The organism is Mesorhizobium sp. M0045 (assembly GCF_040323385.1).
Classification (GTDB): Bacteria; Pseudomonadota; Alphaproteobacteria; order Rhizobiales; family Rhizobiaceae; genus Mesorhizobium.
The window spans coordinates 1-55,642 of record NZ_JAMYUY010000022.1; the positions used below are offsets into that span (position 1 = coordinate 1).

The following is a 55,642-nucleotide window of genomic DNA, read 5'->3' on the forward strand; positions in this document are numbered from 1 at the left end:
CCCCATCAGCCATCGCATCAAGAAATGCGCCTGGAACGACGACTATCTCATCAATGCCATCACTCATATGCGATAGCCCTGCCCGCAAGGGGGAGATTGGCCGTCATCTTGGCTTTCGCTAATCTCCACCATTGCAAGAATGGACGCACAGCGTTGAAGCTGCCGATCTCCCCCCTTGCGGGGGAGATGTCCGGCAGGACAGAGGGGGGTGCTGTCCCTCCGGCCTCAGAAGGATAGCCGATCTAATGACCGACTCCGACCTTCCCATCCTCTCTCCCATCGAAGCGCGCGTCCTCGGCTGCCTGATCGAGAAGAAGGAACTGACGCCGGACGTCTATCCGCTGACGCTCAATGCGGCACATGCGGCCGCCAACCAGAAAACGGCGCGCGAGCCGGTAATGTCGGTCGAGCTTGCCGAGGTCAGACGGGCGCTTGGCCAGCTCGAGCAGAAGGGCCTCGTCAGGCAGGTGTTCGCGTCGCGCGTCGAGCGCTATGAGCATGTCGTGGCGCAGCGCTTTTCCCTGACCTCGGCGCAGATCGCGCTGCTCGGCCTGTTGTTGCTGCGCGGCCCGCAGACGGCCTATGAATTGCTGGCGCGAAGCGAGCGCCTGGCGCGGTTGCCGTCGATCGACGAGCTTCGCGGCAATCTCGATCTGCTGATCGGCCGAAGGCCGCCGCTGGTGCAGCAGATCGATCGCGGCCCCGGCCAGCGCGAGGATCGCTATGTCCATCTGCTCAGCGGGCCGGTGCAGTTGTCGACTGCAGCAGCGCCCCTGCAATCGTCCTCGCCGGCCTCGGATCTGGAGACGCGCGTGCAGGCCCTCGAGGAGGAGGTCGCGGCATTGCGCGCCCGCCTGGATGCGCTGACCGGCGATGGGCGATAAGGATTTTCGAGACGTTGGCGGACAGCGCCCTCAAGGTGACATGTTCGTTGCCGCTTTCGATCGGCTAGCGCTGCCCCTACCGGCGACCTCTCCCCGTATGGTGACGGGGAGAGGACGCTCTCATCGATGGTTTCGCCCAATAGTTAGCGTTGCAAGAAGGGTGCCGCGGCTGCGGCCAGCTTCTTTCTCCCCGTCACTATACGGGGAGAAATGCCCGGCAGGGCAATGAGGGCCAGCGTCCGCTTCAACAATTGGCGTCCAAGACAATTGGGTCCATCTGTCTGAAGCGATTGCCCCGAACCTCGCCCGTCAGCCAAGTCTGGCGTCGAGCGATACCTTGATGGCGCCGAGCGCCTTCGAGACCGGGCATCCGCCCTTGGCTTTTTCGGCTAGTTCCTGGAATTTGGCGGCATCGATGCCCGGTACCTTGCCGACCAGCGTGATCGCGCTGCCGGTGATGCCGGTGCCGGGGACCAGTGTCACCACGGCCTTGGCGTCGAGCTCGGTAGCCGGAGTGCCGTTCTCGGCAAGAAGATGCGCAAGTTGCATGGCAAAGCAGCCGGCATGGGCGGCGGCGATCAGCTCTTCCGGGTTGGTGCCGGATTTGCCGCTCTCGTCCTCGAAACGCATCTTGGCCGAATAGGGCGTGCCTTTCAGCGTCCCGCTCTGGGTATCGAGCGTGCCTTTGCCTTCCTTGAAACTGCCTTTCCAAACGGCGTTGGCGGTGCGGTCCATCAATTCCTCCTTGATTGTCGTGATTGAGCCCGTAGTCGGCGTCCGGTCGACTATAGCGCGCGCCGGAGCGAAGGCCACCCACGCTTTCGTATCGGCGGCAGCGTGACACATCATGTCGAGCGAAAAAAATTCGAAAAAATACGCGTGCAAAAATGTCGACTTCCATCTGTCCCGGCCGTCCTGCGGGCGGCCATGCAATTGGTGGCCGGATGGAGGACCACATGAACAATCTGTTTTCTGCTCACTGGACCAGCCACAGAGCCGGTGAACAACAAGCCGACTGGTCGCGCCTGCGGCCTTCCGGCTTCGGCCGGCTGCTTGCGGCGATTGCCATCATCGGCATTGCGGTGTCCTTTCTCGACTATGCAGCGGCCAAAGGCCCAGCTGACGTGTCCGTCGCCTCGCCCTACGGTCCAACCCAGGAATGGAGGTAAAGATGAGATACGTTTGCCTGGTCTACGGTGAAGAAAAAGATCTCTACGCAATGACGCCTGCGAGGCTGGCCAAGCTCGACGCCGATTCGCTGGCCTATGACAGGTCGGTGGCGCAAAGCGGCCGCCTGATCATCGCGCAGGCGCTGCAATCGGTGAAGACATCGAAGACCGTGCGCCGGCGCCAGGGCAAGCGGCTGGTCACCGACGGCCCCTTCGCCGAGACCAAGGAGCAGCTGCTCGGTTTCGTCATGATCGAGGCCGGGGATCTCGACGAGGCGCTGGAGATCGCCGGCGGCATTCCGCTGGCCGAAATCGGCACGATCGAGGTGCGGGCGATCTACAACGTGCCGGGGTCGTAGGGATGTCCCGATAAGATCCTTGGCAAAGTGATGGCGGCCGATGACTGGCGCAGGCTTTCGTTTTCTTCGAGCGATGCAACTTTTGCGTGTTGAAGCGAAGCAATACTTCTCCTATCGTCGCCCGAGATTGGGGATCTTGGGGTATGCATATATTGATTGCTGCAATTGGCCTGCTGGGGGCAGCGGCATTCTGGTGGTACCGGCTGAAGATCATGAACGACGCGGCGCGTGAGGTTGCCGACGTCGTTGGCCGCGTCCAGGGCAATATCCGCCGCAAGAAGCTGCGCAAGCAGGCGGCGCTCTCGCCGCTGACGGCGATCGACGATCCGGTCGTCGCCGCCGCGACGCTGATCACCGCGATTGTTTCCGAGCATGGTCCTGTGCTGCCGCAACGCGAAGCCGCCATTCGATCGGTGATCTCGGAGATCGCGGACAAAAAGCAGACCGATGAAGCCGTGATCTACGCCAAATGGGCGGCATCGCAAATCGACGACGCCACGGTCGTCATCGACAAGCTGGCACCGTTCCTGCGCGAACGGCTCGACGCAGCTGAAAGGAACGATCTGCTGCGAATGGTCAGCCGTGCGGCGGAAGCTGGTGGACAAAACCTGCCGATTCCCGACCAGCGCATGCTCCGGCTGCGCCAGAAGCTAGGCTTTGAGGTCAACTGACCGAACGCCAGTAAAACGCGCGCGCTTGCCGGGCCTAGATCGCCTCGCCCTTCAACAGTTTCGGCGTGTCGCCGGACAGACCCGACGCCTGGCGGATGAAGAACCCCTTCAGCCGCGGCATGCGCTGGACAAGGCCGAGGCCGATGTCGCGCAAAGTGCGCAGCGGGCCGAAATCGTTGGAAAACAGCCGGTTCAGCACATCGGTGGTGATGCCCATCTGCACCGTGTCGAAACGCCGCCATTGCTGGTAGCGCTCAAGCACGTCCAGCGCGCCGATGTCCTGGCCGAGCCGGTCGGCCTCGACCACCACTTCGGCTAGCGCCGCCACGTCCTTGAAGCCGAGATTCAGACCCTGGCCGGCGATCGGGTGGATGCCGTGGGCGGCGTCGCCGGCCAAGGCGATGCGCGGCGCGACGAAGGCGCGCGCAATGATCAGCCCAAGCGGCCAGGCACGCGGCTTGTCGGCGATATGGATTTCGCCGAGTTTCAGGCCAAAACGCTGCTCGAGCTCATATTCCAGGACCAGGGTGTCGCCACTGACCAGCTTGTCGGCATCCTGCGACCGTTCGACCCAGACGATCGACGAGCGGTTGGTGCCGTCCTTGCCCGGCTTGAGCGGCAGCGTGGCAAACGGGCCTGCGGGAAGGAAATGCTCTTCGGCGCGGCCGTTGTGCGGCCGCTCATGCGCCACCGTGCAGACGATGCCGGACTGGCCATACTCCCATTTCACCGTTTTGATGCCGGCCATGTCGCGCAGCTTCGAATTGACGCCGTCGGCGGCAACCAGCAGCCGCGCCTTCAGCGTCGCGCCGTCGGCAAGATGCACGGTTATGCCGGCGCCGTTGATGTCGAAGGCGCTGACGGCGACGCCTTCGATGATGCCGATGCCGAGTTGTTCGGCGCGCCGGCGCAAGGCGCCGTTCAAATCCTTGTTGGCGACCATGTGCGCAAAGGGTTCGCCGGGCGCGACCTCGCCATCGAAAGTGAGGAACACCGGGCGGACCGGATCGGATGTGCGCGAATCAGTGACGATCATTTCGGTGATCGCCTGCGCCTCCGGCGCGATCTCGCTCCAGACGCCGAGCTGGTCGAGCATGCGGCACGCTGCGGCGGCAATCGCCGAGGCGCGGCCGTCCTTCCGCCAGACCCCGGCGGGTGCTGCATCAACGACGGCAACGGCAAGGCTCGGCCGCGCCTGCTTCAGCGATACGGCGGCGGCCAGGCCGACATAACCGGCGCCGGCGACAAGAACGTCGAGCGAATTCTTGCTGTCCACCATGGCAATTCCTTTCGCAGCCTGACCGTCGCCGGGCTTTCCGCCCTTGACTGCCCGCTGTTCCTGTCGGAAACCGCCATGGTAATTTTGCGGCGAGGTCAAGATGACGGCAGCCATGGACGAGCTTCTCGGCATTCTCGACCTCGAGCAGCTAGAACACAACCTGTATCGTGGTCGCAGCCCCAAGCTCGACTGGCAGCGCATCTTCGGCGGCCAGACCATCGCCCAGGCGCTGGTCGCCGCACAGCGAACGGTCGAGCCCGAGCGCCATGTGCACTCACTGCATGGCTATTTCATGCGGCCGGGCGACACCAAGGTGCCGATCATCTACGAGGTCGACCGCATCCGTGACGGCGGCTCCTTCACCACGCGCCGCGTCGTGGCGATCCAGCACGGCCAGGCGATCTTTTCGCTGGAAGCCTCGTTCCAGCAGGATGAAGTCGGCCTGGAACATCAGGTGCCGATGCCGCAGGACGTGCCGGCGCCCGACACGTTGCTGTCGCAACGCGAATTGCTGGGCAAGTTCGGCGAAGCGGTGCCCGAGGGCATCAAGCGCTATTGGGAGCGCGACCGGCCGATCGAGATGAAGCCGGTGATGCTGAAGCACTATACCAGCCGGGAAAAGCTCGAGCCGAAGCAGAACATCTGGATCCGCACCACCGGTCCGGTGCCGGCCGATCGCGCCACGCGGGCGGCTGTGCTCGCTTACCTCTCCGACATGACGCTGCTCGACACCTCGACCTTCGCCCATGGCCGCGCCATTTTCGATCGCGATATCCAGGCGGCGAGCCTCGACCACGCCATGTGGTTCCATCGCAGCCATCCACTCGACGACTGGATGCTGTACACGCAAGACAGCCCGTCGACGCAAGGATCACGCGGTTTTACCCGCGGCTCGCTGTTTGCCCGCGACGGCACGTTGATCGCCTCGGTTGCCCAAGAAGGACTCATCCGGCTGAAGCGACCGCCTGCGGAGTAGGCATTTTTCGAAATTTGCCTATTTTTTAATCATATGCACTGCCGCGACTGTGAACAGGCAGTCGGCAAACCTTCCCGATTTCGTTGTTTAACAACAGCTTAACACCCTGCTTCGGCAATTGGCACGGAGCTTGAATCCTAGCGGGCACTCTCCGGCTCTCATGGGGATCGGCGAAGTCGTGCAAAACGCGGGGACCCGCAACAGCAAAGGGTGAAACCTTATGAAGATCGTGATGGCAATCATAAAGCCGTTCAAGCTCGACGAGGTGCGCGAGGCGCTCACCGCGGTCGGCATCCAGGGCCTGACCGTCACCGAAGTAAAAGGCTACGGACGCCAGAAGGGGCACACGGAAATCTATCGCGGGGCGGAATACGCGGTCAGCTTCCTGCCGAAGATCAAGATCGAAGTCGCGGTCGCTGTCGACATGGTCGACAAGGCCGTCGAAGCCATCACCGCGGCGGCCAAGACCGGCCAGATCGGCGACGGCAAGATCTTCGTTTTCGGCATCGACCAGGCGGTGCGAATTCGCACCGGCGAAACAGACACCGACGCGCTTTGAGCCGCCGATACGTATTCCAATGGAGAGTTCAATGAATATTCCTTCCACCTTGAAGATAACGGGACGCGCGGCCGTTTTGGGCTCGCTCGCTCTCGCTGCACTGGGCACGGTTGCTGCGTTCGCGCAGGAAGCGGCACCGGCAGCACCGGCTGCCCCAGCGCCCGCGCTCGACACCGGCAACACCGCTTGGATGCTGACCTCGACGGCGCTGGTGCTGATGATGACCATACCGGGCCTGGCGCTGTTTTATGGCGGCATGGTGCGCAAGAAGAACGTGCTCGCCACCATCATGCAGAGCTTTGCCATCACCTGCCTGGTGACGGTGCTGTGGTTCATGTTCGGCTACTCGCTGGCCTTCTCGGATGGCGGCGGCATGAATGCCTATCTCGGCGGCTTCTCGAAGTTCTTCCACAACGGCATCACCACCTCGTCGCTGTGGCTGCCGGGCGTGGCGAACATCCCTGAGTTCGTCTTCTCGATGTTCCAGATGACCTTCGCCATCATCACGCCGGCGCTGATTGCCGGCGCCTTCGCCGAACGCATGAAGTTCTCGGCGCTGCTCATCTTCATGGGGGCGTGGCTGCTGGTGGTCTATGCCCCGATCGCGCACTGGGTGTGGGGCGGCGGCTTCCTCGGCACAGCCGGCGTTCTCGATTTCGCCGGCGGCACTGTCGTTCACATCAATGCCGGTGTTGCCGGCCTGGTCTGCGCGCTGGTTCTCGGCAAGCGTGAAGGCTACGGCACCACCAACATGGCGCCGCACAACCTCGTCTACTCCGTAATCGGTGCTTCGCTGCTGTGGGTCGGCTGGTTCGGCTTCAACGCCGGTTCGGAACTGGCCGCCGACGGCCTTGCCGGTGCCGCGATGCTGAACACCCAGGTTGCCGCTGCCGCTGCGGCGCTCGCCTGGATGTTCGCCGAATGGATCGTCGCCAAGAAGCCGAGCGTTCTCGGCATCATCTCGGGCGCCGTCGCTGGCCTCGTCGCGGTGACGCCGGCTTCCGGCTTCGTCAATCCGACCGGCGCCTTCATCGTCGGCATCGTCGCCGGCGTGCTGTGCTACGTCTCGGCCGTCAAGCTCAAGCACGCGTTCGGCTATGACGACTCGCTCGATGCATTCGGCGTGCACGGCATCGGCGGCATCATCGGTGCATTGCTGACCGGCGTGCTCGCGGATCCGGCGATCAACAGCCTCGGCTCGGGCGCCTCTGTCGGCAAGCAGCTCTACGGTATCGTCTTCACCATCCTGTGGACCGCGATCGCGAGCTTCGTGATCCTCTACATCGTCAAGGCGCTGGTCGGCCTGCGTCCTTCCACCCAGGAAGAGGTCGAAGGCCTCGACATCAGCCAGCACGGCGAAGTGGTGCCGTAAAGGCATTGGCCGGCATCGGCGTTTTGCCGGTGCCGGGAAGATCCCGTCGTGACGCTCCCGAAAGGACTCACGCCTTGAGGCCCGGAAACCTTCCGGGCCTCTTTTTTGCGCGCGGATGGCCGTGATGGCTCGATCGCGGTCGCTTGATCAAGGTGCTCGATCCGCCGGCGGCGTGAAACATCGGCCGCGGCGGCTCCGAACTGTGGTGGCGGTCGCCCGTTCCGGTGACGCAGAATGCCCATGGTTAATGCGCCCTTAACCTTCCAGCCGCTAGTCTGACAGCCGAATCTGCCGTGTTGCGCGTCCGCGCCCGGCCGGGCAACGACAGACGAGGAAGAGCATGCGTTCAGGGGCTTCAGCACCGCTTGCGCTGGCCGATACGGGGCACGGCATCCGGGCGTTCGCAAGGCGCCAGGTCGGGCGGCTGGTCGGTGCCGGGCTGTTTGCTCTGGTTGGCTTCGGCGTCGCCGCCCTTGCCACCTGGAACGTCGCCGATCCGAGCTTTTCGCATGCCACCGACAACGTCGTCACCAATGCAATGGGTTATGCGGGCGCCGTATTTTCCGACATCGCCATGCAGTTCTTCGGACTTGCGGCGGTTGCGGCGTTGGTGCCGGCGGTGATCTGGGGATTTCTGCTGTTTACCGCGCGCGGCGTCGACAGGCTGCCGAAACGGGCGCTCGCCTGGTTCGGGTTTTCGCTGCTTGGCGCAGCAATCGCCGGCTGCGTGGTGCCGCCCAAGACCTGGCCGCTGCCGACCGGCCTCGGCGGCGTATTCGGCGATATGGTGCTCAATATTCCGGGCCTCATCATCGGCGGCTATCCGACCGGCCTCGTCGCCAGCGTGCTCGCCGTGCTCCTGGCAGCGCCGGCGCTGTGGGTATTCTTGTATGGCTCGGCGCTGATTTCGCGCAAGAACGGCTTTGCCGTCCTCGAACAGCCTGCAGTGCCCGATCCGCAGGACGACCTGCTTTTCGACAATGAAGAGGACGAGGGCGACGAAGGCATATTGGCACTTGGCGCCATCACCCACTGGTGGCTGTCGCTGCGGGCCTATCTGCGCCGCCGCGCCGCGCGTCGGCGCGAGCGCGACGATTTCGAACCGGAGATGGAACCGCGCCCCAGCGCCTGGCGGCGGGCGGCCGAACGGGTCGAATCGGCCGAGTTCGCCGAGGCGCGGATGAGCCCGGGCGGGCGCGCCCGCGTCGAGCCGGAATTCTTCGCCGCCATGGTCAACGACCGCAGTGCCTCGATCGACCCCGACGATGCCGACGTCTTCGACAACGACGACAATGACGACATGGATTTCGCGCCCGAGCCGGCCAGCCAGCGCCGCGCCGCGCCGACGGCAAAGGTGCAGAACTTCCGCTCCGACGCGGCGACGCGCGTCGAGGCGCCGGCGCCGCGGCCGGCACCAGGCGCCCGCGTCCAGCGCGAGGCGCAGACGTCGCTGATCGGCTCGGAGAAATTCGAGATGCCGTCGCTGCATTTCCTATCGGAACCGAAGAACGTGGTGCGCGACGCAAGCCTGTCCAAGGACGCGCTGGAGCAGAACGCCCGCCTGCTCGAGGGCGTGCTGGAGGATTTCGGCGTCAAAGGCGAAATCATCCATGTGCGTCCGGGTCCGGTCGTCACGCTCTACGAGTTGGAACCGGCGCCCGGCATCAAATCGTCGCGGGTCATCGGCCTGTCCGACGACATTGCCCGCTCGATGAGCGCCATCGCCTGCCGTGTCGCCGTGGTGCCGGGCCGCAATGCCATCGGCATCGAATTGCCGAACGCCAGGCGCGAGACCGTCTATTTGCGCGAGATCATGGCCAGCCGCGATTTCGAGACCACCAAGGCCAAGCTGGCGCTGGCGCTGGGCAAGACCATCAATGGCGAGGCGGTGATCGTCGACATCGCCAAAATGCCGCACGTGCTGGTTGCCGGTACCACCGGCTCGGGCAAGTCCGTCGCCATCAACACCATGATCCTGTCGCTGCTCTATCGGCTGACGCCGCAGGACTGCCGGCTGATCATGATCGATCCAAAGATGCTGGAACTCTCGGTCTATGACGGCATCCCGCACCTTCTGACGCCGGTGGTCACCGATCCGAAGAAGGCGGTGGTGGCGCTGAAATGGACCGTGCGCGAGATGGAGGACCGCTACCGCAAGATGTCGAAGGTCGGCGTTCGCAACATCGACGGCTTCAACGCGCGCGTGCAGCAGGCCGAGAAAAAGGGCGAAAGGATCTCCCGCACCGTGCAGACCGGCTTCGACCGCCAGACCGGCGAAGCGATCTACGAGACGGAGAACCTCGACCTCGAGCCGATGCCCTACATCGTCGTCATCATCGACGAGATGGCCGATTTGATGATGGTCGCCGGCAAGGACATCGAAGGCGCGGTGCAGCGCCTGGCGCAGATGGCGCGCGCCGCCGGCATCCATGTCATTATGGCAACGCAGCGGCCGTCGGTCGACGTCATCACCGGCACCATCAAGGCGAATTTCCCGACCCGTATCTCGTTCCAGGTGACATCGAAGATCGACAGCCGCACCATCCTGGGCGAGCAGGGCGCCGAACAGCTGCTCGGCATGGGCGATATGCTCTACATGGCCGGCGGCGGCCGCATCCAGCGCGTGCACGGTCCCTTCGTCTCCGACGACGAGGTGGAGAAGATCGTCGCGCATCTGAAGCTGCAGGGCGTGCCGGAATATCTCGACGCCATCACGGAGGACGACGACAAGGATGACGACGAGCCGACGGGCAAAGGCAGTGGCGGCGGCGACGGCGGCAATTTCGAGGATTCCGACGATCCCTACGACCAGGCGGTTGCGGTGGTGCTGCGCGACGGCAAGGCCTCGACCAGCTACATCCAGCGCCGGCTCGGCATCGGCTACAACCGCGCCGCCTCGATCATCGAGAAGATGGAGAAGGAAGGCATTGTCGGCCCGGCCAACCATGCCGGAAAACGCGAAATCCTGGTGCCGACGGAGGACGACAAGTTCTAGAGCACATCCGCGCCGGCAACTTTGAACCTTTTGGCGCGTTGCAACGATGAGCGCCGTGGGGCCCGCCAAACTTAAGCCCAACTGGGGGGCCAGACCAATATAACGAGCAAGCAATCAGATGATGGTGACCGGCATGAAAAACGCAACTCTCGCCCCAAAAAGGGATTTCGCCCCAACCCGCCGGCAGGTGCTCGGCCTCGGTCTGGTCCTGGCCGGTGCGGCGGCCGCCAATGTCGTGCCCGGCTTCCAGCTGCTGGCGTCGGCGCAAGCAGCGGTTCCGGCGACGGCGCAGAAGATCGCCGATCATTTCTCCTCGGTCAAATCGATGAGCGGCGAGTTCGTGCAGTTCGGGCCCAAGGGCGAGCAGACCGGCGGCAAGTTCTTTCTGGAACGGCCGGGCAAGATCCGCTTCAATTATGACGGCGCCTCGAATTTCAGGGTGATTTCCGACGGCAAGTCGGTGGTCATCCTCAACAAGAAACTGCGGACCTCCGACCTCTACCCGCTGTCGAAGACGCCGCTGAAGCTGCTGCTCGACGACAAGATCGATCTCTCGGGCGGACGCGTCAGAAGCGTCAAGGAAGAAAACGATCTCACCACCATCCAGCTTGCCGACAAATCAGTGTTCGGCAATTCGAAGATCACGATGATGTTCGATCCGAAATCCTATGAATTGCGGCAGTGGACCATCACCGATGCGCAAGGCAAGGACACAACGGTGATGATCTTCAACACCAAGGAGGGCGTCAGCTTCGCCCCCGACACCTTCGCTATCGATTATACGGCGAACCGCGAGCTGAACACCAGGACGCGGTAACTTTCTACTGCTGCGGGATGGCTTTTGCGCGTTGGTGCGGGCGGCTTGTTTTTGCGGTGCGCGGCTGGCAGTAATTTCCGCGATTGACTTCCGTCGGAGCCATCCGGTGGATCTTGCGTTGTCCGGAACCCCACATGCCGTTTTCCGTCGCTACCTGGAACATCAACTCCGTTCGGCTGCGCATTCCGATCGTCGAGCGCCTGCTGGTCGAGCAGGCGCCGGACGTGCTCTGCCTGCAGGAAACCAAGGTTCCGGACGAATTGTTTCCGGAGAAGGCGTTCCGCGAGCTCGGCTACGAGCACATCGCCTTCCATGGCCAGAAGGGCTATCACGGTGTTGCGACCATAGCGCGCCGTCCGATCGAGGTGGTCGAAAAGCGCCGCTTCTGCGAGATCGACGACAGCCGGCATCTGTCGGTCACCGTCAAGGCCGGCGGCAAAACGATCCTGCTGCACAATTTCTACGTTCCGGCCGGCGGCGATGAGCCCGACCCGGCCGTCAACCGAAAGTTCAAGCACAAGCTCGATTTCGTTGCCGAGATGAACGCCGTGCGGGCCGAGCATGACGAGCACTCCGGCTCGATCCTGGTCGGCGACCTCAACATCGCGCCGCTCGAGCACGATGTCTGGTCGCACAAGCAGCTCCTCAATGTCGTCAGCCATACGCCGGTCGAGACGGAAAATTTCGAGGCGATGCGGCTCTCCGGCGACTGGGTCGACCTGATGCGGCTCAATGTGCCCTATGAGGAGAAACTCTACACCTGGTGGAGCTATCGCGCCCAGGATTGGCAGGCCTCAAATCGTGGCCGCCGCCTCGACCATATCTGGTCGTCGCCAAACCTGGTGCCGCATTTTGCCGGCTACGAAATCCTGCGGCCGGCACGCGGCTGGGAACGGCCCTCGGACCACGTGCCGGTTATCGGGCGTTTCAACCTCGATTAGCTTTGTCTCGCCTTAACAACTCAACGAAACCTGAAGCTATCCGCGATGTAGTCGGGACGGGCGTTGAGCGCGGCGAAAACGTTGTCCAGGTCTGGAGCCCCCGCCAATATGCCCGACAGGACCAGCGTCGTCGCGACGCCGACGCCGTTGCCGCCGGCGATGTCGTGCTCGACGCTGTCGCCGACGCAGACCACGCTGTCGCGCTCCGGGTGACCCGCCAGTGCCAGCGCTGCCTCGAATATCTGCGGATTGGGCTTGCCGATGCGCGCCACGCTGCCGCCGAGGCTCTCATAGAGATCGGCGAGCCGGCCGGCGCCGAAGCGAGGGCCGACGGCAGTCAGCATGATCTTGTCGGGATTGGTGCAGAAGCATGGCACCCGGCGCGCGGCCGCCGGACCAAGAAGCCGGCGATAGTGGTCGAGGTCGTAGCGATCGCCCTCGCTGGCGGAAATCAGCACCAGTTCTGCATCGTCGCCGTCCTTGGCCAGGACGAAGGGCAGGCCGTCGACAGCCGAACGGTCATTGTCGCGGCGGATCAGCAGGCATTTTGTCTGCGGGCGCAGGGCGCCGGATGCCGCCATTTGATGGAAGGAGCGCCACGCCACCTCGCCGGATGAGACAAAGTGATCCCAGCTTCCCGGTTCGAAGCCGAGCTTCAGCAGGCGGCGCTCATTGGGTTGCGCCCGCTTGCCGGAATTCGAGATCAGCACGATGGTCTTGCCGGCACGCTTGAGTGCCGACAAGGCCTCGACAGCGCCTGGATAGGCGCTGGTGCCGTCGTGCAGCACACCAAATTGGTCGAGCAGGAATACCTGATAGCGCTCGGCCAGCGCGGCGATGCCGTCGAGGTGCTGAATTGCCTTGGCCGTCATAAAAGCTCCGCTGCGCTAGCGCCCATCAGCGCCAGCCGCGCCGTGCCGGCGGCGGCCTCCTCCGAAAGAGCCGGCACGAGAGCGACGCCAAGCTTGCGCTGCCGGATTGCCGTCCAGGCCGGATTGGCCGCTCCGCCGCCGACGCTCCTGACCGATGTCAGCCGGGGTGCCCCGAGTTCGGCAAGCCGGCGATAGCCGAGCGCTTCGATCGCCGCAATACCCTCGAGCATCGCTTTCAAATAATCGGCGTCGTCGGCGGGCCGCGGCTCGAGGCGCGGCGGCAAGGCCGGATCGGCTATGGGGAAGCGTTCGCCCGGCGCCGGCAGCGGGTAATAGTCGAGACCGGTTTCGGTCGCCGGGTCGATTTTTTTGCTGAGTTCGACAATGCGGGCGACGGGGAAATGCTGGGCCAGAACCTTGCCGCCGGAGTTCGAGGCGCCGCCCGCCAGGTAGGTGTCACCCAGCCGATGGCTGTAGATGCCGAATTGCGGCGCCGAGATCGGCCGGTCGGAGAGAATCTTGATGGTCAGCGATGAGCCGAGCGCAGTGACGCCGTCGCCCGCCGCGGTCGCGCCGGTTGCCAGGAACGACGCACAGCCATCGGTGGTGCCGGCGACCACGACCAGGTCACGCGGCAGGCCGAACATTTTCGCGGCGCTGGCGGTGAGCGTACCCGTGACATCGCCCGGCCGCACGACGCCAGGCAGCAATTCCATGCGCATTCCGGTGGCCGCGATCCAGTCCGGCCAGCGGCGGGTTTCGATATCGTAGCCGGTTTTCAATGCGTTGTTTTCGTCGCTGCCATCGAAGCGGCCGGAGAACTGTCCGGCGATCCAGTCGGCCTGGTGCAGCACAGCGGCGACGCCGGGCAGGTGCTGGAAAGACAGCGCCTTGGCGAGACCGGACGTCGCCCCGAGTGCAGCGCTCGTTGCCGGTGCCGCGCGGGCTATTTCAGTCAGAATAGTGTCGTCAGCGACCTTGTCGTTGTACATCAGCGGTTCGGCCAGCGGTCGCCCGGCGCCGTCGACCGGCAGCAGCGTGCCCGACGTTCCGTCGACGGCGATCGAGCGCACTGCCGCGCGATCGATACATTTGAGCAGTTCCGCCAGCGTCGCGCCGACGGCCTCCCACCAGATGGCGGGGTCGCGGCCGTTCAGCCCAAATCGCTCCAGGGCAATAGCGGAATGCGCGGCAATGGAAAAGTCCGGGCGCATGGCGACGGCGCGCGCGCCGGATGTACCGATGTCGATGCCGATGGCAAGCGGGCCAGACGAATGCGGCATGTCAGCTGCCTCCGGCATTGAGTTTCTGGCGATATTTTTCGGCGTCCCAGTTGATCAGTTCGTCATTCTCTGCCGCTGTCAGATAATTCAGCTTCGCCCCGACATCGACCCGCGCTGTCACGTCGGCGAGGCAGCGCTGCATGGCGTCGGCACCGGCGACCGCGTCGCCGCGCATCAGCACCCCGAGCCCGGGAAACAGGATCGCCGCGGGTGCGGCGCCGCAGCGCTCGATGACGCGCTTCACACCCTCGCCCGGCCTCGCCACGACCGAGCCCTTGCCGAGAAAGATGACGTGGTCGGGGTAGAGGCTGCCGCCCGAAGCCATCCGGCAGCTTTCGAGGTCGATCGCCACCGCGTGCGCCTCGACATCCGCCGGCAATCTGTAGTCGCTGTCGCCGGCGCGCGCCATCAATGCCGCGGTGTCCGGCTCAGCCACCTGGCGCGGCGGCCGTGCCAACAGCCGGGTTACGCGGCGCAGCAGCATGCCTGCCTCAGCGACGGTGTCGGCAGCAACGACCAGGCCGTGATTGCCGAGGATCAGGATATCCACGCCTGGCCGAAGGCGCTCGGCGATGCCCTGGGCGAGCGGCAGCCCCGGCCGGCGATAGGGAACATACGCCCATTGGTGGCCGTCGAGCCGCCTGGCGGCCTCGGTCTCGCAGTCGGCCTGCACGGCCAGCGAAATGGTCTCGACGCAGTGGACATGCAGAACGATGCGCTGCGGCATCAGCGCATGTACGGTGGTCTCGATCGACGGGCGCAAGCCGCGCGGATTGAGCGCGCCGACAGTGAAGGCCTGTGGCTGTTCGGCTGTCGGGTCGCGTCGTTCGATGGCGTAGAGCAATGGCGGGATGCTGACCGGCACCATGATGTCCGCGGTGAGCGCGTCCTTCAGCCAAGTGCCGGAGGCCTTGATCCAGAGCGTGTCACCGGCTTTCAGCGAGGTGTTGCCGCCGGCGGCCTGGGTCAGATGCGGGTCGCTGCCGATCTCGGCGGAGAGCGACCGCAGCGCTGCCAATTCCCGCGCATCCGCACTGATCGTCATCGAAATTCCTCCACAAACCGGCCGCGTGGCCACGGCTTTGGACGCCCTGTTGCCGAGACGAAGACCGACGCTGGTATCGCAGATGCGAGTAAGTTACGTCAACAGTGATGTTATCGCGTCAAATCAGGCTTGCAATCCGAGGGCCGTTGAGTAAGTTGCACCAATTGCCGTGCAAAATGGCATGCCGTGCAGTGGCTTGGGAGGCAAGCGCATTGGGAGGTAAGGGTTGAGCGACTCCGGCCGCCAGCGTCAGATCGTCGAGCTTTTGCGGGACCGGCCTTTCGCATCGGTGCGCGAGCTGCAGGAGCGGCTTGGCGTGTCGGCGGCGACGGTGCGGCGCGACATCGACAAGATCGATGAGGCCGGCGAAGCGCGCAAGGTCTATGGCGGCATCTCGGCGCTCGATGGCGCTTCGCAAGCCGGCGTCGCCTATGCCAGGCCCTATGACGAGAACCGCGACCTCGCCGTCGAGGCCAAGCGGCAGATCGCCGCTCTCGCCGCCACCATGGTGCGCGACGGCGACGCGGTCATCGTGCATGGCGGTTCGACCTGCTTCCATCTCGGCGTCAAGCTCGCCGACCGCAATATCCGGCTTTACACCAACTCGATGCCGCTCGCGGCCTATCTCAGCGATCACGGCCATTGCAGTCTGACCGTTGCCGGCGGCGACCTTTACCGCGAGCCGGGCATCATCCATTCGCTGACGCAGACGGTGCCGTTCTACGCCTCGAAGTTTTTTCTCGGCGCGCAAGGCATCGGCCAGGAAGGCCTTCTGGAATCGCACCCGCTGCTGGTCCGCTCGATCGTCGAGCTCAGCCTCTGCGCCGACCAGATCGTCGTGCTGGCCGACAGCCGAAAACTGTCGATCCACGCGCGCAATGTGGCGCTGCCGCTGTCGCGGATCGGCACGCTGGTCACCGATGACGGCCTGTCCGAGGCAGATGCCCGCATGCTCGAAGATGCCGGCGTCACGGTGAGGATCGCCGCTTCCTCGGGAGGCGCCCAGTGAACATCGCGGTCCTCGATTTCGGCAAGACCAATTCGAAGCTGTTCGTCTTCGGCCAGGACGGACAGATCCTAGACGAGCGCCGCACCCAGCCGAGCTGGATCCGCAAAGGCGGCTTCAGCGTGCTCGACGAGGCAACGCTGCACGACTGGGCGGCTCGCGCCATCGATGATGCCGTCGACACGCATGGCGTGGAAGGGCTGATGGTATCCGGCCATGGCTGCACCTTCGCGTTGGTCGACGAAGCCGCGCTGACGCATCCGATCCTCGATTACGAGCAGGAACCGCCAGCTGAAATCGCCGCGCAGATCGACCGCCGCATTCCGGATTTTGCCGAGACCTTTTCGCCGCGCCTGCCGCTTGGCTTCAACTACGGCCGTCACATGTTGTGGCTGAAGGAGGTGGAGCCCGGTGCCTTCGCCACAGCGAAATCGAACCTCGGCTACCCCCAATATTGGAGCTGGCGATTTGGCGGCCGGCCGGTGTCGGAGGTCTCCTATCTCGGCTGCCATTCGCATCTATGGGCGCCGCGCAAACGCGATTTCAGCTCGCTGGTCGATGCCGAGGGCTGGCGCGGCCAGATGCCCGCCTTCGAGCGTGCCGGCGCGGTGATCGGCGAGCAGCGCTTCAGCCGGGCCGCCAAGCCGGTCGCCGTCCACAACGGCGTCCATGACAGCAATGCTGCGCTCCATGCCTACCGCCGACAGCAACTCGGGCCGGTGACCGTGGTCTCGACCGGCACCTGGGTGGTCGTGCTCAATCCGGACTGTCCGCTCGATGCACTCGATGGCGAGCGCGACATGCTGGTCAATGTCGATGTCGACGGCGGCCCGGTGCCGACCATCCGCTTCATGGGCGGCCGCGAATTCGCCACGATCAGCGCCGGCTGGCAGGGCGCAATCGCGCCGTCATCGGTACAACGGGTGATCGACGCCGGCATCATGGCGCTGCCGAGCTTCGCGCCCGGCGGCCCGATGCCGCACCGCCGCGGCGAACTGGTCGGGCGTACGCCCAATGCCGAGGAACGCGCGGCCGTGGCGCTGCTCTACGTCGCGCTGATGCTCGATCTGTGCCTCGAGCTGATCCATTCGGACAATACGGTGATCGTCGATGGCGGCCTGAACAATGGCGGGCTGCTTGCCGCGCTGCTGGCGCAATTGCGGCCCGGGCAGGCCTTCCTGCAGGGCGCAACGCTGGAGGGCAGCGCCACCGGTGCTGCCGCACTTGCCTTTGAAAGCGTCGGACGCGAGTTTGCCACCGAGGCGCCGGAGGCGGTGCACGCGGCAAGCTTCAGCGGCCTTGCCGGTTACCGCAACGACTGGCGCGGCCTTGCCGCCGACCGGGGCGTGGCCAGGGCAGCCTCGGGAGGTGCACGATGAGCGCCGCCGCCCGGATCGAGACGGTGCGCCAGCCGGTGCTAGAGATGCGCCACATCTCGAAGACGTTCGGGGCGATCCGCGCCTTGCATGATGTGTCGCTGACCGTTCACGCCGGCGAGCTGCACGCGTTGATGGGCGAGAACGGTGCCGGCAAGTCGACGCTGATGAAGGTGCTGTCCGGCGCCTACCGCCCGGACCCCGGCGGCGAAATCCTGATCGACGGCGTACCGGCCGCCACCGGCGACCCGATCAAGGCGCGCGCCGCCGGCATTGCGGTAATCTATCAGGAGCTGTCGCTGGCGCCCAATCTGTCGGTGGCGCAGAACATCTTCCTCGGCAACGAGCCAAGACGGTTCGGCATCGTCGACCGCGAGCAGTGCAACCGGCGCGCCAGCGAGATCATCGCGCGGCTCGGCGTGGCCTTTTCGGCGCGCACCCCGGTCACCAGCCTGTCGCTCGGCGAGCGCCAGCTGGTGGAAATCGCCCGGGCGCTGTCGACCAATGCGCGCATCATCGTCATGGACGAGCCAACCACGTCGCTGACCTCGCGTGAGACCGACCGGCTGTTCGAGGTGATCGCGACGCTGAAGTCGCAAGGCATCGCCATCATCTACATCAGCCACCGCATGGAAGAGGTCTACCAGCTCGCCGACCGCGTCAGCGTGCTGCGCGACAGCGGCTATGTCGGCACGCTCGACCGCGCCGACCTGAACGCCTCGCGCCTGGTATCGATGATGGTCGGGCGCGATCTGTCGACCTTCTACAAGAAGGATCACCGCCCGCCGGACAGCAAGCGCGCCGTCGCGCTGTCGGTGCGCGGCATGTCGGACGGCAATCTCATAAAGAATTGTTCCTTCGACCTCCACAAAGGCGAGGTGCTGGCACTGGCCGGCCTGGTCGGCTCGGGCCGGACCGAACTGGCACGGCTGATCTTCGGCGCCGACAGGCACATATCGGGCACGCTGGAGCTCGGCGGCAAACCGATATCCATCGGTTCGCCGAGCGAGGCGCTCGATGCCGGCATCGCCTACCTGACCGAGGACCGCAAGCAACTTGGCTTGTTTCTCGACATGTCGATCTCCGACAACATCAGCATGGGCGTGCTGGCAAAGGACGCGAAGGCCGGCGGTCTGCGCGACTTCGCGGCTGCCGAAAAGCGCGCCGCCAAGGCGGTGTCAGACCTCTCCATCCGCACCAGCTCGGTGCAGGCCAATGCGGGTTCGCTGTCGGGCGGTAACCAGCAGAAGGTGCTGCTCGCCCGCCTGCTGGAAACCGAGCCGCAGGTCGTCATCCTCGACGAGCCGACCCGCGGCGTCGATGTCGGGGCGAAGTCGGAAATCTACCGGCTGATCGACAACCTGGCCAAGAAAGGCATCGCCATCCTGATGATCTCCAGCGAACTGCCGGAGGTGATCGGCATCGCCGACCGCGTGCTGGTGATGCGCGACGGTACCATTGCCGGCGAGGTGACGGCGTCGGAGGGCGAGCCGCTGCGGCAGGAAGCGATCATGGAACTTGCAACGGGAGCGGCTCAGCGATGACCGACAAGGTGGCCGACACGATGAAAGCGGACGACCGGGCGATCGGCAGAAGTACGAGATGGCGCACCGCCATCGCCGCGCTCGGCATGCTGCCGATCCTGATTCTGCTGGCGGTCGGCTTCCAGTTCATCAACCCGCGCTTTTTCACCCAGACCAATCTGCTGATCGTCATGCAGCAATCGTCGATTAACATCGTGCTGGCGGCCGGCATGACCTTCGTCATCCTGACCGGCGGCATCGACCTGTCCGTCGGCTCGATCCTTGCCGCCTCGGCAATGGTGGCGGTGATGGTGTCGCTGGTGCCCGATTGGGGACTGCTGGGCGTGCCCGCGGCCATTCTCGTCGGGCTCGGCTTCGGCGTCATCAACGGGCTGCTGATCGCCTACATCAAGCTGCCGCCCTTCATCGTCACGCTGGGATCGCTGACCGCCGTGCGCGGCGTCGCCCGCCTGCTTGGCCAGGACACTACGGTGTTCAACGCAGACCTGCCATTCGACTTCATCGGCAACGGTTCGCTGTTCGGCATTCCGTGGCTGGTAATCATCGCGCTGGCGGTCGTGGTGCTGTCCTGGCTGGTGCTCAAGCGCACCGTGCTCGGCACCTGGATCTATGCCGTCGGTGGTAACGCCGAGGCCGCCAGGCTGACCGGCATCAAAGTGCCGCTGGTGCTGCTCTTCGTCTATGGCGTTTCCGGCCTCCTGGCCGGGCTTGGCGGCGCTATGTCGGCGGCCCGGCTCTATGCCGCCAACGGGCTGCAGCTCGGCCAGTCCTACGAACTCGACGCCATTGCCGCGGTCATCCTCGGCGGCACCAGTTTCGTCGGCGGCGTCGGCTCGATCTGGGGCACGCTGATCGGCGGCCTGATCATCGCCGTGCTGTCCAACGGGCTCATCCTCGCCGGTGTTTCGGACATCTGGCAGTACATCATCAAGGGATTGGTCATCATCGTGGCGGTCGCCCTCGACCGTTACCGGCTCCAGGCAGGAGCAAGAACGTGATGGCCCTTAGTCGCCGGCATCCAACGAGCCGGTTTCATGTGTAACGCACCGTGAGAGGCGCGGGGCATCAGGAGGAAAATAAAACAATGAAGACCATCGCTAAACTGCTCTGCGGCGTAGCCTTTGCGGCCGCCGTCATCGCGCCGGCATCGGCCAAGGACCTGAACAAGGTCGGCATCTCGGTCGGCCTGCTCGGCAACCCGTTCTTCGTCGCCACCATCAAGGGCATCGAGGACGCGGCCAAGAAGATCAATCCGAATGTGCAGGTGACCTCGGTATCGGCCGACTACGACCTCAACAAGCAGGTTTCGCAGGTCGATTCCTTCATCGCCGCCGGTGTGGACGTCATCATGCTCAACGCCGTCGATGCCAAGGCGATCGCGCCGGCGGTCAAGAAGGCACAGGCGGCCGGCATCGTCGTTGCCGCCTTCGACGTTTCGGCGCCGGGCGCCGACGTCACCGTGATGACCAACAACGTCAAGGCCGGCGAAGAGGCGTGCCAGTATCTGGTCGATCATACCGGCGGCAAGGGCGACTACGTCATCCTCAACGGCCCGGCCTCGTCATCGATCCTGGAGCGGGTCAAGGGCTGCAAGGACGTGCTGGCAAAACACCCCGACATCAAGATCCTTTCCGACGACCAGAACGCCGAAGGCTCGCGTGACGGCGGCCTGAAAGTGTTCCAGTCGCTGCTGACCCGTTTCGACAAGATCGACGCGGTCTTCGCCATCAACGATCCGACGGCGATCGGCGCCCAGCTTGCGGCCAAGCAGCTCAACCGCTCGGAATTCATCTTTACTGCGGTCGACGGCGCGCCCGATATCGAGAAGGAACTCGCTTCCGGCACGTCGATGATCAAAGCCTCGGCCTCGCAGGACCCCTATGTGATGGCCGGCCAGTCGCTGACGATGGCGGCTGACCTGCTTGCCGGCAAGAAGCCGGCCGAGCCGACGGTACTGCTCGACCCGAAGCTGATCACGGCCGACAATTTGAAGGATTACAAGGGCTGGACCGCAGCTCGCTAAGCCTCCCAAGCCTGGTGGGGCCGGGGGGACCGCCCGCACCTTTTTTATCGGAGCAATGGATTGCCAAAAGCCGATTTGGACTTGGGTCCGCTACTCCTGGAATGACCGGAGACAATCATGTCGCGCATCGGAATCCACTCATTCGTCTGGTCGGCGAGCTCGGCGCAGAGCGACCTCGAGCGGACGCTGGCCAACACCAGGGAGGCCGGCTTCGACCTGATCGAATTCTCTTATCTCGACCCAGCCAATGTCGACATCGACGGCTTGGCCAAGCGGATCGGCGATCTCGGCCTCGGCGTCGCGATCAGCATTGGACTGCCGGCCGACGGCGATATTTCGAGCGCCGACAAAACGATTGCCGCGCGCGGAGTCGAAATCCTGAGACGTACAATCGCGCTGACCCGCGATCTTGGCGGCCAGAAGGTTGCCGGCATCCTCAGCACCAGCCATGGATTGCAGAGCGAGGCGCCGACGCGCGACCAGTGGAACCGCAGCGCCGGCACGCTTGCCGAGGTGGCCGAGACAGCAAAATCAGCAGGCGTCAGCCTCAACCTCGAGATCGTCAACCGCTTCGAAAGCAACCTGCTCAACACCGCCGCGCAAGGCATGGCCTTCATCGCGGACAGCGGCTCCGACAACATCTTCCTGCATCTCGACAGCTTCCATATGAACATCGAGGAGACCGATGTCGGCTTGGCCATTCGCAACGCCGCAAGCAAGATCGGCTATGTCCATATCGGTGAGAGCCATCGCGGCTTCCTCGGCACCGGCAATATCGATTTTGCCGCGATATTCGACGCGCTGACCGCCATCGGCTACAGCGACGACCTCAGCTTCGAATCCTTCTCGTCGGAAATCGTCGATGAGAACCTGTCGCGGAAAACCGCCATCTGGCGCAATCTGTGGACCGACAATATGGAGCTGGCCAAACATGCGCGCCGCTTCATTGCGCTCGGACTGGAGACGGCGCGGCGCAAGGCCGAGCTTGTTTCCGCAACGCACCGGCCTTGAGAACTCGCGTTCCGAAACCGATCTGGTTAGACCAGAGGCGCTGTATTAGCCGGCAAAACGCGGCCCAAGTTCCTCGATGCGGCGGATCATCGCCAGGAAATCCTCCGAGATGCGCTGGTGCAGGTGAACCGCCAGCTCCGGGTATTCCTCGAGGATGCGGCGGAACATCTTGCGGCTGAGCCGCAGCACTTCCGAATCGATTTCGGCAGAGGCGCTGGTCAGCCGGTTGGTATCGGCGATCAGTGCCAGTTCGCTGAGCATGGTGCCGGGGCCGGCGGTGCCGATCGGGATGCGCTCGCCGTCGTGCTCGCGGTAGAGGACGATGCGGCCGCTGATCACGATATAGGCGCAATCGGCCGCGTCGTCCTCGCGGTAAAGCTTGTGGTCGGCTTGCAACCTGGTGGTTTCGGCGCCGAAGGCGAGCAGACGCAGTTGTTCCTGCGTAAAGCCCTCGAAGAGCCTCACGGTGGACAGGATGCGGATGTCGTCATCCAGCGCCATCTAGCTATGTCCCCGAACCGTCAGTCCGACTCCTCCCCTACGAGGCCGATCCACAACCACCTCCAGCCTCAGGACCGTACCCGAAAAGCGCCCCGCCCGGATCGCTTATTTGAATAATGAAATGTTTAAGGAACCAGCTTGTAGCCGCCGCTTTCTGTCACGAGAATTTCCGCGTTGGAAGGATCGCGCTCGATCTTCTGGCGCAGCCGGTAGACATGCGTTTCCAGGGTGTGAGTGGTGACGCCGGAATTGTAGCCCCAGACTTCCTCCAGCAGCACGTCGCGGGTCACCACCTTCTGGTCGGCGCGGTAGAGATATTTGATGATCGAGGCTTCCTTTTCGGTCAGCCGCACCTTGGCGCCGCGCGGGTCGATCAGAAGCTTCTGGCTGGGTTTGAACGTGTAGGGGCCGACTGAGAAAGTGGCGTCCTCGCTCTGCTCGTGCTGGCGCAGCTGGGCGCGAATGCGGGCCAGCAGCACGGCAAAGCGGAATGGCTTCGTCACATAGTCGTTGGCTCCGGCCTCGAGCCCAAGGATAGTGTCGGAATCGGTGTCGTGGCCGGTCAGCATGATGATCGGCGCCTTGTAGCCGCCCTTACGCAATATCTTTACCGCCTCGCGGCCATCCATGTCGGGCAGGCCGACATCCATGATGAGCAGGTCGATGAGCCCGCCGCGCGCCGTGGCGATGCCTTTGGCGGCGGTCGCTTCCTGCAGGACATCGAATTCCTCATAAAGCGACAATTGCTCGACAAGGGTGCCGCGCAGGTCGTCATCGTCGTCGACGATCAGAATGGTGCGTGAAGTCATGGATCAATCCGTTGTTTTGAAAAGAGATTTCAGTTGACCGCAGCCTGTTTATGCGGAAGCTGACCGGCACAACAGCCGTTCACAGTGATTTGTTCCGTGGCACGATCATACAAGAAAAAACACGATAGCAATGCAGTCGGCGCAATTTTGCCGAAAGGGCTCGCCGTGCTCACCGTGCGCGCGCGCCCGGGCCATGCCAGCCAGGGCTTTCTGCAGGCCGGCAAACTGGTGTTTCCATGTGCTTTGGGGCATGGCGGCATCTCGGCGGCCAAGCGCGAGGGCGACGGCGCCACGCCGCTTGCCTCGATGCGGATATTGTCGGGATATTTTCGCGGCGACCGTTTCGCCGGCGGCCGCCGGACGCGGCTCGCGATGACGCCGATCGGCCGCGACCTCGGCTGGTGCGAAGTGCCTGGGGACCGCAATTACAACCGCCCGGTCAAAATCCCCTATGGCGCCAGCCATGAGCGGATGCTGCGCACCGACGATCTCTATGACGCCTGCCTGGTGCTGGACTGGAACATTGTGCCGCGCCGGCGCGGGTGCGGCAGCGCCATCTTCTTCCACCTGGCGCGCCCCGGCTTCACGCCGACGCAAGGCTGCGTCGCGGTAACGGCCCGCACCATGGCGCGGCTGCTGCCGCTGCTGTCGGAGCGGACGGTGGTGAGGGTGGTAAGGTAGGGGAGAATAGTGAGGGAATTGGCCGGGAAGAATATTCGCGGACCCGCCGCTTAGCTTCACTACTCACTACACCGTCCTAGCGCTTCCTCGGCAGCTGCCAACCCGTGTCGAGAAGGCCGAGCCGGCCGAGTTCGCGGTCCATGGCGCGTGCGATGTCCTTGCGTTCGCCGCCGATGTCGCGCAGCTGGCGATCGGAGAGATCCTCGACATTCTCGTAGGGAAGATTGGCCGCGATTCTTGCGTAGCGAAACCAGTCAAGCATGGCGCGTAGCCAGGTCGCGCGGAGGATTACAGAGCGCAAGGCGATGTCAGACATGGTGCAATCCGCTTCTCCGGACATCAAATCCGGTTTGATGTTTCTTCGATGACCAGATCATGACCGATTGAAATCAAAACGGGAAACGAGTAGTTTTTTCTGCATCTTCAAGTTTTGTTTGAGAATTGGAATGCTCGACCGAACTCTCCTCGTCTGGCACTGATGGCGCGCCTGCTGCCTGGAACCCGTGCGCTGCGGACGCTGGAGGCAGCGGCCCGGCATCTCAATTTCACCCGCGCCGCCGACGAGCTCGGCCTGACGCCGGCAGCGGTCAGCCATCAGATCAAGGAAATCGAGGATCAGCTCGGCATCGTGCTGTTCACACGCACCAGCCGCACGATCCGGCTGACCGAGGCGGGTGCGGTGCTGTTCGAAGCTTCGACCGATGCGCTCGACCTGCTTGGCCGGGCCGTCTCACGGGCGCAGAAGACGGCGCGCGGATCGGCGCTGCTGAAGGTCACCCTCGATGCGCAATTCGCGACGAAGTGGCTGATGCGGCGCGTCGACGATTTTCGCAAGCAGCATCCGGCAATCGAGCTGCGTTTCGACATCAGTTACGAGGTGCGCGACTTCGATCGCGACGACGTCGATCTCGGCATCCGTTTCGGCACCGGCAAATATCCGGGGCTTCGCTCGCACCGGCTGTTCGAAAACGTCATCATTCCGGTCTGCAGCCCGGCCCTGCTGCGGGCCGGGCCGCCCCTCAAGGAGCCGCGCGACCTGTTCCATCATACGCTGGCGCATATCGAGTGGTCGCGCCAGGGCGTCACCTGGCCGAACTGGAGCATGTGGATGGCGGCGGCGGGCGTCGACGATTTCGACGACAGCCGGACCATCGTGTTCGGCAATTCGACCGACGCCGTCCAGGCCGCGCTCGACGGCAATGCGGTTGCGCTCGCCGATTTCGCGATGGTGGCAAACGACCTTTCGGAAGGCCGGCTGATCCGGCCGTTCGAACTCGGCATCAAGGTCGCGCCCGAATTCGCCTATTTCCTGGTCTATCCCGAAACTGCGGCGAATGATCCGCGCATCGTCGCCTTTCGCGATTGGCTCCTCGAGGAAGTCGCCAAGACGCCGACCTGACGGTCAGCCTGTCGCCGCCGCGCCGAACCAGCCGATCACCGCGCCGATGAGAAGCAGCACGCCGAGCCAGTGACCAACGTCGATGAGCGTCAGATCCCAGCCGAAACCTTCGTAGCGATGGTTGACCGAAAGCGTCGTGGCGACGAACCCCAGCCAGAGAACGAAGCCGAAGATCACCCCGGCAAGCAGGCTCGGTTCGCCGCCGGTCACAGCGCCGATGATCAGCGACATGACCAGCGCCATCACGATCTCCGCGACGAAGGAGACGACGAAGGGCAGCATCGATTTGCTCATCGTCGTCGGATCAAGCTTGGCGGCCTTCAGCCACGGCTTGCTCAAACCCATGTACCAGGCGGCGCCGAACAACCACGCCACGACGGCGGCGACGATTACCGCCAGCCAATTGATTGCCGAAAAATCCATGGTTCCCTCCGGTCGATTGCGCGATGGAACGCCTGTTCGGCGATGCCGTCAAGCAAGACGCCAGACGGTGGTGCGCTTGACCTCGGCGTCTTCCAGCGCGCGGGTCACCGCCACTTCGTAGACGGCAAGCGGCTCCAGCCCGGTCTTCGGCAGATAGGAGCGGCCGGGATCGCCGACGAGAATGTCGGCGCCGCGCGCCCTCAGCCGGGCGAACCACGGCATCAGCCCGTCGGCAAAGGACTTGTCGTAGAAGACATCGCCGGCCAGCACGACGTCCCACCCGGCATCGCTGCCGATGGAATCGCCGGCGAGGAATTCTATCTCGGTCCCATTGGCCTCGGCATTGAGGCGGATCGCGGTCGCGCAGAACGGCTCGATATCGGCGGCGATCACCTCGGCAGCGCCGGCCTTCACTGCTGCAATAGCGACAAGGCCGGAGCCTGAGGCGAAGTCGAGCACGCGCCTGCCGCGCACCGCCGCCGGATTGTCGAGGATGTAGCGGGCAAGGCCTTGGCCGCCGGCCCAAGCGAAAGCCCAGAAGGGTGGCGGCAGGCCGATTTCGGTCAGCTCGTCCTCGGTCCGCTGCCATAATTCATGTGCCTCGTCGGCCAGGTGCAGGCGGACCTCCGGCACATGCGGCGGCGCCATCAGCGCCGTGTTGTCGAGGATGAATTTCCTGGCGCTGTCCGGCGTCAGCGCCGTCATGGCGCCGGCGTCAGGCCGCCCATGCGGCAAACCTCTTGCCATTCGGCCGGCGTCACCGGCTGCACGGACAGCCGCCCGAGCCGCACCAGCGCCATGTCGGCCAGCTGTGGATTGGCCTTGGCCTGCTCCAGCGTCACCGGCTTCGGCATGTCCTTGAAGGCGCGGATATCGACGCACTCCCAGCGGGGGTCGTCGGTGGTGCTGTCCTGATGGGCCAGAGCGCAGACTTCGGCGATGCCGACGATGTCGAGCCCGTCATTGGAATGGTAGAAGAAGCCGAGATCGCCGATCTGCATCGCCTTCATGTTGTTGCGCGCTGCATAATTGCGCACGCCGTCCCATTGCGTGCCGGCCTTGCCCTTGGCCTTGAGGTCCTCGAAGGAGAAGACCGAAGGTTCGGATTTGAACAGCCAGTAGTTCATTGTGTTGCTCCTCCTCAGGTGCCGCCGCGATCAGATATCCGCCGGCTTGTTGAAGCTCCAGTTCCACTGCCGGATTTCGACGCTTTCGAACAGCCCTGCCTTGGTATAGGGATCGGCCGCCGACAGGGCTTTTGCCGCAGCCAGATCGGGCGCCTCGACGACGGCGAGAGTGCCGTTCGGCTTGCCGTCGGCGTCGAGGAACGGGCCGGCGAAGGCCAATTTCTTGTCGCCGTTCAGCCCTTCCAGGAAGGCAAGGTGCTTGGGCCGCGTATCGAGCCGCACCTGCAGGCTTCCTGGCTTGTCCTTGCAAATCAACGCAAACAGCATCTTTTCCATCTCCGCAATCATTCGGAATTACATGTCGGTTTCGGTCTTGAGCGGCCGTGTCATCAATGCCGATACAGCCTGGTCTATGGTTATGGTGCCGTCCAGTATGGCGGCGACGGCGGCGATGATCGGCGCGTCGATCCGGCGCTCGCCGGCGATGCGGGCGGCGATTGCCGCCGTCGGCACGCCTTCCGCCAAAGGCAAGCCGGCAAGCGGCTTGCCTTGCCCCAGCGCCAGCCCATAAGCGAAATTGCGCGACTGCGCGGACGAGCAGGTAAGCAGCAGGTCGCCGAGGCCGGAAAGTCCCATCAGCGTCTCGGCCTTGGCGCCAAAGGCGGCGCCGATGCGGCGCAATTCGACGAAACCGCGCGTCACCATCGCCGCCTGGGCGCTGGCACCGAGCCCGGCGCCGGTGACGGCACCCGCGGCAATGGCAAAGACGTTCTTCAGCGCGCCGCCGATCTCGACACCGATCAGGTCGTCGCTCGAATAACAGCGCAGGTTTTCCGCCGAAAAGCGGGCGGCGAGGTCGGTGGCCAGAGCCTCGTCGCGGGCGGCGACCACGACAGCCGTCGGCAGGCCCCTGGCGACGTCGGTGGCAAAGCTTGGGCCCGACAAAGCGGCGACCGGATTTGCCGGCAGGATACCCTCGGCAATGGACGACAGCAGCGCGCCGGTGTCGCGCTCGATGCCCTTGGCGCAGAGGACCAGCGGGACGCCTTTCGGCATATGGCTGGACGCGGCCGTCAGCATAACACGTAACGATTGTGCCGGCGCCACCGCCAGAACGCAGTCGGCGCCGTCGAGCGCGGCCACGATGTCGCTCGTCGCCACGATGCCGGCCTGGAGCGCGATGCCCGGCAGATAGCGCGGATTTTCGCCACGGTCGATCGCCGCGACGGTCTCCGGGTCGCGCGCATAGAGGCGGACGAAATGACCGGCGCGCAGCATGGCCAGCGCCAGCGCCGTGCCCCAGGCGCCGCCGCCGAGCACGGCGACGCGCCAACCGCTTGGAGCCTTGTGCTCGCTGCCGGTCATGCCTTGGCCCCACGCCGGCCCGAGCCGACCATCGGAGCGGAGATGCTGTCCAGCGGCCACCGCGAGCGCGGCACGAAATCGGCGGCATTTTCGCCTGATATCCCGGCGCGCAGGCGCTCGATGCCGGCCCAGGCGATCATCGCCGCATTATCGGTGCAGAGGTTAAGCGGCGGCGCGACGAAGCTGAACCCGGCCTGCTTGCACAGGCCCTGCAATGTCGCCTTGATCGTCCGATTGGCGGCGACGCCGCCGGCGACAACCAGCGCAGGCTCGGCCTTGTCCGGGAATTGCTGACGGAACCTGGTCAGCGCCCGCGCAACACGGTCGCCCAGCGCATCCGCGACCGCCGCCTGGAAGGAGGCGCAGATATCGGCGACGTCCTGGTCGCTCAGCGGGGCAATCGCCGTTGCCGCCTGGCGTACCGCGGTCTTGAGACCGGAGAAGGAAAAATCTGGCTGTGCCGAGCCCTTCATCGGGCGCGGAAACGCAAAACGCGCCGCATCGCCATTTGCCGCCGCCTTCTCGACATTCGGTCCGCCCGGATAGGGCAGGCCGAGCATCTTGGCCGTCTTGTCGAAGGCCTCGCCAAGCGCGTCATCGATAGTCGTCGCCCAGCGCTGGTAGTCGCCGACGCCGCGCACGGCGACGATCTGGGTATGGCCGCCGGAGACCAGCAGCAAGAGGTAGGGAAAGTCGAGCCCATCGGTCAATCTGGCCGTCAGCGCGTGGCCTTCGAGATGGTTGATGGCGATCAGCGGTTTTTTGGCTGCCGCGGCGATTGCTTTTGCCGTCATCAGGCCGACGATCAGCCCGCCGACAAGACCGGGACCGGCGGTGGCGGCAATCGCATCGATGTCGGCGAGGTCGACGCCGGAATCGGTCAGCGCTGCCTCGATGATGCCGTCGAGCGCCTCGACATGGGCGCGCGCGGCAATCTCCGGCACGACGCCGCCGAAAGCAGCATGCTCCTCGATCTGGCTGAGCACGATGTTCGACAGGATTTGCGGCGTGCTGCGACCGTCCAGCGCCACCACGCTGGCGGCGGTCTCGTCGCAACTCGTCTCGATGCCCAGAACGCGGATCAATTCGTCGCTGTCCTCGATGATTGTGCAATCGGCCTTTCCCCGATAGGAGAAAACCCGGAAAACTGCCTCGATCTGCCGGGGGTTATCACGGACGGCGCGTCATGCAAACAACCTTGAAAATCGGAACACGCGGCAGCCCGCTGGCACTGGCGCAGGCGCATGAAACGCAGGCGCGGCTGATGGCCGCGCACGGCATGCCGGTCGAGGCGTTCGAGGTGGTCGTCATCTCGACCAGCGGTGACCGCATCCAGGACCGGCCGCTGTCGGAAGCCGGCGGCAAGGGCCTGTTCACCAAGGAGATCGAGGAGGCGCTGCTGGCGCGCCGCATCGACATCGCCGTGCATTCGTCGAAGGACATGCCGACGCTGTTGCCCGAGGGGCTGGAACTGTCTGCCTACCTGCCGCGCGAGGACGCGCGCGACGCCTTCATCGGCAAGGCGGCGCGAACGATTGCCGGCCTGCCGCAAGGCGCCAAGGTCGGTTCGTCGTCGCTGCGGCGCCAGGCGCTGATCCGGCGGATGCGGCCGGACGTCGAAGTGGTGATGTTTCGCGGCAATGTGCAGACGCGGCTGCGCAAGCTCGACGACGGCATCGCCGACGGCACCATCCTCGCCTATGCCGGGCTGAAGCGGCTCGGGCTCGAGGACGTCGTCACCGACCTGATGCCGCTCGAGGTCTTTCCGCCGGCGCCGGGGCAAGGCGCGATCTGCATCGAAAGCCGCATCGGCGACCGCGACGTGGAACAGATGCTGGCAGCGATCCACGACCGGCCGACCGGTGAGGCGCTGGCCTGCGAGCGCGCCTTCCTGGCGGCGCTCGACGGCTCCTGCCGCACACCGATCGCCGGCCATGCGACGATATCGGGCGGAACGGTTTCCTTTGCCGGGCTGATCATCTCGCCCGATGGCACGCAGTCGCATGAGGTCAGGCTGGAAGGGCCGGCGCAACAGGCTGCCGGCATCGGCGCGGAAGCCGCCGCGATCGTTCGCGCCAAGGCCGGCGAAACATTCTTCGACGGCTGGACCTGACATGCTCCGCGTCCTGGTGACGAGGCCCGAACCGGGCGCCTCGCGCACGGCGCGCCGGCTCGCGGATGCCGGCTTTCAGCCGATCCTGCTGCCGCTGACCGAAACGGCGGCGCTGCCGGTCGAAGCAGGCGCGCTGGCTGACGCCGCCGCGGCGGTCGCGGTCACCAGCGCCAATGCGGTTCGCCATGCGCCGAAAGAGGTCATTACCGCGCTCGCGCGCTTGCCGTGCCAGGCTGTCGGCAAGAAGACGGCGGAAGCCGCCCGCAGGGCCGGGTTTCTGTCTGTCGGCGAAGGCCCGGGCAATGCCAAGGCGCTGGCCGATGCGCTCGCTGGCGGTTACGCTGGGCAGACCATCGTCTATCTCTGCGGGCGGGTGCGCTTTCCGGACTTCGAGGAGCGGCTGTTTGCGTCGGGCGTTCATGTCCGCGCCGTCGAGACCTACGACACTTTTGCGCTGGATTATTCCGACGAGGCCGTTCTTGCGCGCCTGTCCGCCCGGCCGGTCGAGGCGGTGCTGCTCTATTCGGCCAAGACGGCCACGGCGATGCAGGCCCTGGCTAGCCGGCCGGCGCTGCGTGGCCTTTTTCAGGACACGCGCTTTTTCGCTTTGTCGGGGCGCATTGCCGGGGCCTTGGGCGATGTCGCCGGGATCCGGATTGCGCCTGAGCCCAGCGAGGATGCCTTGCTGGGGCTTTTGCAGGCGTCGCGCTGACCGGCATCCGCCTGTTCCGGACGTTGGCATACCTCCTGCTGGCATCCTCACTATTCCGCAGCTTCGCGGGCAGCACCAAGCTGAGGCGATTGCGCTCGGGCACATTTTGTTCTTGCTTTGTGCCGGCAGCTATGCTAGAAAATCACTTAGGTGCTGATTCGCGCCAACGACCCGCCGCCGAGGCGGGTTTTTCATTTCTGGTCCCGCATGCCGTGTCCCAAAATCGCTGCGGCGTTTTGCCAAAACTGAATTCCAAAGCCGTGGCGTCATCACGCCGCCCCTTTTCACCGCTTGGTGATGTGCTAGACCCTTCAAACCATCCGAAGCGAATTTTGCGGAGCCCGAGCATGGTCAAGACGCCGAAGATGCGGCATTCCAAGAGCCGCCGTGAGCCGGTGACCATCGAGCTCGAGCCCGGCGCCGTCTCGCGAGTCGCCGCCGAACAGGAAGCCGGCAAACAGCAGCCAGACAGTGCAGAGTCAGCGGGGGCGCAAACCGACGAGGCGAAAGCCGAGGAAGCGGCGAACGCCTCGCGGCCCGAGCCGCCTGAAGAGCCGGTGCATGCCGACCAGACCGATCTCGAGCCGTGGGAACATGGCGACGCAGCCGCGCCGGCCGGCACGCAAGAGCCGGCGGACGCCGGCGCCGATCCTACCAGGGAAACGGAAACCTCTTATCCCGCCGGTTCGGATGCGCCGGCCGGGCGCTCCACGGCTTCCGACTACAGTTTCGAAGATGCATCCAGCCCAACCGGGGCCAACGAACCGGGGATCCCAGGCTCCGGCGAGAAGACAGCTGAGGCGAGGGACGACCATATGGCAGCGCAGCCGAAGCGGAGCGGCATCAGCGGCATCGCCGCCGGTATTGTCGGCGGCGTCATCGCGCTCGCCGCCGCCGGCGGGCTGCAATTTGCTGGCCTGCTCGGTGCGCCGGGATCGGGCGGCGTGTCGTTCGACGCGGTCAATGGCGAGATCGTTTCGCTGAAACGCGAGGTCGCGGACCTCAGACAGGCCGACGCCAACAATGACGCCTCGGCCAAGGTGGACGGGCTGTCGTCGGCGTTGGACCAGGTCAGGGCGGACGTCGCGGCGTTGAAGTCGGCCGTCGAACAAGGCGGCGCCGGCGACAATGCCGGGCTGGCGGCACTTGGCGACAAGGTCCGGCAGATCGAGCAGGCGGTCGCGGCCCTCGGCAAGGCCGGCGGCACGGTGCCGGTCGATCTCGGCCCGCTCAACGAAAGGCTGGCCGCGCTCGACGCCTTGGTGAAGTCAGCCGGCGAAACGGCAAAGGCGCAGGAAGGCCGGCTTGCGGCCCTGGAACAGTCGGTTTCCCAGCTCTCGGGCAAGGTCGATGCACAGGCTTCGCAGCCGAAGATCGCGCTGGCCATTGCCGCCTCGGCGCTCAAGGCAGCGCTCGACCGAGGTGCGCCGTTCGCAGCCGAACTCGAAACCTTTGCCGCGATCTCACCGGATGCGCCCGAGATCGCGACGCTGCGCGCCTATGCCGAAAAGGGGGTGCCGACGCGGGCCGAGATTGCCGCCGAAGCGGACGCCGCCGCCAACGCCATGCTCGCTGCCGCGACGCCTGTCGACCAGAATGCCGGCATCCTGCAAAAGCTGCTGTCGAGCGCCGAATCGCTGGTCAAGGTCAGGCCGATCGGCGCCGTCGAAGGCACCGGCGTCCCGGAAACCGTTGCCCGTATGGAGGTCGCGGTCAATCAGGGTGACTACGCCAAGGCGCTCAGTGAATACGAAGCCCTGCCCGAGGCGGCCAAGGCCGCCGGCGCCGACTTTGCCGGGAAACTGAAAGCGCGGATGGAGGTCGAGACACAGATCGATTCGCTCATCGCCGGCGCGATGAAGGCGTGAGGAACCCAATGATCCGCATCCTCGCCTTCCTTGCCGTCGTCTTTGCGCTCGGGCTCGGCTTCGCCTGGCTGGCCGACCGGCCGGGTGAAATGCTCGTTACCTTCAACGGCTATCAATACCAGGTCAGCCTGATGGTCGCGGCGGTGGCGGTCGTGGCCGTGGTTGCCGCGGTGATGATCGTCTGGTGGCTGGTCAAGGCGCTGTGGAACAGTCCCTATACGATCTCGCGCTATTTCCGCGTGCGTCGCCGCGACCGCGGCTATCAGGCGCTGTCGACCGGGATGATCGCCGCTGGCGCCGGTGACGGCGCGCTCGCCCGCAAGAAGACCAAGGAAGCGGCAAAGCTGATCCGCTCCGACCAGGAGCCGCTGATCCAGCTGCTCGACGCGCAGGCCTCGCTCCTTGAAGGCGACCATGAAGGCGCCCGTGAAAAATTCGAGGCCATGCTCGACGATCCCGAAATGCGGCTGCTCGGCCTGCGCGGGCTTTATCTCGAGGCCGAGCGGCTCGGCGACCGCAACGCGGCCCGCCACTATGCCGGCCGGGCCGCGGCGGTGGCGCCGCAACTGGCCTGGGCGGCCGAATCGACGTTGGAAGACCTGACCGGGCGTGGCGACTGGGATGGCGCGCTGAAACTGGTCGATGCCCAGAAGTCGACCCGGCAGATCGAGCGCGATGCGGCCAACCGGCGTCGCGCCGTGCTGCTGACCGCCAAGGCGCAGGCGCTGATCGACAGCGATGCCAATGCTGCAAGGGCGGCGGCGCTCGAAGCCAACCGGCTGCGGCCGGATTTCGCACCGGCGGCGGTCGTCGCGGCGAAATTGCTGTTTCGGCAGAACGACGTGCGCAAAGGCTCGAAAATCCTCGAGGCGGCGTGGAAGGCCGAGCCGCACCCGGAGATCGCGGAGCTCTATGTCCATGCAAGGCCGGGCGATGCCGTGCTCGACCGGCTGAACCGGGCAAAGAAGCTGCAGGAGCTGAAGAAGAATCATGCCGAGTCCTCGCTGGCCGTGGGGCGCGCCGCGCTCGATGCGCAGGATTTTGCAACCGCCCGCCGCGAGGCGGAAGCCGCCATCCGCATGGATCGCCGCGAAGGCGCCTATCTGCTGCTGGCCGACATCGAGGAGGCCGAGAGCGGCGACCAGGGCAAGGTGCGGCAGTTGCTGTCGAAGGCGGTGAGAGCGCCTCGCGACCCGGCCTGGGTCGCCGACGGCGTCGTCTCCGAACGCTGGGCTCCGGTATCGCCGATCACCGGCAGGCTCGACGCATTCGAATGGCGGGCGCCGATGGAGCGGCTCGGCCAGTTGATCGACAGCCATGAAGAGACTCCGGAGGGACCGATGCCGGCCATCGCGGCTCCAGCCAAACCGGTACAGGAAACAGCCGAGGCGATCGAGCACACAGCCGTTGCTGCCGAGACATCGGGCACAGCGACCGAAGTGAGGACCGAAAACCGTGCCGCCGAGGATCATGTGACACCAATCACCCCGGCGGCGTTTGCCCAAGTGCCGGAAGATGCCGAAGCCGTCGAGCCGGCGCAGGAGCTGACGCGGCTGCCTGACGATCCCGGCGTCGATCCCGACGACGCGGCGGACAAATCGACGCGCCGGTTTCGTTTGTTCTGATCAGGGTCGAGTGGACCCTGGGCTTATTGGGAATGATTTGATGTTCGAACGCGTTTTGTCGTTTCTAAGGGATCTGCCGTCCGGTGGTGGCGTCAGCCCCAGCGCCGACGATCCGCGCGTTGCCGCGTCCGCCCTGCTTTTCCACGTGATGAACGCCGACGGGGTGCGCCAGGATACCGAATGGGAACGGTTCAAGAAGGTGCTGGCGGAAAGCTACTCGATCAGCGGCGACGAACTCGACGCTTTGGCGGCTGCCGGCGAGCGGGCCGACAATGAGGCGATCGACCTCTACGCCTTCACCAGCGTGCTCAAGCGCCATCTCGACGCCGAGGCGCGAAAGGCCTTCATCGGCCTGATGTGGGAGATCGTCTATGCCGATGGCGAGCTGCACGAACTCGAGGACAATACCGTCTGGCGGGTCGCCGAGCTGATCGGCGTCGAACGTCGCGACCGTGTCGAGGCGCGCCTCAAGGCGGCCGCCGCGGCTCCTGGTGCTGCCGGAACGTCAAGCGACGAATAGACAGGGTCCAGCCTTCCAATGCCGCCCAAGCCAAGCCCGAGACCAAAGATCCTGATCGTGCTGCATCAGGAGCATTCGAGCCCCGGACGGGTCGGCCATATGCTTATCGAGGAAGGCTTCGACCTCGACATCCGCCGACCGCCGCTCGGCGAGGCCTTGCCGCAGACGCTGGATGGCCATGCCGGCGCAGTGGTGTTTGGCGGCCCGATGAGCGCCAATGACGGCGACGAGTTCGTCCGCCGCGAGACCGACTGGCTTAAAATTCCGCTCAGCGAGAACCGGCCGCTGCTTGGCATCTGCCTCGGCGCGCAAATGCTGGTCAAGCATCTTGGCGGCAGGGTCGAGGGCCACGGCGAGGGCCTCGTCGAAATCGGCTGGTATCCGCTTAAGGCGACCGAAGCGGGCAGCAGGCTGATGCATTGGCCGGAGATGGTCTATCAATTCCATCGCGAGGGCTTTTCGCTGCCGAAGGACGCGACGCTTTGGCGACGGCCGAAACCTATCCCAACCAGGCCTTCCGCTATGGCGACAATGCCTGGGGCATCCAGTTCCATGGCGAATTGACCCGGGCGATGATGCAGCGCTGGGTGGTGCGCGGCGCGCACCGCTTCGAATTGCCCGGCGCGCAGCCCGGCCGCGACCATCTCGGCGGCCGGCTGATCTGGGACATGCACCTCAAGCGCTGGCTCGGCGAGTTCCTGCCGATGATTTTCGGCAAGCCGGCGCCGCGGTAATCAGTTTCGCCCCCTGAGATGACGCACCTTGCGCAGCTGCGGGAACAGCACCGCCCATAGCCCGGCGACAGCGATCGCCCCGACACCGCCGACCACCACGGCCGGAACCGTGCCGATCAGCGCGGCCATGGTGCCGGCGCGGAATTCGCCGAGCTCATTGGAGGCGCCGACAAACACCTGGTTGACGGCGTTGACACGGCCGCGAACGTCGTCCGGCGTCCACAGCTGGATCAGCGTCTCGCGGATATAGACGCTGAACATGTCGGTGGCGCCAAGCAAGGCGAGAGCAGCGATCGACAGCCAGGTGATGGTCGAGAGGCCGAACAGGACAGTGAACGCGCCGAACAGCGCAACGAAGCCGAGCATGACAAGGCCGGCATGGTTGCGGATCGGGTGTCCGGCCAGCCAGATGGCGACGCAGATGGCGCCCACGCCGGGCGCCGAGCGCAACAGGCCGAGCCCCCACGGGCCGAGTTCGAGGATATCGCGCGCGTAGACCGGCAGCAGCGCCGAGGCGCCGGACAGGAGCACCGCGAACAGGTCGAGCGAAATCGCGCCGAGCACGATCTTTTCGCTCCAGATGTAGCCGAAGCCGGCGAACAGGGTCTGTACCGTCGGCCTGTCGGTCCTGCTGCGCTGGGCAGGCTTCGGGATGGTGAAGATCAGCACGGCGGCAATGAGCATCAGCACGGCCGCTGTGGTGTAGGCAGCTTCGGCCGAAAGCCCGTAGAGCAGGCCGCCGGCGACCGGCCCGACGATGGTTGCCGTCTGCCAGGCGGACGAGTTCCAGGCGATGGCGTTGGCGAAATCCTCAGGCGGCACCAGATTGGCGAACAGCGATGACGAGGCCGGCCCGAAGAAGGCGCGCGCAATGCCGAACATGGCGAGCACGATGAAGACCGGCATCGGCCCGGAGAGGCCGCGCAGCGTCAGCAGCAGGAGGGCCAAGGCGCAGCCCGCCTCGACCAGCACCGCCAGCGCCATGATCAGCCGGCGACCGAAACGATCGGCAACGTCGCCGGTGACCAGCACCAGCAGCAGCGAAGGCAGGAACTGGACGATGCCGACAAGGCCGAGGTCGAACGGGTCGCGGGTCAGATCGTAGATCTGCCAGCCGACGGCGACCGACACGATCTGGGTGGAGAATGTCGAGAGGAAGCGCGCCGCCCAATAGCTCAGGAACGGCCGGTGGCGAAAGGCGGCATAGCGCTGGTCGGATGGTACTTGGGATTCTGCGGTCATGGAATAAGGCCCCGTGGCGGCGATGTCGGCCGGCGGGGCACTTCCACGATGGGCGCTGGTCCGGCCAAAAAAGCCTTTAACGCAGTTTGGCCGGAGGCGCGCGCAAAAATCCGGCCTGGATCAAGGAATTTCGGGCTACCATGCTAATTGCATATGGCAAACGCGCTCGGCGGAGGTGGAGAGGTTATTTGGCGCACAGGTCGAGTTCCTTCGCGCCCCCTCTGTCCTGCCGGACATCTCCCCCTCAAGGGGGGAGATTGGACGTCCCGACGGCTTTCGCCAATCTCCAGCGTCAAAGGCGATTCCTGCGTTTAAAGAGACGACTGGCGAGGTAGCCAATCTCCCCACTAGAGGGGGAGATGTCCGGCAGGACAGAGGGGGGCGCTGTCCCTCTGGTACCAAAAAATTCCGCACCTTCGCCACGCGGAGAAAGTCGCAGCATGGATACCAAGGTTTCCACGACTTCGCTTCGCTGGGGATAACGAAGCGCGCTCCCACGCCTGCCCACGTGGTATCGCTGAAGGATCAAACCTGCTCTCGCCTTGGTATCAAGCCGTCGCTTTGGCCTTCCTGCCCCGGCTCTTGACGGGCGCGGGCGGGGCGGCTTTGCGGCCGAGGCCGATCGCCTTGGCCAGCTGCGAACGCGAGGCCGCGTAGTTGGGAGCGACCATCGGGTAGTCCGACGGCAGGCCCCATTTGGCGCGGTAGGCGTCTGGCGTCAGCCCGAAATGAACGCCGATATGGCGCTTCAAGGATTTGAACTTCTTGCCGTCCTCGAGACAGATGATGTAGTCCGGCGTCACCGATTTCTTGGGATTGACGGCAGGCGTCAGCGGCGCGGCGACCGGCACTGCCGGTTGCCCCAGCCCACCTATGGAAGCGCTGACGCTGGCGATGAGATCGCCGAGGCCGGAAGCCGGCAAGCGGTTCTTCTCGACATATGCGGAGACGATATGGGCGGTCAGCTCGAGCAGGTCGATGTCTTTGCGAGCGTTGTTGTTGTCGTCGGTCAATCTATCTCTCCGTCCGTGGGGGTCGCAGAAATTCCTAGTCGGCAAATCTGCGCAATGCAATGACGCCGCGCCACGTCACACATTATTTTGAATAATAATACTAACGGCAGCGCGGGATTAACAACCCTGAGCCGGTGCTCGATAATATCAGACAATCAGCAATATCAGATAATCAGGGATTTGTCGCGCCACAGTCGAAATCCGCCTTCGAAGGCGCGTGTGTTGTCGCCGCGTCTGCAATCGGCGGGCAAGTCGGTGAGTTCATCGACATTGCCGCCGCCGATGACCACGTAATCCGGCTGCATGGCGGTGCGAAGCCGGTCGACGACGTCGAAGACGTATTTGCGCCATTTCTTCTTGCCGCGCTTTTGCAGCCCGCGTTCGCCGACATAGTCTTCGAAACTGCCGCGCTTCTTGTAGGGAAGATGGGCAAGCTCCATCGGCTGGGCGACGTTATCGACGATCATCGCGGCCCCCAGGCCGGTGCCGAGGCCAAGGAACAGCATGCGGCCGCCTTCATAACTGCCGACGGCCTGCATCAGCGCATCGTTGACGACCTTCACCGGCTTGCCGAATTCAGCGGCGAAATCGCAGCCGACCCAGCCCTTGCCGAGATTTGCCGGTTCGGTCAAAGGCCGGTTGTGGTGCACGGGACCCGGATAGCCCATCGAGACGACATCGTAGTGCAGCCCTTCGGCGAGCGTCTTCACCGCAGCGACCATCTGCTGCGGCGTCAGCTCCGGTCCGGAAGCGGTCTTGCGCTCCTCTGCGCCGGCGCTGGTGCGGATCTTGACGTGCGAGCCGCCGATGTCGATCGCAAGCACGATCTGTTCGGCGTCGGGTGCCGGTGGCTTCACCGCTTTGGCCATCGCTTTCGCCTCCCAGAAATCATTTCGCTGGATTGATCCAGCCGTTCGGCGGCCCGAATCCAGCCATGGCTTCGGCCGGCCCCCACGTCTTTGGCGCGTAGACAGGGGGTGGCGTGGTGTCGCCGAGCACCGGGCCGACGATGCGCCAGGCGAGCTCGCTGGCGTCCTGGCGGGTGAACAGCTGGCCGTTGCCGTTCATGGCGTCGCCGATCAACCGCTCGTAAGGCGGCATGTCGCCCTTCGAATCGTCGAGCGCGGTGAGCTCGACCTGTTCGCCGACCATGTCGTCGCCGGGTGCCTTGCGCCGGGCTCCGATCGAGATCGCCACTTGCGGATCGATGCGGAAGCGCACGTGATTGCATTCGCCGGGTTTGATTGGATCGAAGACGTCGAGCGGCGGCCGCTTCAGCCGCACGATGACCTCGGTGGCGTGCACCGGCAGGGATTTGCCGGCGCGGATGAAGAACGGCACATCCTGCCAGCGCCAGGTATCGACGAAAAAGCGCACCGCCGCGAAGGTCTCGACCGGCGAGTTCGGCGCCACGCCCGGCTCGTTGAGATAGCCGTCGAACTGGCCGCGCACGACATCGTCCCTGGTCAGCGTCCGGATCGCCCGCAGCACCTGCACCTTCTCGTCGATCAGATCGTCGGCCGAACGGCCGACCGGCGGCTCCATGGCGAGCAGCAAGAGGATGTTGAGCAGGTGGTTTTCGATGACGTCGCGGATGCAGCCGACCTCGTCATAGAAGCGGCCGCGGCCCTCGACACCGAAATCCTCGGCCATGGTGATCTGCACGCTCTCGACGAAGTTGCGGTTCCAGATCGGCTCGAGGAAGGAATTGGCGAAGCGGAAATAGAGCAGGTTCTGGATCGCCTCCTTGCCGAGATAATGGTCGATGCGGAAGATCGACTTCTCGTCGAAGACCAGATGCAGTACCCGGTTCAGCCAGCGCGCCGATTGCAGATCGTGGCCGAACGGCTTTTCGACCATCAGGCGCGCGCCCTGGGCGGCGCCCGACTGCTCCAGCCCCTGGACGACGACCTCGAACATGGCCGGCGGCACCGCCAGATAGTGCAGCGGCCGCTCAGCGCTGCCCAGCGCGGTCTTCAGCTTCTCGAAGGTCGCAGGCGCCCGGTAGTCGCCGCTGACATAGCGAAGCAGCGAGGCAAGCCTGGCGAAGATCTTCTCGTCGATGCTGCCGATGGCATTGACGATACCGTCGCGGGCGCGCGCCTGCAGCTTGGCGAGGTCCCAGGGATCGAAGGCGACGCCGATCACCGGCTCGTTCAGCGTTCCCTTGGCCACCATGGCGTAGAGGGCTGGAAAGATCTTCTTGTGGGCGAGATCGCCGGTGGCGCCGAAAAGCACCAGCGTGTCGGACCGTTCCTGGCTCATGGGCGTGCCTCCCTGTCGCCCGTCACGAGCCGGCCTTGGGTTTTTCGACATGACCGCCAAAGGCATAGCGCATGGCGGACAGAAGCTTGTCGGCAAATTCGGACTCGCCTTGCGAGGAGAACCTGTCGAACAGCGCCGACGACAGCACCGGCGCCGGCACGCCGGTGTCGATCGCCGCCTTCAGCGTCCAGCGGCCTTCGCCGGAATCCGAGACGCGCCCGCCGAACTGCGTCAGCGCCGAATCGGCCTTCAACACGCCTGCCGTCAGGTCGAGCAGCCACGAGCCGATGACGCTGCCATGCCGCCAGACCTCGGCCACTTCGGCGATGTCGATGTCGAACTGGTAATATTGCGGGTTTTCCAGCGGGCTGGTTTCCGCGTCGGCGGTGCGCTGCCGTTTGCCGGCATTCGCCGACTTCAGGATGTTCATGCCCTCGGCATAGGCGGCCATGACACCATATTCGATGCCGTTATGGACCATCTTGACGAAATGGCCGGCGCCGCTCGGCCCGCAATGCAGATAGCCGAAGGGAGCGGTTCCGGCGTCCTTGCCAGGGGCGGGCGAAGCGGCGTCGGCGCCGGGCGCCAGCGTGGCGAAGATCGGATCGAGATGCTGGACCGCGGTGTCAGGGCCGCCGATCATCAGGCAGTAGCCGCGCTCGAGGCCCCAGACGCCGCCGCTGGTGCCGACATCGACATAGCTCAAGCCTTTCAAGGCCAGGCGCGCGGCGTGGTCGACGGCTTCATGATAATAGGAATTGCCGCCGTCGATGATGATGTCGCCGGGCTCCATCAGGGCGGCCACCTGGTCGACGATCCGGCCGGTGATCGCCGCCGGCAGCATCAGCCAGGCGCTGCGCGGCTTCGTCAGCTTGCCGACGAAGTCCTCCATCGAGGCGGCTCCGACCGCGCCGGCGCTCACAAGCGCCGCGACGCTTGCCGGGTTGATGTCGTAGACGACGCATTCGTGGCCATCGCGCAGCAGGCGCCGAACCATGTTGGCGCCCATCCTGCCCAGTCCCATCATTCCTATCTGCATGGTCTCGTCCTGCCTTACTTGAGGGATCGATGATCTAGTGGCTGTGACGCATCGTCGATACCAACGGAAAAGTCGACATTCTCCCAACGGCCGGCATCGGACCAGAAGAATGTGAAGACAATGCTATTGCCCGGAGCGGCGTCGGCAACCGGCAACTCCGCGAAATGGATGCCGAAAAGGTTCGCGGCGGTCCCGGTGTCATGGACGGTTGCCCAATTGTCGCTGCTCCAATGAACCACCGCCCGGGCCAGAACTTCGATGCGCAGCGCCTTGCCTGCCGGGATGGTACGGATCTTGTGGTTGAAGCGCCATGCCCTGAGGCGCGACACCGCTCTGCCCTCGATATAGCGCTTGACGCCTTGTGGCGGCATATCGAAGACGGCGCCGTCGCGGAGCGAACGTAATAATTTGATGTGCTCGGAATGCGCCCAAACCAGCGGCTTGGCGCTGCCGGAGGGGCCGCCATGCCGCAATTCGCGCTCCGGCATGTCTGGACCATCCCAGACTTGCTCCGGCAGCAGGCCGCCCGGCCCGGCGGAGCCCTCAAACGTCGCGAGCAGGCTTGCCGCTTTGTCCTTGCGCCCCGCCGCCAGCTCGTAATGCGCGCGCTCGCCGACCAGCAGCGGCCCGGGCCGGCCCGGGCCGGTTCCATCGAAGGGCGCGCCGTCCGCATGCTCACCATAGCCGTCGCCGTTGTAGCGGTACCAGAGCGGCCCCTGCGGCAGCTCGCAACGCAATTGCGCGTCGATCACCTTGACCGTGTCGAGGATGCGCGGATCGTCGGCGGCTCTCAGGCCGAAGCGGACCAGGGCCAGGGCATCCGGGCTGACGATCGCCTTGGCCGGCCGGTCCGTATCGGCCGGCGGGCGGTTCTTGATCGGGACGTAGCCGTCTTTCGGCGATGCCGCGCCGGCTTTGTCGGGCGGCGCAATGCGGACATAGTAGCCCTCGACGCCGGCTTCATCGCCCGAGGAGCTACCGGCGACGTAGGTCCAGCGCTCGATCTGATCGTTCCAGACATCGGCGGTTTCGCGCAGGTAGTTTGCCGGCTCTGTTTTGCCGGCGGCATCGAACATGTCCGCAGCCGCAAGCAATGCGGCGATCTCGACGGCAAGCGTGAACGGGCTGTAGCCGGCGTCCTCTTCCCAGCGGTCTTCGCCGGTGACGGGGCCGTTGCGCACGACGTAGGAGGCCGCGCGCTCGATCATCGGCATGAAGGAGGAGAGTACCGCAGGCGGCAAATGCCCGGCGCGGCGCAGCGCGTCGGCGAGCAGCAGCGGAAAGGCGCATTCGTCCATCTGGATGCCCGGCCAATAGGCCGAACCGTCGAGCCAGGCGTTCTGCGGCCAATGCCCGTCCGGCTGCTGGATCGAGCGCAGATAGCCAAGGATGCGCAAGGCTTCCGCCGGGTCGCCGGCGGCGAGGAAACCGCCGGCGGTTTCGACCAGATCGCGCGGCCAGACCAGGTGATAGCCGCCCAGATCGTCGTCGCCCTTGTTGAAGCCCCACGGGATCGACAGGCTGGCGACTGCTGCTCCGGTCGACGAGCGGTGTGCCGCCAGCACCGCAGTGCTGATGCGGTAGGGATTGAGGCCGAACGCCGCTTGCCGGTCCAGCGGCAGCAAACCGGCCTGCCATTGGCGCCATTTTTGACCATAGGATCTGACCGCGGGCTCAAAACCTTGCCTCAGGCTGGCGAAAGCGGTTTCCGCCGCCTGTTGCGGTGTCGTGCCGAAGCCGAGCGCCAGCAATATTTTTGGATTCGCGGCCGAAAAGCCGATCTCGCCGGTCAGCGCGACATTGCCATCCTCGGCCCTGCGGCAGGCCGGATCGAGCCGGCCGCCTTGACGAAGCTGCTGCCAGCCGTCGGAGGCGCCGACATAGCCGGCCGAGCACGCCTTCCACGGCAGCGACGAGGCGAGCGCCAGGCAGACACCGCGTCCCGATGCAAACAGGACAGGCTGTCCTTCATGGCCGTCGATCCAGGCGGTGTTGCCCATGCCGGCGTTGACGAGGTGCGGCGCCAGCAGCGCGTAGACGCGGTAACCGGCGGCCGCGCCTTTGAGCGGCGTGAAAATGATCTCTTGCAGCACGACGGGACGTTCCGGATCCGTAATGATCCGCTTTTGGATCCGGTAGCTTCCATCGGCCGCGGTGTTGACCAGCCGATAGGCAGGCACCCCGTCCTCGAGCGGTTCGATTCTGTGCTCGGCGTCGCGCTTTTCTTCCGAGAAATAGCCGTCGGGTCCGGTGACGATCAGCCCCAGATCGCGGGTGCAGGCGCTGTCGAGGCGGGGATAGTAGATCTCGTTGAGAATACCGTGACTGATGGTGAACCAGATCGGGCAGGCCGGCGAGAGCGCAGTGCCGACGCCGCTCTTGGCGCTCGAGGTCCAGCGCGCCGGAATGCCGGGTGCACCCGGGGCAAGGTTCGCTGCCATTCAATCGGTCTCCAGCGCCATCCCTAGACCAGGAGTCGAACCGGTTTCAATGATTGCACCGCAAGTTGATTGCCGGCCATGGATTGCTGTTGACAGCTTGTCGCCTATCTGCATTTGTCTGATAATAGATAAAAAACAAGATTGTGAGCGTATCAGCCAATATCCACCAGCCAGCCATTAACCACCAGTAAGACAGCAACTCACGGGAGGAGTATGACATGAAGAAAATATTCGTTTTGGGCGCCCTTGCGGCAATGCTCGCCGCAGGCACCGCGCATGCCGACACCAGCGGCAAGAAGATCGCTTTCTCCAACAATTACGCCGGCAATTCGTGGCGGCAGGCGATGCTGGACAGCTACGCCATCGTCACCAAGAAGGCGGTTGCCGACAAGGTGGTCGGCGCCGCGGACGTCTTCACGACGGCCGACAAGGAAGTGCCGACGCAGGCAGCGCAAGTGCAGAACCTGATCCTGCAGGGCTATGACGCGATCGTGATCAACGCGGCGTCTCCGGACGCGCTCAACGGCGCCATCAAGCAGGCCTGCGACGCCGGCATCGTCGTCGTTTCCTTCGACGGCATCGTCACCGAACCCTGCGCCTACCGCGTCGTCGTCGACTTCAAGGACATGGGCAAGCAGGAAGTCGAGCAGATGGCCAAATTCCAGCCCAAGGGTGGCAACCTCCTGGAAATCCGCGGGCTCGCCGGCACCTCGATCGACGATGCCATCCATGCCGGCATCCTCGAAGGCGTCGCCGCCCATCCCGAGTTCAAGATCGTCGGCTCGGTGACCGGCGACTGGGACCAGACCACGGCACAGAAGGCAGTAGCGACGATCCTGCCGTCGCTGCCGGATGTTGTCGGTGTCGTCGACCAGGGCGGTGACGGCTATGGCGCGGCACAGGCCTTCGCCGCTGCCGGCAAGCCGCGCCCGACCATCATCATGGGCAATCGCCAGGACGAATTGCAGTGGTGGAAGGAGCAGAAGGAAAAGGACGGTTATCAGACCTGGTCGGCATCGATCGCGCCCGGCGTATCGACGCTTGCCTTCTGGGTGGCGCAGCAGGTGCTCGACGGCCGCACCGACGTGCCGCACGACCTGCTGGTTCCCTATCTTGCCTTCACACAGGATGATTTCGAGGCCGCGCTGCCGAAGATTCCGAAGGGCGGTGTCGCCAGCCACGAATACACGCAGGAAGACGCCATCGCCGCGATCAAGGCCAACATCAAGTGAGCATGGCACTATTGTTGCCGCCACGGTAACCGGGTATCGTTGAGGGATGCCCGAGGCCAATGCAGACATCATCATGCCGGACGGCGCCGAAAAGCTTTTCGGCGCCGTCAGTTTGGACATCATAAGACTGGACGGAGCCGAAAAACATTTCGGCGCCGTCAGGGCGCTCGCCGGTGTCGATTTCAGCGTTCGTGCCGGAGAATGCGTCGGTCTCGTCGGCCATAACGGCGCCGGAAAATCGACGCTCATGCATATGGTGGCGGGCACGCTTGCCCCCGACAGCGGGCAGATCGCGGTCCGCGGCGGTGTCGAGGCAAGTTATTCGGTGCCGCGCGCACAGCAGCTCGGCATCCGTTGTGTTTTCCAGGAACTATCGCTCTGCCCGAACCTCAGCGTCGCCGAGAACACGCGGATCAACCACGCGTCGCTTAATGGCTTCGGCTGGCGGCGCAAGGCGGCCGATCTGATCGCCGCCAAGCTGGACGAGATATTCCCCGGCCACAGCATCTCGGCATCCGACATCGTCGGTGATCTTTCCATCACCAGCCGGCAAATGGTGGAGGTGGCGCGCGCCTTCACGGTCACGCAGGAGCCGCTCGAACTGGTCATCCTCGACGAGCCGACATCCTCGCTCGATGCGCATACCGCCGGCCAGCTGCTGGCGTTCGTGCGCCGCTTCGTAGCCGCCGGCAAGAGCTGCATCCTGATCTCGCATGTGCTTGGCGAAGTGCTCGGAAATGCCGACCGCATCGTCGTGATGCGCGACGGCAAGGTCGTCGCCGCCGGGCAGGCCGATCAATTCGACCGCGATAGGCTGGTGACGGCGATGGGCGGAGCTGCGGCACGCGAGAAGGCCGCCGCAGAGATTGCGAGCGGCAAGCCGGAGCCCGGTCCGCTGCGGGTCCGGGCGCGGCCGGCGCGACAGCAGGACGGCAACGAGCTCGTCGCCCGTGCCGGTGAAATCATCGGACTTGCCGGACTTGCCGGGCATGGGCAGACCGATCTTTTGCTGGCGATCTTTGCTGCGGCTTCCCGCGCCAGGACCGGCATCGAGGTCACCGCGCCGGTTGCGCTGGTTGCCGGCGACCGCCAGTCGGACGGGATTTTTCCGCAATGGTCGATCGCCGAGAACATCGGCATCCGTTCGCTGGCGCGATTGCGCAACGGCCTCTTGATCTCGCCGCAGCGGGAAGCCGAGCTCGCCGAGCTGTGGCAGCGGAAAATCGGCATCCGCACGCCTGACATGAACAACAACATCTTCTCGCTGTCCGGCGGCAACCAGCAGAAGGCGCTGTTCGCGCGGGCGCTCGGCTCCGACGCCAAGATCGTGCTGATGGACGATCCGATGCGCGGCGTCGACATCGGAACCAAGCTCGAAGTCTACGACCTGGTGCGCGAAGAGGCTCGCCATGGCCGCACTTTCCTCTGGTACACCACCGAAACCGAAGAGCTCGACAATTGCGACCATATCTATGTGTTCAAGAACGGCCGGATTGTCGCCAACCTCCGTCGCGACGAACTGACGGAGGAAAAAATCATCCAGTCGTCGTTCGGCGAGGCGGCCTGAGATGACAGCGGCATCTGTCGAGAATGGGCTAAGATCTTCGGCTCGCGCCACGAGGCGGGCGCGTATGCTGCGCAGCCTGCTGCCGGCACTGTCGCTGGCGCTGGTGCTCATCGCCATCGCCTGGCTCAACCCGCGCGCCATCAGCTATTTCGGCTTCAGCCTGATGCTCAATCTGGCGATCCCGATCGCACTGGCGACGATCGCGCAGATGTTCGTCATCGCCGGCAATGAGCTCGATCTGTCGATCGGCACCTTTGTCGGCTTCGTCGGCTGTGTCACGGCGACGTGGCTGAAGGACGCGCCGCTGCTCGGCGTCGTCATCCTGCTCGGGTCGATCGGCGTCTACGCGCTGCTCGGCGCGCTGATCCATCTGCGCAACCTGCCCTCTATCGTGGTGACGCTCGGCATGAGTTTCGTCTGGCAGGGCATGGCCATCCTCATCCTGCCCAAGCCCGGCGGCAAGGCGCCGGACTGGCTGCTGGCGCTGATGGCCTTCAAGCCACCCTTCATTCCGTTCCCGATCATCGCGGCATTGCTGATCGCGGCCGTCGTCCACTTTGGCCTGATGCGCACCTCCTATGGCGTCATCCTGCGTGGATCGGGCGGCAATTCAGCCGCACTCAAGCGCGCCGGCTGGTCGCTGCTGCGCACCAAGATAGCGCTGTTTGCGCTGACCGGCCTGTTCGGCGTTTTGTCCGGCATGGCGCTGATCGGCATCACCACCTCGGCCGATGCCAATATCGGCAATGGCTACACGCTGCTTTCGATCGCCGGTGTCATCCTCGGCGGCGGCGAGTTCGTCGGCGGCCGGGTGTCGCCGATCGGCGCCGTCATCGGCGCGCTGACGCTGGCTCTGGCCGCATCGCCGCTCTTGACCTTCATGCACATTCCGCCCGACTGGCAGGTCGCCGCCAATGGCGCCATCCTGATCATCGTGCTGGCAGCGCGGGTGCTGATCAGCCGCAGGGAGAGGTGAGCATGGCTTGGCTGCGGACACTGCTCGCCAGACCCTGGATCTGGTCATTCTTCGGGGCGCTGCTGGTGTGGCTGGCGACCATCGCCTTCACCGGCGGCTATGGCGGCGGCGGCATGATCACGGCGGCGCTGTCGCTCGCCGTCTTCACCGTCATCGTCGGCGTCGGCCAGATGTTCGTCATCACGCTCGGGCCGGGCAATGTCGACCTGTCGCTGCCGGCCAACATCGGCCTTGCCAGCGCCGTCGCCATGAAGGTCATGGACGGCAATGATGCGATGATCGCGGTCGGGCTGCTGGCCGCGCTTGCCTGCGGCATGGCGATCGGCGCCGTCAACTACCTTCTGATATGGGCGCTGCGCATTCCGCCGATCATCGCGACGCTGTCGGCCAGCTTCGTCATCCAGTCGGTCGATATCAGCTATGGGCGGGGCCTGCAGATCAAGCCGCCGCCGGGCTTTGCCGACTTCACCAACTGGCAGGTGTTCGGCATCCCGGTGCTGGCGATCCTCACCGTGCTGTTCACCATCGGCGCCGGCATCGTTTTGCAGCGCATGATCTACGGACGCTCGGTGCTGGCGATCGGCCAGAACATCCGCGCCGCCTGGCTGGCCGGCGTCAATGTCGGCCGCACCCGCTTCCTCACCTACACGCTGTCGGGCGCGCTCGGCGGCCTCGACGGCGCACTGCTCGCCGGCTATTTCCGCGGCGCCAATGTCGATATCGGCAATGAGTATCTGCTGGCCTCGATCGCGGTCGTCGTCATCGGCGGCACGTCGGTGGCTGGCGGCAAGGCCAATGTGCCGGGGGTCTGGGGCGCGGCGCTGTTTCTCGTGCTGCTGTTGACCATGCTCAACACGTTCGGCGTCAGCGTCGGCGTCCGCCTGGTGCTGACAGGGCTGATCATCGTCGGCGTCATCACCGCCGCCGGTGGGCAGAAGGCGCTGCGCTAAGGTAAGGCACCCGGCGGCGAGGGGATAACGATCCGGCCCGCAAAACACGTGGTTCCCATCCGCATGCCAGCGCTGTAAATCCCGTCGCGCTATTGGCCAACATCGTTGTATGAGGTTTGCGTGTCCGATTTCGTCAGCACCACAAGGCATGGCAACGTCGCAGTGGTGATCATCGACAATCCGCCGGTCAACGCGCTGAGCTTCCATGTGCGCGCGCCGTTGATGCGGGCGCTCGTTTCCCTGCGGGACGAGCCGTCGGTCGGAGCAATCGTGATCGCCTGCGCCGGGCGGACCTTCGTCGCCGGCGCCGACATCACCGAATTCGGCAGACCGGCGCAGCAGCCGGAATTGCGCGCTATTGTCGCCGTGCTGGAAACTATCACCAAGCCGACGGTCGCAGCCATTCACGGCACTGCGCTCGGCGGCGGCCTGGAACTGGCGCTCGGCTGCCATTTCCGTGTTGCCGACCGAACGGCAAGGCTCGGCCTGCCGGAAGTCAAGCTCGGCCTGCTGCCGGGCGGCGGCGGCACGGTTCGCCTGCCGCGCCTGGTTGGTCCGCTAAAGGCACTCAGCATGATCGTTTCGGGAACGCCGATCGGTGCTGCCGAGGCGCGCGCCGACGGCCTGGTGGATGCCGTCTTCGATGGCGACTTGATCGCGAAAGCGGTGAGTTTCGCCAGCGAAACGGCCGCGAAAGGCGATCCGTTCACGCCCGTGCGCGACCGCAATGATCGCCTCGACCAGGCCGACTTGCCGGCTTTCGACAAGCAGGCGGCAGCTTTTTCCAAAAAAGCACGCGGCCTCGAGGCGCCGATCGCCTGTGCGCAGTCGGTCCGCAACGCCCTGACGCTGCCCTTCGACGAAGCGCTGGCGGCGGAGCGCGACCTGTTCCTCAAGCTTGTCGCCGGTGACCAGTCACGCGCGCAGCGGCATCTGTTCTTCGCTGAACGTGAGGCGGCAAAGATTGCCGGCAAGGATGTCGTCAGGCGCAAGATCGCCCGGGTTGGCGTCATCGGCGCCGGCACTATGGGCGGCGGCATCGCCATGGCGTTCGCCAATAGCGGTCTTCCCGTGACCTTGCTAGAGACGACGCAGGAAGCATTGCAACGCGGACTGACGACGATCGACAAAAATTATGCCGTTTCCGTTATCCGCGGATCGCTGAGCGAAGACGCCAAGCGCGAGCGGCTGGATTTGTTCAGGGGCAGCACCGACTATGCCGACCTCGCCGATTGCGACCTGATTGTCGAGGCCGTGTTCGAGGAGATGGCGGTCAAGAAGGATGTCTTCAGCAGGCTCGATGCGGTGGCCAAACCGGGCGCGATCCTCGCCACCAACACCTCCTATCTCGATGTCAACGAGATCGCCGGTTCGACGTCGCGGCCGCAAGATCTCCTCGGCATGCATTTCTTTTCGCCGGCTAACGTCATGAAGCTTTTGGAAATCGTCCGCGCCGACAAGACTTCGCCCGACGTGCTGGCGACCATCGTCGATCTGGCACGGCGGATCGGCAAGGTGCCGGTCGTTGTCGGCGTCTGCCACGGCTTCGTCGGCAACCGCATGCTGGCGGCGCGGGGTTCGGAACTGGAGACGCTTCTGCTGGAAGGCGCAATGCCGCGCCAGGTCGACCAGGCGTTCACCGATTTCGGCTGGCCGATGGGGCCGTTCGAGATGAGCGATCTCGCCGGCCTCGACATAGGCTGGCGCAACCGCAAGGCGCGTGGCCAGACGGCCGTGATCGCCGATGCGTTGTGCGAACAGGGACATTTCGGCCAAAAGACCGGCAGCGGCTTCTATCGTTATGAGAACGGTTCGCGCACGCCGCTGCCCGATCCCGAGGTTGAGACGCTGATCCGCAACAAGGCTGCCGAACGCGGCATTGCACCGCGGCCAATCGGCGCCGAGGAGATCATCGAGCGGACGCTCTATCCGATGATCAACGAGGGCGCCAGAATCCTCGAGGAAAAGATTGCCGCCCGCGCCTCCGATATCGATGTCGTCTGGGTCAACGGCTACGGCTTCCCGGTCGGCAAGGGCGGTCCGATGTTCTGGGCAAGCCTCGAAGGCGTGGACGAGATCATCCGGCGGCTGGATCACTGGCACCAGCGGACCGGCAAGGACGTCTTTCGGGTGGCGCCCCGGCTCAGACAGATGGCCGAAACCGGTTCCTGGAACGGCGGCTAGTATCAACGCCGGCCACGCGCTGGTGATCGACGGCGGTGAAGGCATCGGCTGATCCGCCGCTCCCGGCGGGCGGCAGCTGTAATTGTCTTTGGCCTAACGGCCGGCGGCAAGATGTGCTTTCGTCTCAAGGAGAATGCGGCCAACATGGCTGGGCCGGGAGCAGAAATCATCAGCGCAAACGGGAAGGCTGCATAATGGCCGAGGCCTATATCTGCGACTACATCCGCACGCCGATCGGACGCTTCGGCGGTTCGTTGTCGGCGGTGCGTGCCGACGATCTCGGCGCGATACCTTTGAAGGCGCTGGTCGAGCGTAATTCGGGCATCGACTGGGCCGCCATCGACGATGTCGTCTATGGCTGCGCCAACCAGGCCGGCGAGGACAATCGTAATGTGGCGCGCATGGCGCTGCTGCTGGCCGGCCTGCCCAAGGAGGTTCCCGGCTCGACCGTCAATCGCCTCTGCGGTTCGGGCATGGATGCGGTGATGATTGCTGCCCGCGCCATCAAAGCCGGCGAGGCGGAGCTGATAGTATCAGGCGGCGTCGAATCGATGAGCCGTGCTCCGTTTGTCATGCCGAAGGCGGAGACCGCCTTTTCGCGCAATGCCGAGATTTACGACACCACGATCGGCTGGCGCTTCATCAATCCGCTGATGAAGAAGCAATACGGCGTCGATTCGATGCCGGAGACCGGTGAGAACGTGGCGGAAGAGTTCGCTGTCTCCCGCGTAGACCAGGATGCGTTTGCCGTGCGCAGCCAGGACAAGGCAATCGCCGCGCAAGCCAATGGTCGGCTGGCGAAGGAAATTACGCCGGTGACGATCGCGCAGCGCAAGGGCGATCCGGCGATCGTATCAAAGGACGAGCATCCGCGAGCAGGCATGACGATCGAAGCGTTGGCCAAGTTGCCGACGCCGTTCCGGCAAGGCGGCACGGTTACCGCCGGCAATGCGTCGGGCGTTAACGATGGTGCCGCAGCGCTGATCGTCGCCTCGGAAACCGCCGTGAAAAGATACGGGTTGACGCCGATCGCCCGTATTCTCGGCGGTGCCACGGCCGGCGTGGCGCCGCGCATCATGGGCATTGGCCCGGTGCCGGCCACGCAAAAGCTATGCGCCCGGCTCGGGCTGGAGCCGCGACAATTCGATGTCATCGAGCTCAACGAGGCCTTTGCCTCGCAAGGCATTGTGGTGCTGCGCCAACTCGGCATTGCCGAGGATGCGGAGCACGTCAACCCGAATGGCGGCGCCATCGCGCTCGGCCATCCGCTCGGCATGTCCGGGGCGCGCATCACGGGCACGGCTGCGCTGGAGCTGCGCGAACGCGGCGGCCGCTACGGCCTCGCGACCATGTGCATCGGGGTCGGCCAGGGGATCGCGGTGGCGCTCGAGAGATTGTGAGCACACGAACGTTTACAGCAGTTCCGCCCGGCCAAATTTGACCATGTGGACAAAAGCCGGGCACCGTTCCATAGTTCCTTCGCCGATATTCCAGAGAAGAGAGCCGGCTCGACACGGCGCCAATCAGAGGGGCATGCAATGGACAACGGGAAGAGCAGAATCCAATCGAAACGCGAAGGGCTTTCGCGACGCAACGTGCTGGAGCTGGGCGCGCTCGGCCTGGCGGCGGCGATGCTGCCGGGCAGCGCCTTTGCCAAGACCAAGAAGCTGAAAGTTGCGGCGATCTTCGCCACGCCGATCGAGGAGCCGTGGGACAACCAGATCCATGTCGCCCTGCAGAAGGCCGAGAAGGAACTCGGCATCGAATACAAATGGTCGGAGAAGGTGCAGACCGCCGATTTCAGCCGTGTCATGCGCGAATATGCGCAGGGCGGCTATGAGCTGGTGCTGGGCGATGCCTTCGCCGCCGAGCGCGAATCGCGCAGGACCGCCAAGCAATTCCCGAAGACCGCCTTCCTGTTCGGCTCCGGCGCAGGGCCGGCCGAGCCGAATTTCGGGGTTTTCGACAACTGGATCCACGAGCCGGCCTATCTGTCCGGCATGATTGCGGGAAAAATGTCGAAATCGGGCACGATTGGCGCCGTCGCGGCGATGGGCATTCCGGAAGTGAACCGGCTGGTCAACGCCTTCTTTGCCGGTGCCAAGGAGGTCAATCCCAACATCAAGAAGAAGGTCGCCTTCATCGGCTCGTTCTTCGATCCGCCGAAGGCAAAGGAAGCTGCTGTCGCCCAGATCGACGCCGGCGTCGACGTCATCTATGCCGAGCGCTTTGGCGTCATCGAAGCGGCGGTCGAGAAAAAGATCCTCGCTATCTCCAACATGTCGGACCAATCGAGCCTCGGCCCCGACACGGTGATCACCGGGCCGGTCTGGGACATGTATCCGACGGTCGAGCAGGCAATCAAGCTGGTCAAGGCCGGCGTCTTCACGGCGCAGGATTACGGTGATTTCTCGCGCATGGCCAAGGGCGGCTCCTACCTCGCGCCCTATCACAAGTTCGACAAGACGCTGCCGGCCGAGGTCAAGGACTTGGTCGAAAAGAAGAAGGCCGAAATCCTCGACGGCAATTTCCGTGTCGATGTCGATGAGAATACGCCGGTCTCGGACTGAGCGGCGCATCCCTCCCCTCGAGGGGAGGGTGGCCCGCAGGGCCGGGTGGGGTTCTCGGCGACGCGCTCCATCTTTTTCGGTCTAAACGTCGAGGCGGTTGAGACGACCCCTCCCGCCTCGCTTCGCTCGGCACCCTCCCCTCAAGGGGGAGGGATATCGGCGTCAACGCCACCAGGATCCCGCCTTGTCAACGCCTGCCCCTCTCATCGAAATGCGCGGCATCTCCAAGAGCTTTGGCGCCGTCAAGGCGAACGAAGCCGTCGATCTCAGCGTCGCGCCGGGTGAAATCCTCGGGCTGCTTGGCGAAAACGGTGCCGGCAAGACGACGCTGATGAATGTGCTGTTCGGTGCCTATGCGCCCGATGCCGGCGAGATCCTGGTGCAGGGCCGGCCGCTGGCGATCAACAGCTCGGCCGATGCGCTGGCCGCTGGCATCGGCATGGTGCACCAGCATTTTCATCTCGCGCCGCGGCTTTCGGTGCTGGAGAACCTCTTGATCGGCATTCCCGGCAGATCGGGCCGGATCGACCGCGCCGGCGGGCTGGCGCGGCTCGCCGAGATCGGCCGCCAGCACGGGCTGACGCTCGACCCGGACCTCCCCGTCTCGGCGCTGTCGGTCGGCGAGCAACAGCGGCTCGAAATCGTCAAGGCGCTGTTTCGCGGCGCAAGGCTGCTGATCCTCGACGAGCCGACGGCGGTGCTGGCGCCGACAGAGGTCGACGGACTGTTTTCGGCGCTTCGCTCGATGGCGGCACAAGGGCTCGGCATCATCTTCATTTCGCACAAGCTCAACGAGGTGCGGGCGCTGACGCATCGCTGCGTCGTGCTCAGGCATGGGCGCGTTGCCGGTCGCGTCGATGCGCCGGCCAGCACGACGTCTTCGGAGATGGCGCGGCTGATGTGCGGCCACGAGATCGTGCCTCCGGCCAGAGGACCGTCGATGCCCGGTGCGGCCGTGCTCACCCTCGACGGTATCTCGACATCGCATCATTCCGGCATGGCGCTGCGCGATGTTTCGCTGTCGGTTCGTGGCGGCGAGATCCTTGGCATCGCCGGCGTCTCCGGCAATGGCCAGCGCGTGCTTGCCGAGGTCATCTCCGGCGTGCGTGCGCCTGATGCCGGGAAGATGACCATAGCCGACAAAGCGGTTTCGCGGTTCTCGCCGAGCACAGTCCAGGCGCTCGGCCTCGGCCGCATCCCGGAAGACCGCATGACGACAGGGCTGGTCACCAATCTGCCGCTTGCCGATTCCATGGTGCTGCCGCGCATCGGCACGGCGGCGTTCAGCCGCAACGGCCTGCTCAAGCCGGATGCGATCCGCGCCTTCGCCGAGGCGCAGATCAAGGCCTACGACATACGCTGCCCCGGCCCGATGACGCGCGCCGGGGCGCTTTCCGGCGGCAATCTGCAAAAGGCGCTTCTGGCGCGCGAACTCGCCTTTGATCCGAAGGTGCTGATCGTTTCGCAGCCGACTCGCGGCCTCGACATCGGCGCCGCGCGCTTCATCCACGAAAAATTCCTCGACATGCGCGCCAAGGGCTGCGGCATCATCGTCATTGGCGAGGACCTGGAAGAGTTGCTGATGCTCTCGGATCGTATCGCGGTGATGTATGAGGGCCGCATCGTCGGCACGCTCGACAGTGCCGACGCCAGCGTCGCCAGACTCGGGTTGATGATGACCGGAGCGGAGGCGTGATGTTCCGTCTCGAGGCCCGCACCTCAACGCCCGCCTGGTTCAATCTGGCTCTGCCGCTGCTCGCCATCGGGGCGACGCTGATCTTGTGCAGCGGCCTCATCGCACTGGCTGGCGCCGGCGTCGTCGAGGCTTATAGCGTGATGTTTTCGGCGTCGCTGGGTGACAGCTACGCCGTCACCGAAACGCTGGTGCGTGCCACCCCGATGATCTTCACAGGGCTTGCCGTGGCGGTCGCCTTCCGCGCCAAATTCTGGAACATCGGCGCCGAAGGGCAATTGCTCGCCGGTGCGGTGGCGAGCTGTGCCGTCGGCGCCGTCCCGATGCCGGGGCCGCTCGCCATGCTGCTGATGGCGCTGGCGGGTGGGGCCGCCGGCGCTGCCGTCGCGCTGATCCCCGCGACGCTACGGG

52 protein-coding genes and 1 pseudogene (1 of these 53 cut by a window edge) are annotated in these 55,642 nt (G+C 64.8%); 33 read left to right on the forward strand and 20 right to left on the reverse strand.

The annotated features are described in order from the left end of the window. The first annotated feature begins 245 nt into the window (after window positions 1-245). Complete coding sequence (locus NKJ72_RS25800) at window positions 246-884, forward strand: YceH family protein (RefSeq protein WP_352479972.1); 639 nt, start codon at window positions 246-248, stop codon at window positions 882-884. 309 nt (window positions 885-1,193) lie between these two features. Here the strand turns inward: NKJ72_RS25800 and NKJ72_RS25805 are convergent, their stop codons facing one another. Next, entirely contained in the window at window positions 1,194-1,619 is a 426-nt protein-coding gene (locus NKJ72_RS25805) for an OsmC family protein (protein ID WP_254817821.1), read from the reverse strand. 221 nt (window positions 1,620-1,840) lie between these two features. On the opposite strand from NKJ72_RS25805, the gene NKJ72_RS25810 reads away from it, so the two are divergent. The 3 genes from NKJ72_RS25810 to NKJ72_RS25820 all read left to right on the forward strand — a co-directional run bounded on the left by NKJ72_RS25810 (window position 1,841) and on the right by NKJ72_RS25820 (window position 3,083). Continuing rightward, a complete protein-coding gene (locus tag NKJ72_RS25810) occupies window positions 1,841-2,053 on the forward strand; it encodes a hypothetical protein (RefSeq protein WP_352479973.1) in 213 nt (70 codons plus the stop codon). Between the two features lie 2 nt (window positions 2,054-2,055). Beyond that, window positions 2,056-2,412 carry a YciI family protein gene (locus tag NKJ72_RS25815; protein WP_352479974.1) on the forward strand — a complete coding sequence of 119 codons (357 nt, stop codon included), beginning with the start codon at window positions 2,056-2,058 and terminating at the stop codon, window positions 2,410-2,412. Between the two features lie 143 nt (window positions 2,413-2,555). Next, a complete protein-coding gene (locus tag NKJ72_RS25820) occupies window positions 2,556-3,083 on the forward strand; it encodes a hypothetical protein (protein WP_352479975.1) in 528 nt (175 codons plus the stop codon). A gap of 34 nt (window positions 3,084-3,117) precedes the next feature. Here NKJ72_RS25820 and NKJ72_RS25825 read toward each other — a convergent pair whose 3' ends face one another. Next, on the reverse strand, window positions 3,118-4,362 hold the full coding sequence (locus NKJ72_RS25825) for a ubiquinone biosynthesis hydroxylase (RefSeq protein ID WP_352480031.1): 1,245 nt from the start codon (window positions 4,360-4,362) through the stop codon (window positions 3,118-3,120). A 100-nt stretch (window positions 4,363-4,462) separates the two neighbouring features. On the opposite strand from NKJ72_RS25825, the gene tesB reads away from it, so the two are divergent. The 6 genes from tesB (at window position 4,463) to NKJ72_RS25855 (ending at window position 12,022) form a co-directional block, all read left to right on the forward strand. Then, window positions 4,463-5,338, forward strand: a complete 876-nt coding sequence (tesB, locus tag NKJ72_RS25830) for an acyl-CoA thioesterase II (RefSeq protein ID WP_352479976.1) — start codon at window positions 4,463-4,465, stop codon at window positions 5,336-5,338. 220 nt (window positions 5,339-5,558) lie between these two features. Then, window positions 5,559-5,897 carry a P-II family nitrogen regulator gene (locus tag NKJ72_RS25835; protein WP_023679755.1) on the forward strand — a complete coding sequence of 113 codons (339 nt, stop codon included), beginning with the start codon at window positions 5,559-5,561 and terminating at the stop codon, window positions 5,895-5,897. Window positions 5,898-5,946: 49 nt separating this feature from the next. Continuing rightward, complete coding sequence (locus NKJ72_RS25840) at window positions 5,947-7,269, forward strand: ammonium transporter (RefSeq protein WP_352480032.1); 1,323 nt, start codon at window positions 5,947-5,949, stop codon at window positions 7,267-7,269. A gap of 340 nt (window positions 7,270-7,609) precedes the next feature. Beyond that, entirely contained in the window at window positions 7,610-10,264 is a 2,655-nt protein-coding gene (locus tag NKJ72_RS25845) for an FtsK/SpoIIIE family DNA translocase (RefSeq protein ID WP_352479977.1), read from the forward strand. A gap of 133 nt (window positions 10,265-10,397) precedes the next feature. Beyond that, window positions 10,398-11,081, forward strand: a complete 684-nt coding sequence (locus NKJ72_RS25850) for an outer membrane lipoprotein carrier protein LolA (protein WP_352479978.1) — start codon at window positions 10,398-10,400, stop codon at window positions 11,079-11,081. A 134-nt stretch (window positions 11,082-11,215) separates the two neighbouring features. Then, window positions 11,216-12,022, forward strand: a complete 807-nt coding sequence (locus tag NKJ72_RS25855; RefSeq protein WP_352479979.1) for an exodeoxyribonuclease III — start codon at window positions 11,216-11,218, stop codon at window positions 12,020-12,022. Between the two features lie 20 nt (window positions 12,023-12,042). On the opposite strand, the gene NKJ72_RS25860 is transcribed toward NKJ72_RS25855, so the two are convergent. Genes NKJ72_RS25860 through NKJ72_RS25870 form a run of 3 tightly spaced genes read right to left on the reverse strand, consistent with a single transcriptional unit; the run spans window position 12,043 to window position 15,222 of the window. Then, on the reverse strand, window positions 12,043-12,894 hold the full coding sequence (locus NKJ72_RS25860) for a TIGR01459 family HAD-type hydrolase (RefSeq protein ID WP_352479980.1): 852 nt from the start codon (window positions 12,892-12,894) through the stop codon (window positions 12,043-12,045). Then, complete coding sequence (locus tag NKJ72_RS25865) at window positions 12,891-14,177, reverse strand: FGGY-family carbohydrate kinase (protein WP_352479981.1); 1,287 nt, start codon at window positions 14,175-14,177, stop codon at window positions 12,891-12,893. Before NKJ72_RS25865 ends, NKJ72_RS25860 begins: the two co-directional genes overlap by 4 nt. A 1-nt stretch (window position 14,178) precedes the next feature. Continuing rightward, window positions 14,179-15,222, reverse strand: coding sequence for a class II aldolase/adducin family protein (locus NKJ72_RS25870; protein WP_352479982.1), 1,044 nt, complete (start codon window positions 15,220-15,222; stop codon window positions 14,179-14,181). 226 nt (window positions 15,223-15,448) lie between these two features. Between NKJ72_RS25870 and NKJ72_RS25875 the strand changes: the two genes are divergently transcribed. The 6 genes from NKJ72_RS25875 (at window position 15,449) to NKJ72_RS25900 (ending at window position 22,182) form a co-directional block, all read left to right on the forward strand. Continuing rightward, a complete protein-coding gene (locus NKJ72_RS25875; protein WP_352479983.1) occupies window positions 15,449-16,231 on the forward strand; it encodes a DeoR/GlpR family DNA-binding transcription regulator in 783 nt (260 codons plus the stop codon). Further along, complete coding sequence (locus tag NKJ72_RS25880) at window positions 16,228-17,607, forward strand: FGGY-family carbohydrate kinase (RefSeq protein WP_352479984.1); 1,380 nt, start codon at window positions 16,228-16,230, stop codon at window positions 17,605-17,607. The genes NKJ72_RS25875 and NKJ72_RS25880 overlap by 4 nt, the downstream gene beginning before the upstream one ends. Continuing rightward, on the forward strand, window positions 17,604-19,148 hold the full coding sequence (locus NKJ72_RS25885) for a sugar ABC transporter ATP-binding protein (protein ID WP_352479985.1): 1,545 nt from the start codon (window positions 17,604-17,606) through the stop codon (window positions 19,146-19,148). The genes NKJ72_RS25880 and NKJ72_RS25885 overlap by 4 nt, the downstream gene beginning before the upstream one ends. A 20-nt stretch (window positions 19,149-19,168) precedes the next feature. Continuing rightward, the gene (locus NKJ72_RS25890; RefSeq protein ID WP_502894194.1) at window positions 19,169-20,146 is read left to right on the forward strand and encodes an ABC transporter permease subunit; all 978 of its coding nucleotides are present in this window, start codon (window positions 19,169-19,171) and stop codon (window positions 20,144-20,146) included. Window positions 20,147-20,232: 86 nt separating this feature from the next. Further along, complete coding sequence (locus tag NKJ72_RS25895) at window positions 20,233-21,171, forward strand: ABC transporter substrate-binding protein (RefSeq protein WP_254817805.1); 939 nt, start codon at window positions 20,233-20,235, stop codon at window positions 21,169-21,171. Between the two features lie 117 nt (window positions 21,172-21,288). Further along, window positions 21,289-22,182: a sugar phosphate isomerase/epimerase family protein gene (locus NKJ72_RS25900; RefSeq protein WP_352479986.1), complete on the forward strand. Its 894-nt coding sequence runs from the start codon at window positions 21,289-21,291 to the stop codon at window positions 22,180-22,182. 45 nt (window positions 22,183-22,227) lie between these two features. On the opposite strand, the gene NKJ72_RS25905 is transcribed toward NKJ72_RS25900, so the two are convergent. Together NKJ72_RS25905 and NKJ72_RS25910 are read right to left on the reverse strand one after the other, a co-directional pair. After that, the gene (locus NKJ72_RS25905) at window positions 22,228-22,683 is read right to left on the reverse strand and encodes a cyclic nucleotide-binding domain-containing protein (RefSeq protein WP_352479987.1); all 456 of its coding nucleotides are present in this window, start codon (window positions 22,681-22,683) and stop codon (window positions 22,228-22,230) included. Window positions 22,684-22,808: 125 nt separating this feature from the next. Next, on the reverse strand, window positions 22,809-23,492 hold the full coding sequence (locus tag NKJ72_RS25910) for a response regulator transcription factor (RefSeq protein ID WP_254817802.1): 684 nt from the start codon (window positions 23,490-23,492) through the stop codon (window positions 22,809-22,811). Between the two features lie 144 nt (window positions 23,493-23,636). On the opposite strand from NKJ72_RS25910, the gene NKJ72_RS25915 reads away from it, so the two are divergent. Next, a complete protein-coding gene (locus NKJ72_RS25915; RefSeq protein ID WP_352480033.1) occupies window positions 23,637-24,173 on the forward strand; it encodes a L,D-transpeptidase family protein in 537 nt (178 codons plus the stop codon). A 76-nt stretch (window positions 24,174-24,249) separates the two neighbouring features. Here the strand turns inward: NKJ72_RS25915 and NKJ72_RS25920 are convergent, their stop codons facing one another. Next, window positions 24,250-24,489, reverse strand: a complete 240-nt coding sequence (locus NKJ72_RS25920; protein WP_352479988.1) for a hypothetical protein — start codon at window positions 24,487-24,489, stop codon at window positions 24,250-24,252. A gap of 162 nt (window positions 24,490-24,651) precedes the next feature. On the opposite strand from NKJ72_RS25920, the gene gcvA reads away from it, so the two are divergent. Continuing rightward, the gene (gcvA, locus tag NKJ72_RS25925) at window positions 24,652-25,572 is read left to right on the forward strand and encodes a transcriptional regulator GcvA (RefSeq protein WP_352479989.1); all 921 of its coding nucleotides are present in this window, start codon (window positions 24,652-24,654) and stop codon (window positions 25,570-25,572) included. 3 nt (window positions 25,573-25,575) lie between these two features. Here the strand turns inward: gcvA and NKJ72_RS25930 are convergent, their stop codons facing one another. Genes NKJ72_RS25930 through tsaD form a run of 6 tightly spaced genes read right to left on the reverse strand, consistent with a single transcriptional unit; the run spans window position 25,576 to window position 29,569 of the window. Further along, window positions 25,576-25,995 (reverse strand): DUF1761 domain-containing protein, encoded by a 420-nt coding sequence (locus NKJ72_RS25930; RefSeq protein ID WP_352479990.1) that lies wholly within the window; start codon window positions 25,993-25,995, stop codon window positions 25,576-25,578. 48 nt (window positions 25,996-26,043) lie between these two features. Continuing rightward, window positions 26,044-26,742 carry a class I SAM-dependent methyltransferase gene (locus NKJ72_RS25935; protein WP_502901897.1) on the reverse strand — a complete coding sequence of 233 codons (699 nt, stop codon included), beginning with the start codon at window positions 26,740-26,742 and terminating at the stop codon, window positions 26,044-26,046. Then, entirely contained in the window at window positions 26,697-27,122 is a 426-nt protein-coding gene (locus NKJ72_RS25940; RefSeq protein WP_254817798.1) for an EVE domain-containing protein, read from the reverse strand. The genes NKJ72_RS25935 and NKJ72_RS25940 overlap by 46 nt, the downstream gene beginning before the upstream one ends. Window positions 27,123-27,152: 30 nt before the next feature. Next, entirely contained in the window at window positions 27,153-27,449 is a 297-nt protein-coding gene (locus tag NKJ72_RS25945; RefSeq protein ID WP_292663798.1) for a YciI-like protein, read from the reverse strand. A 27-nt stretch (window positions 27,450-27,476) separates the two neighbouring features. Next, window positions 27,477-28,487, reverse strand: coding sequence for an NAD(P)H-dependent glycerol-3-phosphate dehydrogenase (locus NKJ72_RS25950; protein ID WP_254817797.1), 1,011 nt, complete (start codon window positions 28,485-28,487; stop codon window positions 27,477-27,479). Next, the gene (gene tsaD / locus NKJ72_RS25955) at window positions 28,484-29,569 is read right to left on the reverse strand and encodes a tRNA (adenosine(37)-N6)-threonylcarbamoyltransferase complex transferase subunit TsaD (RefSeq protein WP_352480035.1); all 1,086 of its coding nucleotides are present in this window, start codon (window positions 29,567-29,569) and stop codon (window positions 28,484-28,486) included. Before tsaD ends, NKJ72_RS25950 begins: the two co-directional genes overlap by 4 nt. Before the next feature lie 104 nt (window positions 29,570-29,673). Between tsaD and hemC the strand changes: the two genes are divergently transcribed. From hemC to NKJ72_RS25985, 6 genes and pseudogenes are all read left to right on the forward strand, one after another. Further along, window positions 29,674-30,600 (forward strand): hydroxymethylbilane synthase, encoded by a 927-nt coding sequence (hemC, locus tag NKJ72_RS25960; protein ID WP_352479991.1) that lies wholly within the window; start codon window positions 29,674-29,676, stop codon window positions 30,598-30,600. Window position 30,601: 1 nt separating this feature from the next. Continuing rightward, window positions 30,602-31,312, forward strand: a complete 711-nt coding sequence (locus tag NKJ72_RS25965) for a uroporphyrinogen-III synthase (protein WP_352479992.1) — start codon at window positions 30,602-30,604, stop codon at window positions 31,310-31,312. A gap of 347 nt (window positions 31,313-31,659) precedes the next feature. Beyond that, window positions 31,660-33,180 (forward strand): COG4223 family protein, encoded by a 1,521-nt coding sequence (locus NKJ72_RS25970; RefSeq protein WP_352479993.1) that lies wholly within the window; start codon window positions 31,660-31,662, stop codon window positions 33,178-33,180. 8 nt (window positions 33,181-33,188) lie between these two features. After that, window positions 33,189-34,805 carry a heme biosynthesis protein HemY gene (locus tag NKJ72_RS25975; protein ID WP_352479994.1) on the forward strand — a complete coding sequence of 539 codons (1,617 nt, stop codon included), beginning with the start codon at window positions 33,189-33,191 and terminating at the stop codon, window positions 34,803-34,805. Between the two features lie 40 nt (window positions 34,806-34,845). Continuing rightward, window positions 34,846-35,325 carry a tellurite resistance TerB family protein gene (locus NKJ72_RS25980; protein ID WP_352479995.1) on the forward strand — a complete coding sequence of 160 codons (480 nt, stop codon included), beginning with the start codon at window positions 34,846-34,848 and terminating at the stop codon, window positions 35,323-35,325. Between the two features lie 18 nt (window positions 35,326-35,343). Further along, window positions 35,344-36,059: pseudogene (locus NKJ72_RS25985) on the forward strand (glutamine amidotransferase). Here NKJ72_RS25985 and NKJ72_RS25990 read toward each other — a convergent pair. The 6 genes from NKJ72_RS25990 to NKJ72_RS26015 all read right to left on the reverse strand — a co-directional run bounded on the left by NKJ72_RS25990 (window position 36,060) and on the right by NKJ72_RS26015 (window position 44,059). After that, window positions 36,060-37,301, reverse strand: coding sequence for an MFS transporter (locus NKJ72_RS25990; protein ID WP_352479996.1), 1,242 nt, complete (start codon window positions 37,299-37,301; stop codon window positions 36,060-36,062). 548 nt (window positions 37,302-37,849) lie between these two features. Then, a complete protein-coding gene (locus tag NKJ72_RS25995; RefSeq protein WP_352479997.1) occupies window positions 37,850-38,314 on the reverse strand; it encodes a Ros/MucR family transcriptional regulator in 465 nt (154 codons plus the stop codon). 164 nt (window positions 38,315-38,478) lie between these two features. Further along, complete coding sequence (locus NKJ72_RS26000; protein WP_352479998.1) at window positions 38,479-39,183, reverse strand: ROK family protein; 705 nt, start codon at window positions 39,181-39,183, stop codon at window positions 38,479-38,481. A 19-nt stretch (window positions 39,184-39,202) separates the two neighbouring features. Continuing rightward, window positions 39,203-40,579 carry a glucose-6-phosphate dehydrogenase gene (gene zwf / locus NKJ72_RS26005; RefSeq protein WP_352479999.1) on the reverse strand — a complete coding sequence of 459 codons (1,377 nt, stop codon included), beginning with the start codon at window positions 40,577-40,579 and terminating at the stop codon, window positions 39,203-39,205. Between the two features lie 22 nt (window positions 40,580-40,601). Then, window positions 40,602-41,618 (reverse strand): phosphogluconate dehydrogenase (NAD(+)-dependent, decarboxylating), encoded by a 1,017-nt coding sequence (gene gnd / locus NKJ72_RS26010; RefSeq protein WP_352480000.1) that lies wholly within the window; start codon window positions 41,616-41,618, stop codon window positions 40,602-40,604. A 14-nt stretch (window positions 41,619-41,632) separates the two neighbouring features. After that, window positions 41,633-44,059, reverse strand: coding sequence for a glucan 1,4-alpha-glucosidase (locus NKJ72_RS26015; protein ID WP_352480001.1), 2,427 nt, complete (start codon window positions 44,057-44,059; stop codon window positions 41,633-41,635). A 218-nt stretch (window positions 44,060-44,277) separates the two neighbouring features. Between NKJ72_RS26015 and NKJ72_RS26020 the strand changes: the two genes are divergently transcribed. The 9 genes from NKJ72_RS26020 to NKJ72_RS26060 form a co-directional block, all read left to right on the forward strand. Further along, the gene (locus NKJ72_RS26020; protein ID WP_352480002.1) at window positions 44,278-45,291 is read left to right on the forward strand and encodes an ABC transporter substrate-binding protein; all 1,014 of its coding nucleotides are present in this window, start codon (window positions 44,278-44,280) and stop codon (window positions 45,289-45,291) included. Window positions 45,292-45,364: 73 nt separating this feature from the next. Beyond that, entirely contained in the window at window positions 45,365-46,858 is a 1,494-nt protein-coding gene (locus NKJ72_RS26025) for a sugar ABC transporter ATP-binding protein (protein WP_352480036.1), read from the forward strand. Between the two features lies 1 nt (window position 46,859). After that, on the forward strand, window positions 46,860-47,834 hold the full coding sequence (locus NKJ72_RS26030) for an ABC transporter permease (protein ID WP_352480003.1): 975 nt from the start codon (window positions 46,860-46,862) through the stop codon (window positions 47,832-47,834). Between the two features lie 2 nt (window positions 47,835-47,836). Further along, entirely contained in the window at window positions 47,837-48,784 is a 948-nt protein-coding gene (locus NKJ72_RS26035) for an ABC transporter permease (protein WP_352480004.1), read from the forward strand. A gap of 120 nt (window positions 48,785-48,904) precedes the next feature. After that, window positions 48,905-50,968 carry a 3-hydroxyacyl-CoA dehydrogenase NAD-binding domain-containing protein gene (locus NKJ72_RS26040; RefSeq protein ID WP_352480005.1) on the forward strand — a complete coding sequence of 688 codons (2,064 nt, stop codon included), beginning with the start codon at window positions 48,905-48,907 and terminating at the stop codon, window positions 50,966-50,968. 194 nt (window positions 50,969-51,162) lie between these two features. Next, complete coding sequence (gene pcaF / locus NKJ72_RS26045; RefSeq protein WP_352480006.1) at window positions 51,163-52,368, forward strand: 3-oxoadipyl-CoA thiolase; 1,206 nt, start codon at window positions 51,163-51,165, stop codon at window positions 52,366-52,368. 138 nt (window positions 52,369-52,506) lie between these two features. Further along, a complete protein-coding gene (locus tag NKJ72_RS26050) occupies window positions 52,507-53,538 on the forward strand; it encodes a BMP family protein (protein WP_352480007.1) in 1,032 nt (343 codons plus the stop codon). A gap of 211 nt (window positions 53,539-53,749) precedes the next feature. Then, window positions 53,750-55,234: an ABC transporter ATP-binding protein gene (locus tag NKJ72_RS26055; RefSeq protein ID WP_502895518.1), complete on the forward strand. Its 1,485-nt coding sequence runs from the start codon at window positions 53,750-53,752 to the stop codon at window positions 55,232-55,234. After that, window positions 55,234-55,642: the 5' portion of an ABC transporter permease gene (locus tag NKJ72_RS26060; protein ID WP_352480008.1), read on the forward strand. It continues 647 nt past the right edge of the window; 409 of the gene's 1,056 nt are visible here — the first part of the coding sequence; it begins with the start codon at window positions 55,234-55,236; the stop codon falls past the right edge of the window. The genes NKJ72_RS26055 and NKJ72_RS26060 overlap by 1 nt, the downstream gene beginning before the upstream one ends.

What these genes read in the sequence shown, in the direction of transcription:
- NKJ72_RS25800 (WP_352479972.1), top strand. Translation starts at nt 246, where the DNA reads ATGACCGACTCCGACCTTCCCATCCTCTCTCCCATCGAAGCGCGCGTC.
- NKJ72_RS25805 (WP_254817821.1), bottom strand. Translation starts at nt 1,619, where the DNA reads ATGGACCGCACCGCCAACGCCGTTTGGAAAGGCAGTTTCAAGGAAGGC.
- NKJ72_RS25810 (WP_352479973.1), top strand. Translation starts at nt 1,841, where the DNA reads ATGAACAATCTGTTTTCTGCTCACTGGACCAGCCACAGAGCCGGTGAA.
- NKJ72_RS25815 (WP_352479974.1), top strand. Translation starts at nt 2,056, where the DNA reads ATGAGATACGTTTGCCTGGTCTACGGTGAAGAAAAAGATCTCTACGCA.
- NKJ72_RS25820 (WP_352479975.1), top strand. Translation starts at nt 2,556, where the DNA reads ATGCATATATTGATTGCTGCAATTGGCCTGCTGGGGGCAGCGGCATTC.
- NKJ72_RS25825 (WP_352480031.1), bottom strand. Translation starts at nt 4,362, where the DNA reads ATGGTGGACAGCAAGAATTCGCTCGACGTTCTTGTCGCCGGCGCCGGT.
- tesB (WP_352479976.1), top strand. Translation starts at nt 4,463, where the DNA reads ATGACGGCAGCCATGGACGAGCTTCTCGGCATTCTCGACCTCGAGCAG.
- NKJ72_RS25835 (WP_023679755.1), top strand. Translation starts at nt 5,559, where the DNA reads ATGAAGATCGTGATGGCAATCATAAAGCCGTTCAAGCTCGACGAGGTG.
- NKJ72_RS25845 (WP_352479977.1), top strand. Translation starts at nt 7,610, where the DNA reads ATGCGTTCAGGGGCTTCAGCACCGCTTGCGCTGGCCGATACGGGGCAC.
- NKJ72_RS25850 (WP_352479978.1), top strand. Translation starts at nt 10,398, where the DNA reads ATGAAAAACGCAACTCTCGCCCCAAAAAGGGATTTCGCCCCAACCCGC.
- NKJ72_RS25855 (WP_352479979.1), top strand. Translation starts at nt 11,216, where the DNA reads ATGCCGTTTTCCGTCGCTACCTGGAACATCAACTCCGTTCGGCTGCGC.
- NKJ72_RS25860 (WP_352479980.1), bottom strand. Translation starts at nt 12,894, where the DNA reads ATGACGGCCAAGGCAATTCAGCACCTCGACGGCATCGCCGCGCTGGCC.
- NKJ72_RS25865 (WP_352479981.1), bottom strand. Translation starts at nt 14,177, where the DNA reads ATGCCGCATTCGTCTGGCCCGCTTGCCATCGGCATCGACATCGGTACA.
- NKJ72_RS25870 (WP_352479982.1), bottom strand. Translation starts at nt 15,222, where the DNA reads ATGACGATCAGTGCGGATGCGCGGGAATTGGCAGCGCTGCGGTCGCTC.
- NKJ72_RS25885 (WP_352479985.1), top strand. Translation starts at nt 17,604, where the DNA reads ATGAGCGCCGCCGCCCGGATCGAGACGGTGCGCCAGCCGGTGCTAGAG.
- NKJ72_RS25890 (WP_502894194.1), top strand. Translation starts at nt 19,169, where the DNA reads ATGAAAGCGGACGACCGGGCGATCGGCAGAAGTACGAGATGGCGCACC.
- NKJ72_RS25895 (WP_254817805.1), top strand. Translation starts at nt 20,233, where the DNA reads ATGAAGACCATCGCTAAACTGCTCTGCGGCGTAGCCTTTGCGGCCGCC.
- NKJ72_RS25900 (WP_352479986.1), top strand. Translation starts at nt 21,289, where the DNA reads ATGTCGCGCATCGGAATCCACTCATTCGTCTGGTCGGCGAGCTCGGCG.
- NKJ72_RS25905 (WP_352479987.1), bottom strand. Translation starts at nt 22,683, where the DNA reads ATGGCGCTGGATGACGACATCCGCATCCTGTCCACCGTGAGGCTCTTC.
- NKJ72_RS25910 (WP_254817802.1), bottom strand. Translation starts at nt 23,492, where the DNA reads ATGACTTCACGCACCATTCTGATCGTCGACGACGATGACGACCTGCGC.
- NKJ72_RS25920 (WP_352479988.1), bottom strand. Translation starts at nt 24,489, where the DNA reads ATGTCTGACATCGCCTTGCGCTCTGTAATCCTCCGCGCGACCTGGCTA.
- gcvA (WP_352479989.1), top strand. Translation starts at nt 24,652, where the DNA reads ATGGCGCGCCTGCTGCCTGGAACCCGTGCGCTGCGGACGCTGGAGGCA.
- NKJ72_RS25930 (WP_352479990.1), bottom strand. Translation starts at nt 25,995, where the DNA reads ATGGATTTTTCGGCAATCAATTGGCTGGCGGTAATCGTCGCCGCCGTC.
- NKJ72_RS25935 (WP_502901897.1), bottom strand. Translation starts at nt 26,742, where the DNA reads ATGGCAAGAGGTTTGCCGCATGGGCGGCCTGACGCCGGCGCCATGACG.
- NKJ72_RS25940 (WP_254817798.1), bottom strand. Translation starts at nt 27,122, where the DNA reads ATGAACTACTGGCTGTTCAAATCCGAACCTTCGGTCTTCTCCTTCGAG.
- NKJ72_RS25945 (WP_292663798.1), bottom strand. Translation starts at nt 27,449, where the DNA reads ATGCTGTTTGCGTTGATTTGCAAGGACAAGCCAGGAAGCCTGCAGGTG.
- NKJ72_RS25950 (WP_254817797.1), bottom strand. Translation starts at nt 28,487, where the DNA reads ATGACCGGCAGCGAGCACAAGGCTCCAAGCGGTTGGCGCGTCGCCGTG.
- hemC (WP_352479991.1), top strand. Translation starts at nt 29,674, where the DNA reads ATGCAAACAACCTTGAAAATCGGAACACGCGGCAGCCCGCTGGCACTG.
- NKJ72_RS25965 (WP_352479992.1), top strand. Translation starts at nt 30,602, where the DNA reads ATGCTCCGCGTCCTGGTGACGAGGCCCGAACCGGGCGCCTCGCGCACG.
- NKJ72_RS25970 (WP_352479993.1), top strand. Translation starts at nt 31,660, where the DNA reads ATGGTCAAGACGCCGAAGATGCGGCATTCCAAGAGCCGCCGTGAGCCG.
- NKJ72_RS25975 (WP_352479994.1), top strand. Translation starts at nt 33,189, where the DNA reads ATGATCCGCATCCTCGCCTTCCTTGCCGTCGTCTTTGCGCTCGGGCTC.
- NKJ72_RS25980 (WP_352479995.1), top strand. Translation starts at nt 34,846, where the DNA reads ATGTTCGAACGCGTTTTGTCGTTTCTAAGGGATCTGCCGTCCGGTGGT.
- NKJ72_RS25990 (WP_352479996.1), bottom strand. Translation starts at nt 37,301, where the DNA reads ATGACCGCAGAATCCCAAGTACCATCCGACCAGCGCTATGCCGCCTTT.
- NKJ72_RS26000 (WP_352479998.1), bottom strand. Translation starts at nt 39,183, where the DNA reads ATGGCCAAAGCGGTGAAGCCACCGGCACCCGACGCCGAACAGATCGTG.
- zwf (WP_352479999.1), bottom strand. Translation starts at nt 40,579, where the DNA reads ATGAGCCAGGAACGGTCCGACACGCTGGTGCTTTTCGGCGCCACCGGC.
- gnd (WP_352480000.1), bottom strand. Translation starts at nt 41,618, where the DNA reads ATGCAGATAGGAATGATGGGACTGGGCAGGATGGGCGCCAACATGGTT.
- NKJ72_RS26015 (WP_352480001.1), bottom strand. Translation starts at nt 44,059, where the DNA reads ATGGCAGCGAACCTTGCCCCGGGTGCACCCGGCATTCCGGCGCGCTGG.
- NKJ72_RS26020 (WP_352480002.1), top strand. Translation starts at nt 44,278, where the DNA reads ATGAAGAAAATATTCGTTTTGGGCGCCCTTGCGGCAATGCTCGCCGCA.
- NKJ72_RS26025 (WP_352480036.1), top strand. Translation starts at nt 45,365, where the DNA reads ATGCCGGACGGCGCCGAAAAGCTTTTCGGCGCCGTCAGTTTGGACATC.
- NKJ72_RS26030 (WP_352480003.1), top strand. Translation starts at nt 46,860, where the DNA reads ATGACAGCGGCATCTGTCGAGAATGGGCTAAGATCTTCGGCTCGCGCC.
- NKJ72_RS26035 (WP_352480004.1), top strand. Translation starts at nt 47,837, where the DNA reads ATGGCTTGGCTGCGGACACTGCTCGCCAGACCCTGGATCTGGTCATTC.
- pcaF (WP_352480006.1), top strand. Translation starts at nt 51,163, where the DNA reads ATGGCCGAGGCCTATATCTGCGACTACATCCGCACGCCGATCGGACGC.
- NKJ72_RS26050 (WP_352480007.1), top strand. Translation starts at nt 52,507, where the DNA reads ATGGACAACGGGAAGAGCAGAATCCAATCGAAACGCGAAGGGCTTTCG.
- NKJ72_RS26055 (WP_502895518.1), top strand. Translation starts at nt 53,750, where the DNA reads ATGCGCGGCATCTCCAAGAGCTTTGGCGCCGTCAAGGCGAACGAAGCC.